Below are 55,292 nucleotides of genomic sequence, written 5' to 3'. Positions count from 1 at the left end.
AGGATGGCAAGTCGTTTGAATACGCGGTGGGCCAGGGCGCGGCATCCAACCCCAAGCTGGTGCCACTGGCTGACCTGGACGCCCCGGCCGTTGACGCCTCCAGGCTCGACAGCAAGAAGGTGGTGGACCTGATGACTCAAGCAGGGCTGCTGTAACCGTGCAATCGGAACATTTGCCCACCCTGGCAAACAAAGCCACCGCAGGCGTGATTTCACCTGCGGCGGCCTTGCGCAGACGCCACGGACGGCGGATGGCGGCGTGGATCACCAGCAGCTCGCTGGTGGTTTCGCTGCTGGCGCTGTTGCCCCTGGGGTTCGTCATTTATATCGCCTTCGTCAGCGGCTGGGACAGCATTGTCCAGTTGGTGTTTCGTCCCCGGGTCGCCGAACTGCTGGTCAACACCCTGTTGCTGGTGCTGATTTCGTTGCCACTGTGCATCGTGCTGTCGGTGGCGCTTGCCTGGCTCACCGAGCGCAGTGATCTGCCTGGGCGTCGCGCCTGGTCGCTGCTGGCCACTGCGCCGATTGCCGTTCCGGCGTTCGTTCACAGCTACGCCTGGGTCAGCCTGGTACCCTCCCTGCACGGTTTGCCCGGAGCGGTGCTGGTGTCGGTGCTGGCGTATTTCCCGTTTCTTTACTTGCCGGTGGCCGCGACCCTGCGCCGGCTGGATCCGGCCATCGAAGACGTTGGCCAATCCCTGGGGCTCAAGCCTGTGGCGGTGTTTTTCCGTGTGGTGCTGCCGCAACTGCGACTGGCCCTGTGCGGCGGCTCGCTGTTGATCGGCCTGCACCTGCTCGCCGAGTACGGACTGTTCGCGATGATTCGCTACGACACCTTCACCACGGCGATCTTCGATCAGTTCCAGTCGTCTTTCAACGGGCCTGCGGCGAACATGCTGGCCGGCGTGCTGGCCCTCCTGTGCCTGGCGCTGTTGACCCTGGAAGCTGGTGCGCGAGGCAAAGCACGTTACGCCCGAGTCGGTTCGGGCAGCGCCCGGCAGCCGCAGATTCAGCGCCTGAGCCGCGTTGCCGCGCTGATCTGCCTGACATTGCCCTTGAGCGTGACCTTGTTGGCCCTCGGCGTGCCGTTGCTGACCCTGACCCGCTGGCTGATCGCAGGCGGCAGCGAGGTCTGGCAGCAGGAAGGGTTGCTCGATGCCGTGCGCCAGACACTGGTGCTGGCCTCGACCGGTGCGATCCTGATCACCGCAGCGGCGTTTCCCGTTGCCTGGTTATCGATTCGCTCGCCGGGACGCTTCAACCGCTTGCTCGAAAGCTGCAACTACATCACCAGTTCCTTGCCCGGTATCGTCGTCGCGCTGGCACTGGTAACCGTCACCATCAAGGTCGCACGGCCCATTTATCAGACTGCGATGACCGTACTGCTGGCCTATTTGCTGATGTTCTTGCCGCGCGCGCTGGTCAGCTTGCGGGCCGGTATTGCCCAGGCGCCGGTGGAGCTGGAAAACATCGCCCGTAGCCTGGGCCGCTCTCCCGCCCAGGCCCTGTGGTACGTGACCCTGCGCCTGGCCGCGCCGGGTGCGGCAGCAGGCGCGGCACTGGTGTTCCTGGCCATCACCAATGAACTGACCGCCACCCTGCTGCTGGCCCCCAGCGGCACGCGAACCCTGGCCACCGGCTTCTGGGCCATGACCAGCGAAATCGACTACGCCGCCGCAGCGCCCTATGCCCTGATCATGGTGCTGTTGTCGCTGCCCCTCACCGCCCTTCTCTATCATCAATCCAGACGCACGGCAGGCCGATGAACGCTCTCGAATTGCACAACCTGCACAAAACCTTCGGCAACGTGGTTGCCCTGGACAACGTCAGCCTGTTGATTGCCCCCGGCAGCCGCACCGCCATTGTCGGGCCTTCGGGCTCCGGCAAGACCACCTTGCTGCGCATGATTGCAGGCTTCGAGTTTCCCGACAGCGGGCGCATCGCCATGCACGGCAAGCCGCTAGTAGATGACACCCGGGAGGTCGCGGCCCATCAACGCAATATCGGTTATGTGCCGCAGGATGGCGCGCTGTTCCCGCATTTGTCGGTGGCGGCCAACATCGGTTTCGGCCTGGCGGGCGATCGCGACAGCAAGCAACGACGTATCGCCGAGCTGATGGAGATGGTGTCGCTGGAGGCCTCGATGAGCCAGCGCTGGCCCCATGAGTTGTCCGGCGGCCAGCAACAGCGGGTCGCCCTGGCACGTGCGCTGGCGCAAAATCCGGCAATCATGTTGCTGGACGAGCCCTTTTCGGCGCTGGACACCGGCTTGCGCGGCAACATGCGTCGCACCGTCAGCAAGCTGTTGTCCGATGCCGGGATCACCACCGTGCTGGTCACCCATGACCAGGCCGAAGCGCTGTCGTTCGCCGATCAACTGGCGGTGATGCGTCAGGGCAGACTGGTACAGGCCGGCCCGCCGATGGAGTTGTATCGTCACCCGGTCGACGAACAGACTGCCGTGTTTCTCGGCGAGGCAATCATCCTGCCGGCGTGGATTGAAGGCGATGTCGCCAACTGCGAGCTGGGGTCGATCCCGGTGCTCAAACCCCGTCGCCAGGGCGCGGCGCAGATTCTGCTGCGCCCTGAGCAACTGACCGTCTCCACCCAGGCGCACGCCCAAGGCACCGCCGGCTGCGTCACCGACGTCGATTTCGCCGGTGGCACCTGCGTGCTCACCCTGGAGCTTGCGCCCCGGCTCGGCGCCAATGGCGAGCAGATTCCCCACCGAACACTGAACGTGCGCAACCCCGGCATCGACATCCCGGCCATGGGCAGTGCTGTCAGCCTGTCCGCCGCCGGGCATGCCCATGTGCTGTGAGCGTCAGGCCTTGATCGTCACCGGGCGCATGACCAGCATCACCACCGCGCAGCCCGCCATCAGCACGCAGGTGACGATGAACACGATCGGCATGCCGAAATGCCCACCCAGGTATCCGCCGGTCAGCGGCCCCAGCACCTGGCCGACGTACTGGCTGGAAGTGGAATAGCCAAGCATGCGCCCTGCCACGATGTCTGGCACCGAATGCCGGATGATCGCGGCAATGCACGGCAACAGCCCACCCAACGCAACGCCCATCAGAAAGCGCAGCACCACCAGTTGCCATTCGTTGGTCGCGAAAGCCTGCGGCACCAGCAGAACGGCCGCGGCCGTGAGGCAGCCCATGACCACCTTCCAGTGGCCGACGCGGTCCGCCAGTTTGCCGATACGCGAGGCCGACAACACGCTGGCCAGCGCCGTGGCCGACATCACCAGCCCCGCCATCAGCGTCACGTTTTTTGTGTGCAGTTGCGTCAGGTACACCGTGATGATCGGCTCGATGGACATGATCGAGAACATCACGAGGCTCGCCACCACGAACATGGTGATCACCGGTCTCTTGTCCGGGATCACGTCCCAGGCGCGTACCGTGACCTTCTTTGCGGCTCCGGCTACAGGTCTTGGACGCGGCGCCTCTTTCATCAGAAACAGCGTCGCGAGGAAGGTCAGGAAGATCACCCCGCCGGCCAGGAAGAACGTGTTGCGGATCCCGATCAGCGGCGGCAGCAGCCCGCCGATCAAGGGGCCGGTGAGGTTGCCGGCCATGATCCCCGACGACAGCATGCCAAGGGCCCAACCCGAGCGCGCCTTGGGTGTCTGGGTGGCCACCAGGATCGTGGCGCCGGAGGCATAGCCGCCCAGCAGACCGGCGAGCAAACGCAAACCCACCAGTTGATAGATGTTTTCCGCAAGGCCGATCAGTGACATGGCGATGGCCATCCCCAGGCTTGCACGGATCAGCATCAGCTTGCGCCCGTAGCGATCACCCAGCCGGCCCCACAGTGGCGCGGTGAGTGCGGCCGACAGAAAGGTCGCACCAAAGGCCACACCCGACCATTGCACGATGGCCGCAGGATCGCTCACGCCGAGATGCTCGACGTACAGCGGCAGAAATGGCAGCAGCAGGGTCATGGCGATGATCGTGGTGAACGAACCCAGCACACAGACCAGCAGGTTGCGCTTCCAGTGCTCTTCGGCGGGGTTGTCGGTACGTGCCTCTTCTAGGGCGGCAGGCTGCTGGACGGTCATGGTGGCTCCACGGGTTCGGATGCACCTACGGTAAGACGCTGCACACCATAAATAAAATTCATGTTTTTCATGCAGTGGATTCCAGTCAGGAATACGGCCAATGCCGCAGTCCTCTCCCGGAACGTTTAAACGCCGCACATCAGCGCCAATGATGACGCCTATCGACAGACAGTATTTCTGTGACAACGACCGCCCTACTTAAACTTCTCCCATCAGCAAGCCCCGCCCTCGACCGCTTGCTCTAACCGGTAAGTTGGGAGTTCGTCATGAAATACGCATTGTTTGCCGCACTGTCGATGTTCAGCCTGTTGGCGTCGGCCAATGATTCTGCCGGTTCGACCGTCGCAGCCTCCGCCCAGAACAGCCAGTACGACTACACCCAGGACCTGGACATTGCCAAGGTCGTGCGTATCAGCAATGGCGCCAATGCAGGCAACGCCTGCGGTCCGCTCAAGGCTCAGATGGAATACGTGGACAGCAAGGGCGTGACTCACAAGCTCGAATACACACGGCTTGGCGACAGTTGCGAGAACGGCTGAACCGGTCTGGCGCTGGTCGAAACTGGACCATTGAGGCGTATTTTTGCAACAGTCAATTACTGTGCAAGAAACAATTAACCTCAAAGTAACGAGCAAACGGCTTTTATCACTAATCGTGATTGCGCTAATCATTAACGACCATTTTTATCAATGGAACGACGCTCCTAAGATGCCCCCTAACAGCAAGACACCTGGCAGTTTTGCTTGAAACTTTTGTGGAGTGAAATGATGAAATACGCACTGTTTGCCGCGCTGTCGATCTTCAGCGCACTCGCCTCGGCCAACGCGAGTGCTGACGCAGCGCCTGAGTCGACTCCCCCTGCCGTCGAGTACAACTATTCCCAGCATCTGGACATCGCCAAGGTCATCAGCATCACCAATGCTGGCAACATCGCGACCGAGTGCGGCCCGGTTGAATCGCACATGATCTACGTCGACAGCCAGGGCGTGACTCACAATCTGGAATACACCCGTTTGGGTGAAGGCTGTCAGAATGGCTGATGCCTTGCACCGCGATCCAATCGCAAGCAACAAGCTGAAATAAAAAACCGCTGCCTGCCCCGCAGCGGTTTTTTTATGGCCCGCAGGCCCCGCAGACCGGGACATTGAGCGTTTGAGGCAAGATGAGGGCTGCGCTGTGCCGGGCATTTGAGGTTAGAGTAAGGAATGCTGGCTTCGCGCAGATACCCCGGTCTAGCGTGGAGCACTCTCCATTCAACTGCCTGAAGGAAGTCCGCGTGAATCTACCGACCCAACCTGCGAACATTGCCGAACTGATCGTCGACGCCATGCGCCAAGGTCAGAAAATCTCCGAGATTCGCCCCGATTACGTGCCAGCCGACAGCGCCAGCGCCTATGCCTTGCAGCGGGAAATCCTGAAGCTGCGCGAGACGACGGTCGGTGGCTGGAAGGTCGGCTCCAAATCCACCAGTGGCGGCCCTATCAACGGCGCCCTGTTGCCCGAAGACGGTCTGTTTGCCAGTGGCAGCCAACTGGAAAGCGTCGATTACCCCTCGCCGATCCTGGAGCTGGAAATTGCCTTTCGCCTGAACCGCACCTTCGAGGCACGCCAGGAGGCGTATTCAGACGAGGAAGTGTTGAGCAGCATTGGCTCGATGGGCGCGACTATCGAGGTGGTCAGCAGTCGTTTCATCGCCTGGCCGAAAATCGAGCCGCTGCTGGCGCTGGGTGACCTGCTCAACCATGGCGCGCTGATTGTCGGGGATTTCATTCCCTACGACGAAAGCTTCCCTTTCCTGGAGCCGGCGCTGACCTTCACCTACGCCGACCAGGACATCGTGCCGGGCGACGGCGCCAACCCCGCCGGCGACCCGCGCCGCCTGCTGCCGTGGGTGGTCAATCACCACACCCAGAACGGCCAGAGCGTGTCGCCGGAACTGGTGATCACCACCGGATCGTACACGGGCATGTACCTGACCAAGGAGCCGGGCCTGGCGGTGGGCGAGATCCGTGGCTTGCCACCGGTGTCGGTGGAGTTGATCTAACACGACCTGTAGGAGCGCGCTTGCCCGCGACGGCGATTTTTCCAACACCCATGTGGGGAATGACACACCGCTGTCGCGGGCAAGCGCGCTCCTACAACGGCCCGGGGCCTACTCCTGCTTCCAGTACCCCGGCCGGTTGTACACCTCCTTCAGAAACGCGATGAAAAACCGCACCTTCGCCGGCAGGTAATGCTGCTGCGGGTACACCCCCTGAATGTCGTAACTGGGCAAGGCAAACTCGTCCAGCACGGTAATCAACGCCCCGCTGTCAATCTCGTTCTGGATCTCCCAGGTTGAGCGCCAACACAGTCCCAGCCCGCGCTTGGCCCAGTCATACAGCAGCTCGCCATCGTTGCAGTAGAGGTTGCCCGCCACCTTGATCGCCACCGGCTTGCCGTCGCGCTGAAACGTCCATCCACGGTGCTGGCCGCCCTGCAGGTTGAACGTCAGGCAGTTGTGTTCGGCCAGGTCTTCCAGGGTCTGCGGATAGCCGCGCTCGGCAAAATACTGCGGTGAACCACACACCACCCGTTTGTTGGCGAACAGCTTGATGGCCACGTAGTTGGGGTCGAGCACCTCGCCGATGCGAATGCTCATGTCGTAACCCTCGCGCACCAGATCGACGACGTTGTCGGTGAGGTTGAACGACAGTTGCAGGTCCGGGAAACGCGCCTGGAATTCCGGCGCATGGGGCGCCACGTGCTGGCGGCCGAAGCCGGCCGGCGCAGACACCACCAGATGCCCGCGCACGCTGCTTTCGTTCTCGCTGATGCTGGCGTCTAGCTCTTCGAAAGACTGCAAGACAGCCTTGGCGTTTTCCAGATACGACTCCCCGGCATCGGTCAGGGTCAGGCCGCGAGTCGAGCGGTGAATCAGCTTGACCCCCAGCCGCTCCTCCAGCGCGCTCAGGCGCCGGCCCATGATGACCGGGGTCACTCCCTCCACCAGTGCCGCTGCGGCAAAACTGCCGCGCGTGGCCACCAGCACGTAGCTGCGAATTTCTGTATAGCGGTCCATTCGATACTCCTGATACCGATAGAACCGATAAAAACAGCCATTCACAAAAACTTCAATTCAAATCAGTCTGGATGTGTACAAAAACTACCGAGTTTCAGGAGAACAACAAAAATGACCATCATGAGAGCCATCGAAGCAGCCGTTCTGGTGATGCGTCGCGAAGGGGTCGATACCGCCTTTGGTATCCCCGGCGCTGCGATCAACCCTCTGTACGCCGCATTCAAGAAAATCGGCGGCATCGACCACGTGCTGGCCCGCCACGTCGAAGGCGCCTCGCACATGGCCGAGGGTTACACCCGCGCCATTGCCGGCAATATCGGCGTCTGCATCGGGACTTCCGGCCCTGCCGGCACCGACATGATTACCGGCCTCTATTCCGCCTCCGCCGACTCGATCCCCATCCTCTGCATCACAGGGCAGGCACCCCGCGCCCGCATGCACAAGGAAGACTTCCAGGCCGTCGATATCGCTTCGATTGCAGCCCCTGTTGCCAAATGGGCCACCACCGTCATGGAACCGGGCCAGGTGCCTTACGTGTTCCAGAAAGCTTTCCAGTTGATGCGCAGCGGTCGTCCGGGCCCTGTGCTGATCGACCTGCCGTTCGACGTGCAGATGGCCGAAATCGAATTCGACATCGACGCCTACGAGCCGCTGCCGGTCATCAAGCCGCAGGCCAGCCGCAACCAGGTCGAGAAGGCTTTGGCCATGCTCAACGCCTCGGAGCGTCCGCTGATCGTTGCCGGTGGCGGCATCATCAACGCCGATGCTTCCGATGCGCTGGTGGAATTCGCCGAACTGACTGGCATTCCGGTCATCCCGACCCTGATGGGCTGGGGCACCATCCCGGACGATCACCCGCAAATGGCCGGCATGGTGGGCTTGCAGACTTCGCACCGCTACGGCAACGCGACCATGCTTGAGTCGGACATGGTGCTGGGCATCGGCAACCGTTGGGCGAACCGTCACACCGGTACGGTTTCGGTCTACAGCGAAGGCCGCAAGTTCATCCACGTAGACATCGAGCCGACCCAGATCGGTCGCGTGCTGACGCCAGACCTGGGCATCGTTTCCGACGCAGGCGCGGCGCTGGCGATGTTCCTCGAAGTGGCCCGCGAGTGGCACACCGCTGGCAAGCTTAAAGATCGCAGCCAGTGGCTGGCCAGTTGCCAGGAGCGCAAGCGCACCATGCAGCGCAAGACCCACTACGACAACGTGCCGGTCAAGCCGCAGCGCGTCTACGAGGAAATGAACCAGTTCTTCGGCAAGGACACCTGCTACGTCAGCACCATCGGCCTGTCGCAGATTGCCGGCGCGCAGTTCCTGCACGTGTACAAGCCGCGTCACTGGATCAACTGCGGTCAGGCAGGCCCGCTGGGCTGGACCATTCCGGCAGCACTGGGCGTGGCCAAGGCCGACCCGAGCCGCAAGGTTGTCGCGCTGTCCGGCGACTATGACTTCCAGTTCATGATCGAAGAGCTGGCCGTGGGCGCGCAGTTCAAGCTGCCGTACATCCACGTGGTGGTGAACAACTCGTACCTGGGCCTGATCCGTCAGGCGCAGCGCAACTTCGACATCGATTACTGCGTGCAACTGGCGTTCGACAACATCAACGCCCCTGAGCTGGAAGGCTACGGCGTGGACCACATCGCCGTCGCCGAAGGGCTGGGCTGCAAGGCGATTCGTGTCAGCGATCCAGCGCACATCCAGGCGGCTTTCGCCGAGGCGGCGAGCCTGATGCAACAGTACAGCGTTCCGGTTGTGGTTGAGGTCATTCTTGAGCGTGTCACCAACATCGCCATGGGCACCGAGATCAACGCGATCAACGAGTTCGAATCGCTGGCCGAAAGCCGCGACGACGCCCCGACCGCCATCAGCCTGCTGGACTGAACAGCCGCTCGCACGAGCCAGAACAAGGAGCCACCCATGCCACGTTTATGCGCCAACCTGTCCATGCTGTTCACCGAGCAGGACTTTCTGCAACGCTTCGAAGCGGCCGCCAACGCCGGTTTCAGCGGGGTCGAGTATCTGTTTCCGTACGATTTCAGCTCGGCGCAGATCAAGGCCGAACTCGATGCCCACGGCCTGACCCAGGTGCTGTTCAACCTGCCCGCTGGCGACTGGGCCAAAGGCGAGCGCGGGATTGCCTGCCATCCGGACCGCGTCGAGGAGTTCTACGCCGGTGTCGATCTGGCCATTGCCTACGCCAAGGTGCTGGGCAACACCCAGGTCAACTGTCTGGCCGGGATCAAGCCACAGGGTTTCGATGATGCGCTGATCGAAAAGACCTTCATCGACAACCTCAAGTATGCCGCTGACAAGCTGCAGGCCCAGGGTATCGATCTGGTCATGGAAATGATCAACACCCTCGACATCCCCGGCTTCTACCTCAACACCACGGCCCAGGCCCTGGACATCCGCGAGAAGGTCGGCAGCCGCAACCTGTCGTTGCAGTACGACATCTACCACATGCAGATCATGGAGGGCGACCTTGCCCGCACCATCGAGAAAAACCTGCCGGTGATCCGTCACGTGCAACTGGCGGACAACCCGGGCCGGCATGAGCCGGGCACCGGGGAGATCAACTACGGCTTCCTGTTCGGGCATCTGGACAAGCTGGGTTACCGCGGCTGGATCGGTTGCGAATACAAGCCGCTGACCACCACCGAAGCGGGCCTTGGCTGGCTCAAGACCCATAACCTGATCTAACACCAAGCCCTGTAGGAGTGAGCTTGCTCGCGATAGCGATTGGTCTGTCACATCAATGCCCGATGACAGACCGCAATCGCGAGCAAGCTCACTCCTACAAGTGCTAACAAGACATAAAAAGAGGAACATCTCATGGCGAACATCGGCTTTATCGGCACCGGCATCATGGGTCTGCCCATGGCAGAGAACCTGCAGAAGGCAGGCCATCAACTCTTCCTGTCCAAACACTTCGTGGCACCGCCCGCCTCGCTGGTCTCCGGCGGCGCAACGGTGCTGGCCAACCCGCGCGAAGTGGCTCAGGAAGCCGAATTCATCATCGTCATGCTGCCCGACACCCCGCAGGTCAACGACGTACTGTTCGGCGAGAACGGCCTGAGCGAAGGCACTGGCGCAGGCAAGGTGGTGATCGACATGAGTTCGATCTCGCCTTCGGCGACCAAGGCATTTGCCGAGAAAATCAACGCCACCGGCGCGCAGTACCTCGACGCCCCGGTATCGGGTGGTGAAGTCGGCGCCAAGGCTGCGACCCTGAGCATCATGGTCGGTGGCAACCAGGGCACCTTCGACCGCGCCCTGCCCCTGTTCCAGACCATGGGCAAGAACATCACCCTGGTCGGCGGCAACGGTGACGGCCAGACCGCCAAGGTTGCCAACCAGATCATCGTCGCCCTGAACATTCAGGCGGTGGCCGAAGCGCTGCTGTTCGCCTCCAAGAACGGTGCCGATCCTGCCAAGGTGCGTGAAGCGCTGATGGGCGGCTTCGCGTCCTCCAAGATCCTGGAAGTGCACGGCGAGCGCATGATCAAAGGCACCTTCAATCCTGGTTTCCGCATCGCCCTGCACCAGAAGGACCTGAACCTGGCGCTGGAAGGCGCCCGCGAACTGGGCCTGAACCTGCCCAACACCGCCAACGCGCAACAAGTGTTCAGCACCTGCGCGGCGCTGGGCGGCAGCGGCTGGGATCACTCGGGGCTGATCAAGGGGCTGGAACACATGTCCAACTTCTCGATCCGTGGCGATCACAAGCCTGAATGAGATCCGGATGCACGAACAAGAACGCCAGGCAGATGCCTGGCGTTTTCGTTTGCCTGCAGACGATCAGAACACGTTGATCGGGTAATCGGCGATCAGACGCAATTCGTTGTTATCGCCTTCAGCCTGATCGGCGTTGGCGCGGTGGAAAGACTGGCGCAAGCGCAGCGACAGGTCTTTGGCAGGGCCTGCCTGAACCACGTATTTGGCCTCGATATCAGTCTCGTGGTGTTTGCCGTCATCGCCGTAGCCGTAGTTCACGTAGGTGCTGTTGGCTGGCATGTGCGAGCCGTCGATATCATCACCGGTGATGTAACGCGCCATGAAACTGAGCCCCGGAACACCATAACTGGCCATGTTCAGATCATATCGGGCCTGCCACGACTTCTCGCCCGGGCCGTTGAAGTCCGAATATTGAACCGAGTTGGCAAGGAAGATCGAGTCGGCAGTATCGCCCGGGCCGTTAATCCCGAAAGCCACATAATCGAAGGGGGTATCGCCATGAACTTTCTGGTACGCAAGTGTCACTGTGTGCGCGGTGAGGAATGAATAAGCCGCTGCCAGCGACCAGGTGGTGTTGCTGATATCCCCGGCCTTGGCGGAACCGGCATCGTTGGTGCGGTAGATATTGAAATCGAAGTTCAGCGACTGATCGCTGGTGATCGGCTGGGTGTAATTGATATTGCCGTAGTACTGATCCCAGACATCCTTGAGGTTCGAGCCATAGAGGCTGGCGGTCAAGTTGTCGTTGAAGGTGTATTTGCCGCCCGCATAATCGATGCTAGATGCCGTAACGCCAGCATAGGATGCATAGATATCGTGATCATGGTTGGTGGTGACCGGGCCGTTGCCGCCGGTGAAGTGACCGCCATCGAGTTCCAGTCCGGCGATATCGCTGCTCAACAGGTTGAAGCCGGTGGCCGTTTGCGGGAACAGGCGCGAACCACCCGCTGCGAAGACTGGCGCGGCAGGCATCAGGTCGCCGTAGCGCAGTTCTGTCTTGGAAATCCGCATCTTGATGGCACCGCCCGCCGTGCCGTATTCATCTTCCGGGTCGCCGTGGCGGTCGACCGGCAGGTTACCGGTGCCCGCCGTTCCCGCACCGCCGTCCAGCTTGATGCCCCAGTAGCCGTAGGCGTCAACGCCGAAACCGACGGTGCCCTGGGTAAAACCGGAGCTGAAATTGCCCAGCACACCCTGGGTCCAGTCCTTGCGGTCGCCACCGCCGTTCTTGCCATCGCGGTTGAAGTAATAGTTCTTCAGATGCACGGTCAGGCTGCTGTCTTCGACAAACCCCTTGGCTTCGGACTGGTCGCTGACAACACCCGCCGATGCCAGTTGACTGACGCCCAGCGACACCGCGAGCGTCACCAGATTCCATTTTACGAAGGTCATTATTATCCCCTGTCTCAATTATGGCCCAACGTTCCGCGAACCCGGAATACGGGGCATCCCCCTGAATTCAGGCGAAGTTCGAAACGTGTGGAATACGCGCTATGGCAGATGGGCTAAATACATCGAACCGTATTGACAAACACGGCAAAACTACAGGCTTTCAGCCCATTTCCTTATTGTTTCATGAGGCGCTGGACGCCCCGTTCTAGCGGGGTTGCTCCCCCGACGCGAAAAACTTTTAGCATTTTTCAGCCGGGCGGTTGATAAATGAGGGGTGATAGTCACTATCGATCTTCATAATAGTGAGATGCGCCGAACCGGTGTTACCGTTGTCGGCGATGAGGCAGTTGGCTCTATCGCCTGATGACTCCGCAGCATCAGGCAATCGAATCATGCTCCACTTCATCATTCCTTTGGTAAGACTTTTTAGCCACCTCACGTCAGTGCGGTGGCTTTTTTTATTTTTAAATTATTGTTCATGTTCGCTGCACTATCCGGTTAATTCACCCTGAACTAACACAGTTGCCAGCTTAGTTCAACAACCTGAAATCCCCCGCTTACCTGTAGGAGTGAGCTTGCTCGCGATAGCTCTCGTCGAGGCGGCAATTCTGCGTCGTCTGGCACAGAGCATCGCGAGCAAGCTCACTCCTACAGGGGCTGCGTCGTACCGGAAGATTCAACCGGTGCAAAATACTTTGCAACCTTGCGAATAACCCTCCCCCCTGAGGTGTTCATTTCGTGACACCCACAGGGATCTTTCATGAACAGTACGATTTCCGGCCTCGGCAGTGCCGTTTCTCAACGTTATGACCGTCTGACCCGCGCCTTTCACTGGCTGACGGCCGCCCTGGTGGTTTTCATGTTCGCCAGTGCCCACATCTGGGAAACCCTGCCCAAAGGCACGCCGCTGCGCAAAGGGTTGCAATCGGTGCATATCTCGCTGGGCATCGCTATGGCGGTGTTGATCGTGGCGCGCATTGCCTGGCGTCTGCTGGGTACTCATCGCCCGCCAACCAACATTCATCCGGCGCTCAATCTGGCGGCCCGCCTCGGCCACGGGGCGCTGTACCTGCTGCTGGTGGCGCAAGTGGTGCTGGGATTTGCGTTTCGCTGGGCGCAAGGCGAGCCGTTCAGTTTTTTCGGGCTGTTCCCAATCCCTGCACCGTTTGCCATCAGGCACGATCTGCGCGGCACCCTGGGCGGCCTGCATGACAACGTTGCCTGGGCAATCATCCTGCTGGCCGGTCTGCACGCCGGCGCGGCGCTGTGGCATCACTACATCGTCGGCGACAGCACCTTGCGCAGCATGCTGCCGGGGCAACGGGGCGACATCCGAGGCTGAAGATTCAAATGCCGGGAATAAACCGGACCGATTGACTGTTTCATGTATGGCTGCTGCAGTTTTCCCGATCTGATTGGTTACGGAGCATGACAACAATGAGAACCTGCTACCCACACGCTTTCAGCTACCGCACATTGCTCGTCGGCGCCTGCATGGCCATGGCGCTGCTGAGCGGCCAGGCCCTTGCCTCTGGCGGGGGCAGCGACGATGAGGCACCGCGCAAGCCCAACTGCCCCAAAGGCCAGGTGTGGGACAGCAAGACCCACAAGTGCACGATGCAGACCAGCAAGGCGACCTCCGATGAGGATCGCACCGACTACGCCTACCGCCTGGCCAAGGACGGACGCTACGAAGAAGCGCTGTCGCTGCTCGATACGCTGAAAAATCCGGACACCGCCAAGGCGCTGAACTATCGTGGATATGCAACGCGCAAACTGGGCCGCACCGACGAGGGCATCGGCTACTACCTCAAATCTGTCGCGCTGGACCCCAAATACGCGCAAGTGCGCGAATACCTGGGCGAAGCGTATGTGATCAAGGGGCGCGTGGATCTGGCCAAGGAGCAACTGGCCACGATCGAAACGCTGTGCAGCAGGACGTGTGAAGAATACGAGGACCTGGCTGCGGCAATTGCCGCCGCGCCCAAGACCTGAGTCCCAGACCACTGGCGAGATTTCGGGAGGCTGCTATAGCCACAGACGCTGATTTTCGAAGCGAACTGGGCCAGTTGTTGCCACGTTTGTGGCGCTACGGGTTAGTGCTGTCCAGACAAAAGCACCTGGCCGACGATCTGGTACAGGCCACCTGCGTCCGGGCGCTGGAGCGTGCCGACCAGTTCATGGCTGGCACCCGCCTGGACCGCTGGTTGCTTTCGATCATGCATTCGATCTGGCTCAATGAAATCCGCTCGCAGCGGGTGCGTCAGGGCCAGGGTTTCGTCGATGCCGAGCAGGAACTGTCGTTTGACGGCGAAACCCTGGCGCAGGATCAGGTGTTGGCGGCGCAGGTGATCAAGCGCGTCAACGCCCTGCCCGAGGCACAACGGGAAACGGTCTTTCTGACGTACGTCGAAGGGCTTTCATACAAAGAGGCTGCCGAGATTCTGCATATCCCGGTCGGCACGGTGATGAGCCGGCTGGCCGCTGCACGCTTGAAACTGGCTGAAACCGCAACACAACGCGCCATGTCGGATAAATCGACAGGAGAACGGCGATGACTCACAGCAACGCGCACTCCCCACCTTCGGACGAACTGCTGGTGGCCTATCTGGACGGCGAACTGGACCGGGAACAGCGCCAGGCCGTCGATCAATGGTTGCGCACAGATGCGCCGGTTGCCGAACGCCTTGACCAGCTCAAGGGCGGGGATCTGCCATTTCGGGACGCCTTCGACTCGCTGCTAAAGGAAGCACCGACCGACCGCCTGCAGGCCATGCTCGATTCACTGCCGCCTGCAGCAGCGCCACAGCACAGGGCAACCATGAGCCGTCGGGGTTTCCTGGCCACCGCGGCCAGCTTCGTGGTGGCCGGCATCGCCGCCGACCGGCTGTTTCTCAACTGGCAGAATGCCGAGCCTGATGACGGCTGGCGTGCGTCGGTGGCGGAGTACATGGCGCTTTATACCCCGCAGACGCTGGACAACCTCAACCTCGACGAGCGCACCCACAGCGCCCAGCTCAGTGCGGTGGGCAATCAACTGGGGCTGCCTTTGACGGCTACGGCGGTAACCCTGCCGGGCGCGGAATTCCGCCGCGCACAGATTCTCGACTACGAAGGCGTACTGATCGGCCAGTTGACCTACCTGGACCCGCGCCATGGCCCGTTGGCCCTATGCATCACCACCACCAAGGGCGGCACCGATTCGCTGACCAGCGAGGAGCGCTCCGGCATGCATGTGGTGTACTGGTCCAACCAGACTCACGCCTTCATGATCGTGGGCCGCAACCCGTACGAAGACCTGCGCATCATGGCCCGCAGCGCGCAGAAAGGTCTGCCGGCCTGACAAATGAGGTGATTCACTGGAGTCGGCAGTCCGTTTCTGGTCTAGTAGCGTTCGAATTTCGAGAATCGATGCCCATCGGTTCCTGCCATGAACGTTGCTGCAACACGCTGCCGCACAACCAGAGGTCCCCTTGATGTCTGCCCATCGCGTAAAGCAAGCCCTTTCCTGCCTCTCTCTGCTGGCCTGCCTCACCACCTCTTCCGCCTTCGCCCATGCCCATCTGGAAAGCCAGTTGCCTGCCGCCGACAGCGAGGTCACGTCGCCCAAGGAACTGCGTCTGAATTTTTCCGAAGGCGTGGAAGAGAAATTCACCAAGGTCGCCATCAGCCTCGACGGCCCCGGTGAAAGCACCGAAATCATCCAGACCCAGAGCGTCGCCACCGACCCTGCCAACAAGAAGGTGCTGATCGTCGTCCCGGCGGTGCCGCTCGCGCCGGGCAAGTACAAGGTCGAATGGCACGCGGTGTCGGTCGACACCCATAAGAGCGAAGGCACCTATCGCTTCAAGGTGACGCCATAACGCCATGCAAGATGGATTGATCCTGTGTCGATTCGTGCATTTCGGCGCAGTCCTCCTACTGTTTGGTATCGGCCTGTTTCGCCACCTGCTGTTCACCAGGGCCCTGCCAGCGTTCGAAGCCAGCCCCGCAAGCCGGCGCCTTGACCGGGCGCTGGGCTGGATGGCGGGGGTGGCGCTGCTCAGTGCGCTGAGCTGGCTGATGCTGACCGCTGCCAACATGACCGATAGCTGGCACGATGCAACGGACCCGCACACCCTCGCCCTGGTCCTGACCCACACTTTTTTCGGGCATGTGTGGGTCCTGCACCTGTTGCTGAACGTACTGTTGGTGTTCTGTGGCTTTGCCTTGCGCAACCGGCCCCGGCTGTCGCTGCTGTTGGCCGGCCTGCTGCTGTTGACGCTGGCCCCGGTCGGCCATGGGGCCATGTATGACGGCATTACCGGGCAACTGCTGATTTTCAACCAGATGTTGCACCTGATCGGTGTCGCCACCTGGCTCGGCGGCCTGATTATGCTGGCCACGCTGCTCCTGGGTTCTGCTACGGTGGACCTGCGGGCCGTGCTGGGGCGATTCAGTGGCATCGGCTATGGCCTGGTGGCGCTGATTGTCGCCACCGGGATGATCAACGTGCGCGCCCTGAGCGGTGCGCTGTGGCCTGCGCCGGCCCTCTCGGGCTTTGGCCTGGTGCTGGGCGTCAAGGTCGCGATGGTGCTGTGCATGCTGGTTCTGGCGGGCATCAATCGCCAACTGGCGCGCAATCAGGTGCTGAACCTGGGCTGGCTTCGCATCAGCGTGCTGCTGGAATGCCTGTTCGGCGCCGCAGCGCTGGGCGCCGTGTCACTGTTGGGCACCCTGCCACCGATGCTGGCCTGAATTTGAGCGCAAGACTCGGAGTTTCACCCCCGGCGACCGGCGCTAAGCTGCGGCACATCAGGACCAATGCGGAGTAACACAGCGATGGGACGCAGCAAACCACAGCCAGCAATGAACGCAAAAACCCACGAAACCCAGCACGATCCGCGCTGGGCCGCAGTGCTCGCCCGTGACCCGGCCGCCGACGAACAATTCGTCTACGCCGTGCGCACCACGGGCATCTACTGCCGGCCCAGCAGCGTTTCGCGCCTGCCTCGGCCCGAGAACGTGGTGTTCTTCGACAGCGCCGAGCAGGCCGAGGCCGCAGGCTTTCGTCCGAGCAAACGCGCGGCCACCGACCAGACCGATCTGGCCCGCCAGCACGCCGCGTTGGTCGAGCGTGTCTGTCGGCAGATCGCCCAGGCCGACCAGCCTCCAAGCCTGCATGAACTGGCCCTTGAATCGGGCATGAGCCCCTGGCACCTGCATCGCATCTTCAAAGCCGTAACCGGACTGACACCCAAGGCCTGGGCCAACGCCAACCGGGCTGATCGGGTGCGCAGCCGACTGGTCCAGCCCCAGGCACAGTCGGCCAGCATCACCGATGTCATGTATGACTCAGGCTTCAACTCCAACAGCCGGTTTTACGAAACCAGCGGCAAGTTGCTGGGCATGAAGCCATCGGACTACCGCAAGGGCGGCGCCAACGCCGATATTCATTTTGCGGTGGGCGAGTGCTTTCTCGGCGCGATTCTTGTCGCCCAGAGCCAGCGCGGCGTGTGCGCAATCCTGCTGGGCGATGACCCCAACCAACTGGTGCAGGACCTGCAGGACCAGTTCCACAGCGCCCGGCTGATCGGCGGCGATGCGCAGTTCGAGAGGCTAATCGCTCAAGTGGTCGGGTTCATCGAAGCGCCGGGCATCGGCCTGGATTTGCCGCTGGATCTGCAAGGCACGGCGTTCCAGCAGCGGGTGTGGCAGGCCCTGGCGCAGATTCCACCGGGCTGCACGGTCAGCTACGCCGAGATTGCCCAGCGCATCGGCGCGCCGAAATCGTTTCGCGCTGTGGCTCAGGCCTGTGGGGCGAACAGCCTGGCCGTGGCCATCCCTTGCCATCGTGTGGTGCGCAGCGACGGCGGTCTGTCGGGTTATCGCTGGGGCGCGGAGCGCAAACGCCAGTTGCTGGACCGCGAAGCACGGGAAAATGCCTGTAACAGCTTGGCGCTTGAGAAACCCTGACAGAGGCGTAACGTCCGGTGTTCTTGATACCTGCATCGAGGACTACGCAAGTGCCCGCCATCTCCCAAGCAGTGAACAACGAGGCAAGCTCGGCATTCTGGCTGATCGCCGACCAGCTCAACAACCGCAACGAAAGCGAACGCCTGGCCTATATGCGCACCGGCTTCCCGCCGGGATGGGTCAAGGCGGTGCGCAACGCCTTCCACCTTAGCAACGGCCAGCTCGAAGCGCTGCTCAGCAGTTCGGTTTCAACCCTCGAGCGGCGCCTGCGCCAACACCGGCCGCTGGACCTGGTGGGCTCCGAACGGCTGGACCGGGTCGCCGCCCTGGCTGTCCGGGCGGCCGAAGTCCTCGATGATCAACACGCCGCGCAACGCTGGATGGTGACGCCCAACCGGGCTCTGGACGACCAGATCCCCATCGTGTTGTGCATGACCGAAATCGGCGGCGCCCAGGCCAGCCGTGTGCTCGCGGCGCTGGAACATGGCGGAGTGCTCTGATGCTGGCCTGGAAAATCGGCAAGGCGGCGCAGATTCACGACCTGTCCGGCGCGGGCCCGGCTGTCATTGGCGGGCGCTGGAATCTTCCCGATCATCCCGCGCTCTACCTCAGCCTGAGCCCCGCCGCAGGTGCTCTGGAACTGTTCATGCTGGCCGGCGAGATGCCGCGCCTGCCTCTCAGACTCATGCACCTGCGACTGCCCGAGGATCCGGCGCTGTACCAGCACATCGCAGCCGAATCTCTGCCAGCGGGCTGGAACGCGTCGCCGGCGGACCAGCCCAGCATGGATTTCGGCACGCAGTGGCTGGAGCGCCGCGAACAGCTGGGTCTGATCCTGCCGTCGGTGGCGATGGAGCAGAACCGTTGTCTGCTCGTCAACCCGCTGCACCCGGCTGCAAGCCTCATCGAGGTGCTGCGCATCGACGATGTCGACCCGGGTCGGCATTGCATCGCCAACAGCGGCTGAGGGTGTCAGCGTTGCAGATTGACCACGACCCGGCCGCGTACTTCGCCCTTCATCAGGCGCTCTGCGGTCTGCACCACGTCCTCCAGGCCGATTTCCTGAGTAATCAATGCCAGCGCGTCGCGATCCAGGTCGGTAGCCAGACGCGCCCAGGCGTCGATGCGGTCCTGACGGGGGCGCATCACACTGTCGATTCCCGCCAGGGTGACGCCGCGCAGGATGAAAGGGGCAACGGTGGCCGGAAACTCCATGCCCTGAGCCAGGCCGCACGCCGCGACCACACCCCGGTAGCGCGTACTGGCGCAGATATTTGCAAGGGTGTGGCTGCCCACCGAATCGATCGCCCCTGCCCAGCGCTCTTTGGCCAAAGGCCGGCCGGGCTCGGACAGGGTCGCCCGGTCGATGATCTCGGCAGCGCCCAGTTGCCTGAGGTAGTCGGCTTGCTCCGGTCTGCCGGTGGAGGCAACCACGCGATATCCCAGCCGCGCCAGAATCGCGATGGAGAAACTGCCCACGCCGCCGTTGGCGCCGGTGACCAGGATCTCGCCCTTGTCAGGCGTTACCCCGTTCTTCTCCAGCGCCATCACCGCCAGCATCGCGGTGTACCCGGCCGTACCAATCGCCATGGCCTGCGACGCAGTGAACGCCTCGGGCAGCGGGATCAGCCATTTGCCCTCCAGGCGCGCCCGTTGCGCCAAGCCGCCCCAATGGCCCTCACCCACGCCCCAGCCGTTGAGCAACACCTGATCGCCAGGCTTGAAATCCGGGTCGCTGCTCTGCTCGACTGTTCCCGCCAGATCAACGCCCGGCACCATGGGAAACTTGCGCACGATCGGGCCCTTGTTGGTAATCGCCAGCGCGTCCTTGTAGTTGAGCGTGCTGTAGGCCACGTTCACGGTCACATCGCCGGAAGGCAACTGCGCGTCGTCGATGGTGCTGAGTTTGACGCTGTAACCGGCGTCGTCCTTGTCGATCAGAATTGCCTTGAACATATGAACCTACCTTTTAGACCGATCGTCTATAACCATCCGTTAAAAAACAGGGCCGTGATATCAGCGCGGCAGACCGCGCAGGAACCCGGCGATGAAGGTATTGAGTGGACTGTCGTTCTGCACCAGGCGCGCGCGCAACACTGCACCTTCCCAGCCAATCCAGAAATAGGCGGCCAATTCCGCGCAGTTGGCACTGCGCGGCAACTCACCCGCCTGCATGGCTGCGTCAAAACACGCGCTCAAGCGCCGTTGCCAGTCCAGAAAGATGGTTTCCAGGGCATCACGAAAGCCTTCGGGCAGCACCGTGACTTCCTGCCCCATATTGCCCACCAGGCAACCCCGGCGGTACCCGTAGCGCGCCATGCTGACCTTCGAGTGCTGGACGAAACCGGCCAGGCGCTCCAGCGGCGACAGCGTCTCATCGAGCAGCCAGCGGTCGAGGCGGCGAGCGAAATACCCGGCGTAACTGTCCAGAACGGCCAGACCGTAGACTTCCTTGCTGGAAAAATAATGGTAGAACGAGCCTTTGGGCACACCGACGCGCTTGAGAATGCCGTCGATGCCGGTGGCCATGAAGCCCTGCTCGGTGAGCACTTCAACACCGCAACGGATCAGCGCTTCGCGGGTATCGAAGTCGTCAGGGCGAGCGGTTTTCGGGGGGCGCCCCGGGCGTCTGGGTTTTGCGATCATGTCATTCATGGGGTTGCATATTAGACCGACCGTCTATTAAATCAACCCGAACGTTTGAAATGACCACAAATCATATTTGCACTCTTTCACTGCCCCGGAGAACCTGCCCATGATCGCCTGGCCTGACACCCGCATCCTCAAGCTGCTCGGCATCGAAGTCCCGATCCTGCTCGCGCCCATGGCGGGTGCCGCCGGGTCGGCCCTGGCGATTGCCGTCGGCAAGGCTGGCGGCCTGCCATCCCTGCCCTGCGCCATGCTCAGCCATGAGCAGATCCGTGAAGAAGTCGCGCTGATCCGGGCCGGGACCCATGCGCCGCTGAACCTCAACTTCTTCAGCCACCAGAATCCGCAAGCCAACCCGGCGGCCGATGAGGCCTGGAAACAACTGCTCAAGCCCTACTACCAAGAGCTGGGCGCTGACTTCGACGCGCCGACACCCAAGTCCAACCGCGCGCCTTTCGACGAGGCCAGTTGCGCGCTGGTCGAAGAGCTCAAGCCTGAAGTCGTCAGTTTCCACTTTGGCCTGCCCAGCGAGGACTTCGTACGCAGGGTCAAGGCGGCTGGTGCCATCGTCATCTCCTCGGCGACCACCGTTGACGAAGCGATCTGGCTGGAGCAACGCGGTTGCGACGCGATCATCGCCATGGGCAACGAAGCAGGCGGACATCGCGGCATGTTCCTGAGTGACCAGCTCTACACCCAGGTCGGCACCATGGCGCTGGTACCGCAGATTGCCGACGCCGTGAGCGTGCCGGTGATCGCTGCCGGCGGCATTGCCGACAGTCGCGGCATCGCTGCAGCCTTCATGCTCGGCGCCTCAGCCGTACAACTGGGCACGACGTATCTGTTCAGCCCTGAGGCCAAGGTCTCCAAGCTGCATCAGGCCGCCCTTGCCAATGCCAAGGACAGCCAGACCGCCGTTACCAACCTGTTCACTGGCCGCCCTGCGCGGGGCATCGTTAACCGCATCATGCGCGAAATCGGCCCGATCAGCGCCGCTGCACCGGCCTTCCCTACCGCAGGCGGCGCACTGATGCCGCTGCGCGCCCAGGCCGAGCCTCAGGGCAACGACGGCTTCATGAACCTGTGGGCTGGCCAGGCGGTGGGCATCAAACACCAATTGCCTGCCGAGGAGCTGACCCGTCAGTTGGCGGTGCAAACCCTGGAGAAACTGGGTGGCCTGCGAAACTGATTGAAAAGCGCAACTGATTGAATGCGCAAAAGAACAGGCTTCCTTGAAGTGATGACTCGCTATATATTCGGGTGTATAGCGTTTGGCCGGTATCTGGCCGACATGAGTCATCACTTCATAAAAAACAACACGGAGCCGTTCCATGCGCGTCACATCCCTTCGCGTCACCCTCAACACCCTCGCCCTCACCTTTGCGGCCCTCTCGGCCAGCAGTGCCTTCGCTGATGAAGTCCAGGTGGCCGTCGCCGCCAACTTCACCGCCCCCATCCAGGCCATCGCCAAGGATTTCGAAAAGGACACCGGACACAAGCTGGTCGCCTCCTTTGGCGCCACCGGCCAGTTCTACACCCAGATCAAGAATGGCGCGCCGTTCGAGGTTTTCCTGGCGGCTGATGACACCACCCCGGCCAAACTGGAAAGCGAGAACGAGATCGTCAAGGGTTCGCGCTTCACCTACGCCGTCGGCACCCTGGCGCTGTGGTCGGCCAAAGACGGCTACGTCGACGACAAGGGCGAAGTCCTGAAGAAGAACGAATACCAGCACCTGTCCATCGCCAACCCGAAAGCTGCGCCTTACGGTCTGGCCGCCACTCAGGTCCTGGAAAAACTCGGCCTGACCGACGCCACCAAAGCGAAAATCGTCGAAGGCCAGAGCATCGCCCAGGCCTACCAGTTCGTGCAGACCGGCAACGCCGAGCTGGGCTTCGTCGCCCTGTCCCAGGTGTACAAGGATGGCAAGCTGACTGGCGGCTCCGCGTGGATCGTCCCGGCCAACCTGCATGAGCCGATCAAGCAGGACGCGGTCATCCTCAACAAAGGCAAGGACAACGCTGCTGCCAAGGCGCTGATGGAATACCTCAAGGGCCCGAAAGCCGCTGCCGTTATCAAGTCGTTCGGATACCAGCTGTAAATGCCGCTGGACAGTGCCGACCTCGCTGCGATCTGGCTGACGCTGAAACTGGCGTCGCTGACTACCGTGATCCTGTTGATCGTCGGCACGCCCATCGCGTTGTGGCTGGCGCACACCCGGTCCTGGCTCAAGGGACCGATTGGCGCGGTGGTGGCATTGCCACTGGTTCTGCCACCGACCGTCATCGGCTTCTACCTATTGCTGTTGCTCGGCCCCAACGGTGCGCTGGGTCAGTTCACCCAGAGCATTGGCCTGGGGACCCTGACCTTCAGCTTCACAGGGCTGGTGATCGGATCGGTGCTGTACTCCATGCCGTTCGTGGTGCAGCCGCTGCAGAATGCCTTCGTCGCCATCGGCCCGCGACCGCTTGAAGTCGCAGCCACCCTGCGCGCCAGCCCCTGGGACACGTTCTTTTCGGTGGTCCTGCCGCTGGCCCGCCCCGGCTTCATTACCGGCGCGATCCTTGGCTTTGCCCACACCGTGGGCGAGTTCGGCGTGGTGCTGATGATCGGTGGCAACATTCCGCAGAAAACCCGGGTCGTCTCGACGCAGATCTACAACCACGTCGAATCCCTGGAGTATGCCCAAGCTCACTGGCTGGCCGGTGCCATGCTGGTGTTCTCCTTCCTTGTTCTGTTGGCGCTCTACTCCAGCGGCAAGACCAAATCGGCCTGGAGCTGACCCATGAACACGGCACTCGAAGTCCGCCTGAAAGTGGACTTTCCTGAATTTTCCGTTGACGTCGATCTGCACCTGCCCGGGCGCGGCGTCACGGCGCTGTACGGCCACTCGGGCTCGGGCAAGACCACCTGCCTGCGCTGCATCGCCGGGTTGGAAAAAGCTTCGCAAGCGTTCATCCGCGTCAACGGCGAGGTCTGGCAAGACAGCGCCAAAGGTATCTTTCTGCCCACCCACAAGCGCCCGTTGGGCTATGTGTTTCAGGAAGCCAGCCTGTTCCCGCACCTCACTGTGCGCAACAACCTGACCTTCGGCCTGAAACGCATCGCCCCCGGCGAACGCAAGGTCAACCTGGAACAGGCGACGACACTGCTGGGGATCGATCATCTGCTGGAGCGCCAGCCTGACAAACTCTCTGGCGGCGAACGCCAGCGCGTCGGCATCGCCCGCGCGCTGCTGACCAGCCCTCGCCTGCTGTTGCTCGATGAGCCACTGGCCGCACTGGATGCGCCGCGCAAGCGGGAAATCCTGCCGTATCTTGAGCGGCTGCACGATGAGCTGGATATCCCCATGCTCTACGTCAGCCATTCCCAGGACGAAGTGGCGCGGCTGGCCGATCATCTGGTGCTGCTCAGCAACGGCCAGGCGCTGGCGAGTGGGCCGATTGGCGAAACCCTGGCACGGCTGGACCTGCCCCTGGCGATGGACGATGACGCCGGGGTCATCATCGAAGGCGCGGTGAGTGCCTACGACAGCGCCTACCACCTGGTGACCGTCAAGCTGCCGGGCAGCGACCTGACGATCCGCGTCGCCCACGCGCCCCTGCAGGCAGACAAGCCCCTGCGCCTGAAAGTCCAGGCCCGCGACGTCAGCCTCAGCCTGCAACCCGACAGCCAGAGCAGCATCCTCAATCGCCTGCCCGTTACCGTGGTCAGCGAGGCCGCCGCCGACAATACCGCCCACGTGCTGGTACGCCTGGATGCCCAAGGCACCCCGCTGCTGGCGCGCATCACCCGCTATTCCCGGGATCAGTTGCAACTGCATCCGGGGCAAATGCTGTGGGCGCAGATCAAGTCGGTGGCGTTGTTGGCGTAAAGACCGCTACCGACCCCCCGTAGCAGCACGGCTTGCCGGCGGGAGCGATTTCAGAAGCACCACCGGATTGAAGAATACTCGGCACTGCGGCGCCCCTGCATGGTCAACGTTAAGACCAGCCCCAAGGATTGCCGCCCATGCCCGACGCCACCTACAGGGAAGACCTGCCCAAGGATCTGCACTACGTCGACGACAGCCAACCGGGGCTGACGCGTAAGATCCTGCGCGGCAAGTTTGTCTACTTCGACCGCGACGGCGAGCGCATCCGCGATGAGGCCGAAATCAAGCGCATCAACGCTCTGGTGATCCCGCCTGCCTACACCGATGTGTGGATCTGCGCCGACCCGCGCGGGCATTTGCAGGCCACCGGTCGCGATGCCCGGGGCCGCAAGCAATACCGTTACCACCCGCGCTGGCGTGAGGTGCGCGACGAGAACAAATACTCGCGCATGATCGCCTTCGGGCTGGTGCTGCCCAAGGTGCGCAAGCAACTGGAAGCGCAACTGGCCGCACCCGGCATGGGCCGCGAGAAAGTCATGGCGGCGGTGGTGTCGCTGCTGGACCAGACCCTGATCCGCATCGGCAACAGCCAATACGCCCGCGACAACCGCTCCTACGGCCTGACCACCCTGCGCAACAAACATGTCGATGTCCACGGCAGCAAGATCCTCTTCGAATTTCGCGGCAAGAGCGGCGTGGAGCACCGGGTCAGCGTCACCGACCGGCGCCTGGCCAACATCATCAAACGCTGCATGGAGCTGCCCGGCCAGAACCTGTTTCAGTACCTGGACGACGAAGGCCAGCGCCACAGCGTCAGCTCCTCGGACATCAATCAGTACCTGCACGACCTGACCGGCGCCGACTTCACCGCCAAGGACTACCGCACGTGGGCCGGCAGCGCCATGGCCCTGGCCACGCTGCGCAAACTCGACTGGGAGCCCGAGGCCGATGCCAAGAAGCACATCGTCGCCATGGTCAAGGAAGTCGCCCGTCTGCTGGGCAACACCCCCGCCGTCTGCCGCAAGTGCTATATCCATCCGGCGGTTCTGGAGGCCTTCGTGGTGGGCGAACTGGCTAAACTGCCCCGCCTGCGACAACGCAAGGGCCTACGCCTTGAGGAGGCGGCACTGGCCGGGTTTCTCAAGGGCTTGCAGGCCGCCGAGGCACTGCAAATAGCCAGCGAAAAGAAAACATGAACCTGCACGCTGCCCACTCAACCGGTAAGCTGCCTGCTGAAATCCTTCGACACTGGGCCCTTCGATGACCACTGCGCCACACCTGCCTGACGACGCCACCCGAGCATCCGCTTCCTTCACCGTGGCCCCTGACCTGCCCGGTTTTGTTCGAGTGCGCGGCGCCCGGGAGCACAATCTCAAGGACGTGGACATCGACATTCCGCGCGATGCGCTGGTGGTGTTCACCGGCGTTTCGGGCTCGGGCAAGTCATCGCTGGCGTTTTCGACGCTGTACGCCGAAGCCCAGCGCCGCTATTTCGAATCGGTCGCGCCCTATGCGCGGCGCCTGATCGATCAGGTCGGCGTACCCGACGTGGACTCCATCGAAGGCCTGCCGCCGGCCGTCGCGCTGCAACAGCAACGGGGAACGCCCAGCACGCGCTCCTCGGTGGGCAGTGTGACGACCTTGTCGAGCCTGATTCGCATGCTCTACTCCCGCGCCGGTCAGTACCCGGACGGCCAGCCGATGCTCTACGCCGAAGACTTCTCGCCCAACCTGCCCCAGGGCGCATGCCCTGAGTGTCACGGCCTGGGCCGGGTCTATGAGGTGCCGGAAGAGCTCATGGTGCCCGATGATTCCCTGACCATTCGCCAGCGGGCCGTGGCTTCCTGGCCGCTGGCGTGGCAGGGCCAGAACCAGCGTGACATCCTGGTCACCCTCGGCTACGACGTCGACATCCCCTGGCGCGATCTGCCGAAAAAACAGCGCGACTGGATTCTGTTCACCGAAGAACAACCCACCGCTCCGGTCTACGCAGGCCTGACACCGGCAGAAACACGTACCGCCCTCAAGCGTAAATTTGAGCCCAGTTATCAAGGCACATTCATCGGCGCCCGACGCTACGTCCTGCACACCTTCACCCACTCGCAAAGCGCGCTGATGAAAAAGCGCGTATCGCAATTCATGCGCGGCAGCCCCTGCCCGCTCTGCGACGGCAAGCGCCTGAAACGCGAAGCCCTGTCAGTGACCTTCGCCGGGCTGGACATCGGCGAGCTGTCGCAGATGCCGCTGCTGCGCCTGGCCGAAGTGCTGCGTCCGGTGGCCATGGAAAGCGCCTGCGACGACCCGGCCAACCCCAGCCTGTCTATCGAGAAACGCCTGGCGGCCCAGCGCATCGCCCAGGACTTGCTGGCGCGGGTCAGCACCCTGACCGACCTTGGCCTGGGCTATCTGGCGCTGGATCGCAGCACGCCGACGCTGTCATCGGGCGAGCTGCAGCGTCTGCGCCTGGCGACACAATTGGGCTCGCAGTTGTTCGGTGTAATCTACGTGCTCGATGAGCCCTCCGCCGGCCTGCACCCGGCCGACAGCGAAGCCCTGTTCGCGGCACTGCAACAACTCAAGGCCAGCGGCAATTCGCTGTTCGTGGTCGAGCACGATCTGGAAACCATGCGCCGCGCCGATTGGCTGGTCGATGTCGGCCCCGCAGCTGGCGAGCATGGCGGTCGGGTGCTGTACAGCGGCCCGCCGGCAGGTCTCGCACAGATCGAGGCTTCACGCACCCGCCTGCACCTGTTCGCCGAGCACAGCCAGTTGCGCACAGAACGGCGCAAAGCCAGGCAATGGCTGCGCCTGGAAGGCATCACCCGCAACAACCTCACTGACCTTTCTGCCGAGTTTCCGCTGGGCTGCTTCACCTCGGTCACCGGCGTTTCCGGTTCAGGCAAGTCCAGTCTGGTCAGCCAGGCCCTGCTGGAACTGGTCGGCGCCGCACTGGGCAGCACCAATGCCAGCAACGACCAGGAAGAGCCGAGCCTGGAAGACGACACGCCGCAACCCACAACAGGTCGCATCGCAGCCGGCCTTGAATCGATCAAGCGCCTGGTACAGGTCGACCAGAAACCCATTGGCAGAACGCCGCGCTCCAACCTCGCCACCTACACCGGACTGTTCGACAACGTGCGCAAACTGTTCGCCGCGACCGACGATGCGAAGGCTGCCGGTTACGACGCCGGGCAGTTCTCCTTCAACGTCGCCAAAGGTCGTTGTGAAGTCTGCGAGGGCGAAGGCTTCGTCAGCGTCGAACTGCTGTTCATGCCCAGCGTCTACGCACCCTGCCAGACCTGCCACGGCGCCCGTTACAACCCGCAGACACTGGCCGTACGCTGGCACGACCTGAACATTGCCCAGATCCTGCAACTGACCGTCGATCAAGCGGTGGAAGTATTCGCCGAGCAACCCGCAGTGCTGCGCTCCCTGACCGTACTGCGCGACATCGGCCTGGGCTACCTGCGCCTCGGCCAGCCCGCGACGGAGCTCTCCGGCGGCGAAGCCCAACGCATCAAACTCGCCACCGAACTGCAACGCAACCCTCGCGGCGCCACCCTCTACGTGCTCGACGAACCCACCACCGGCCTGCACCCCAGCGACGTCGACCGCCTGCTGGTGCAACTCAACGCACTGGTCGACAACGGCCACAGCGTCATCGTCGTCGAGCATGAAATGCGCGTCGTCGCACAGAGTGACTGGGTGATCGACATCGGCCCGGGCGCAGGCGACCAGGGCGGCAACATTGTCGCCAGCGGCACGCCGGAGAAAGTCGCCAAGGCCAAGGCCAGCCGCACAGCGCCATTCTTGCGTGCAGTGTTGGCAGGGATCTAATTCCCGCCCACGCGGTCCGACGATACACGCAAACCACCCAAGGACAGATTCATGAAACGGATTTCCACCGCTGCACTCCTGCTATTGATGCTCTGCGGCTGCACCACCCCCGGCTCAAGCGTGAAAGACAAGATCTGGTACGCCGAAAAAGAACAGCCGGCGCGAGTGCCCTGGCACGTCTACCTGATGTTCAAGGACGATAACCATTTCATCTGGTGGCGCACCGTCGAAGGCCCCGACGCGGTGCTGAAGAAGTTCGATGCCTACACCCACGACAACGGGCCCGGCGTCGATTCACCGGTTAGCTACGTTCGCACAGGCGACCGCATCACAGCGCAGTCCCGCGACTCCGTGCACAGCAAGACAGGCGAAACGATCTTCACCGACATTCGGACATTCGATGGCCGATTCGTGGGTGACAGGCTGGAGATGGACTATCAGATGACCACCGTACGACCCGACCGCCCTTCGACTGAGGAGCGGGTGATTCGGTGGTCGTTGAAGCGGTTGAGTGGCGTGGGTGGGGAGTGACTCTGAGGACAATCAAAGCCCCCCCCTACTGCCCCATGATGATCCGGTACCGCCGCTGATACTCCTCGTACGAGACGTTCTCCTGCGTCAGCTTTTGTACTTGCTCGCGCTGGAAGTCCTCTTTGCTCATCGGGGCGGAAGCCATCGGCGTGCCAGACCCAAGGTAATTCACAGGTTGCGACACCTGCCCAAGATTGCCCAGGCACTGGTACTTGATCGAAACCTGCCACGCCGAACACTCGCCAAACCCTCGTCGAGCCTGACAGGTTTGCGTCTTTCCACCGAAAGGCTCGGCGTCGGCATAGCCCCTCAATCACTTCGCAGCACGAAACTTCCGGATTAGTCATATGGTTCAGTCGTCAAGCCACTTGTACGCGCTTACAGTTGAGGCGTTTCAACGAAGCACGTAAGAAGGAGGCCCCATGCCGTTCAACAACAGATCTCAGCGCCAAGTCCAGAGCCTGCGACGTATGCGCGAGTGGCACCTCAGCCAGGCCGTGAAGGCGAAGATTGACGGAAAAATCGAGGAATCGGATTACCACTACCGGTATTACGACCTGCTCGGCCCGGCGGTCGAGGTGGCGACACCGGCAAGCCGCTGATCAATGCCTTTTAGGGCCGGACTGCTCAGTGAATCGAATGCTCGCTCGCAGGCGAGGCCGGCCATTCTGGATTCCAAAAGCTTTAACCAGCTCTCCCGCACGCTTTTCAGAGCGCTGGAGCAGGTGGGAGAGCATCGTTGGCGCGAGTGGCTGACGCGCCTCACTGGGCAGTTCCGGCCTTCGCGGCTTGGCCTGCTTGACGGCCGTGTCAGGCAGGACATTGGTACATCACCTGGGCAATCGAACTCAACATGTGCTGGTGAATGCACTAAACATTGCGCGTAGGCAGGAGAGGAGTTGGTAAGCATTGATTGCAAAAAGCCCCGCGTGGCATAGGCCAGCGGGGCTTTTTGAGAAGGACTTAGCGCCCTTGGGAATCGCAATTGGTGCCCCGAGCCGGAGTCGAACCGGCACATCCTTTCGGACGACGGATTTTAAGTCCGGTGTGTCTACCAATTTCACCATCAGGGCGGTAGCACGTGTGCGTTGTCAGAGCAGCCCAACTGATAAGCTGTGGGTGCCGACAAGAGGTGGGAATATATACATCCCTACCCGGTGAAGCAAGCTTGAATGGCGTCTAAATGCGTCTGGACCTAAATTTCATGCGGATAAAAAAGCTCCGCAAAATCAAGGCCCTACTGCATCAGCGAAAGCATCATAGTCATGGGTGAAAGCTCAGGACAAGGAACGAAGCCTGCATGCCTGGCATAGTAGGTCACAAGGCTTTCGTTCAAGGGATGCACAATCACGGCGACTGACCCGATGATCTCGGAGGCTACGATGCAGCGTTCGATGGCGTCCGCCAACAGCGCGAGCGACAGACCACATCCACCCGCCCTTAGCGAAACGCCCATTCTCCCAAGAATTGTCACAGGCAATGGATCTGGAGCGTGACGGCGCATCTTTGCGGTTGTGCCATGCCGACGATCCACTGCTCCATTGGAGAGCGTGTAGTAACCGGCGATGTTGTGAGTACCTTTGAAACAGACCACGTAAACCATAGCGTGTTTCGCCTGCTGCGCCTTGAGCGCTTTGGCTCGCAGGTATTCGTTGATCGAAGCTTCACCACAGTCGAAGTCATCGGTGATGTGAAGCGCATTCAGTTTTTCCGGTGGGCTCAGCTCCAGGGCTTTGGCCTTGCGAGCAGTTTCTTCACGCATTCGTTGCCCCCCAACGGGTTATCTGCAAGCGCCCTCTCGAATCGGTCAAACGCCTCATCGCCCAGTAAAAATAGCCTGCGATCCAGCAGGACCTCCTCGGCACGCTTACAAGCGGCGTCGATGATGAAACTGGTCCGGTCAGTACCGAGCAGTTCAACCGCAGCATCGATCAGGCTTCTTTTCCTGGTATCGACCCGCATGTTGATTGGAACGGGTTTCTCACGCTCTAACGGTTGGTTCATGGTCTGGTTTCCTCTCCAGGGTGTTGCACGGCCGTGCACACAGATGGCTGGTGACTTGGCACAACGGGGGTGTCCTTCCATTGACACAGTGACGGGCAAATCGCAGTTGGATGCTAACATCCTGTATAGCTATCGTATAGCTGTATAGCAAATGCACTTACGATCTGCACGCGACTAGCAAAAAATGCACAGTGGACTCGTTCAACGACCTGACTAATCCGACTACTAAAATCAGCAATTTCAATCAGTGACACGATTTTTCATTCCACAGGCAAGAAAATTCCCACCCCTTGGACGTCCCTTTTTTCAAGGAGGCGGGTTGGGTTGCAGAAGCGATTTCAAATGTTGTTTTGTTACTAATTGGTCTTTAACCACCTACACTTCGAGGTCGCAAAAATACGTACCGTATGGCAGAGTATTGCTATGTAATACATTTTCATACAAAGGTGAAATCATGTCGATGATGTCGCTACGCATACCCGATGAACTGGCTGAAACCCTGGCTTCGCTCGCCAAAGCCACAGGACGAAGCAAATCCTTTCTGGCCATTGATGCTCTGCGTGAGTATCTGAGCCGAGAGGCCTGGCAAATCGCAGAAATCCAAAAAGCGGTAGCAGAAGCGGATGCTGGCGATTTCGCCACAGACGAAGAAGTAGACGCGGTCTTGAGGAAGTGGTCCAACGATGCGGGTTGAGTGGCTAAGGACTGCTTTAAAAAATCTGGATGATGAAGCTGCATACATTGCGAAAGATAATCCCCAAGCCGCCTCAGAGTTCGTGAGGGCCATAGCGGCAAGCGTGGATCAACTCTCAACATTCCCAGCCAGCGGAAGGACCGGGCGTGTAGCCGGAACAAGAGAGTGGCCCGTTCCAACCTTCCCCTACCTCATCCCCTACCGTGTTCGATCAGGACGACTTCAAATCCTGCGTATTTTTCATACAAAACGATTACCCCCATCCCAATGGTGATGGTGCCTACCAGACCATTAATAACAGCTCTTTTTTTGGTTGGGCATCAGGCTAAGCTAGCTGGGAGTTCCATGCTCGCTGCCTATTCATAAGAGATCCTGCAGTACCGCAGATGATCATTGGCCGTCACAGGATTTTCTTCGAGATTCATGAAGAACAGCGCGCCGTTGGCGTACTTGGCTTCCTCCAGGTTGAACATGCCGTTGCGGGTGCTCACCCTGACCTTCTTGCACATCGAACCCTGGGCGCGGATTTTTTCGGTCGCACGTTGGGTGTAAGTGCCCACCGCCTCGCGAATGGGCTCGATATCGGTCACGCGCTTGCCGAACATCCGGCTGCAGCAGATCTCCTGCTTCGGAGGATCGGCCTCGCTCAGCTCCAGGCACGGCGTGCCAGCCAGTTCCCTCGCGGTTTTCTCGATGACCACGCTGAACTCCTGTCGTAGCGTCCAGGCGTCGGCTTTCGCCAGATCCATTGCCGTCTTGATACCCAGCACTTCCAGATGCGCCTTCATGCGCTTGCCCACGCCCCAGACCTCTCCGACTTCAGTGTTACGCAGGGTACAATCACGCTTGAAAGGGTCACAGATATCGCCCACGCCGCCGGTCTGGCCCAGCAAGCGCTTCGCGGTGTGGTTCGCCAGCTTCGCCAGCGTCTTGGTACGAGCAATTCCTACTCCAACCGGGATGCCGGTGTCCTTGTGGATGCATGTGAGAATCGCGCGTCCAAACTCAGTAAGGTCGCCGGGAATGCCAGTCAGATCGGCAAAGCACTCGTCAATCGAGTAGATCTCGGTGGCCGGCACCATCAACTCGATGACTGACATCACGCGCTCACTGATATCGCCGTAGAACGCATAGTTGCTGCTGGACGCCACCACACCATTACGCCGAAGTTGATCCTGTATCTGGAAATACGGTTGCCCCATCTTCACGAACGGCTTGGCGTCGTAGCTGCGTGCGATCACACAGCCATCGTCAGTGGAGAGCACCACGATTGGCGTTTTCGCCAGATCCGGTCGGAATACCCGCAAGGCTCATCACAAACACATCGGGTCTGCGTATGAGCATGGCCATGATGAGCAATCGGTGGGTCGAGGCGAGACATAAGGCTGTAGCTCAGGCTACTGTTGACGTTGATAGTGACCTGGCGGCCAAGATCAGAGCGTTCCAGTTTCGGGATATTCGACCGAAGGCGGCATCGGAAATCGAGGATCTCAGCCAAGCAAGCAGGCTGCTAGGACACTCAAATGAAAAAATCACGAGAGACGTCTACAGGCGTGTTGGGGAGCTTGTCAGTCCAACCAAATAGAAGGGGGTTGCGGAAACGATCACCAAAGTTGCGGAAACGATGGCCGAAATGCCGCCCACAAAAAAACCCGTAAGACGTTGATCTTACGGGTTTTAAATGTGGAGGCCGAGGTCGGAATCGAACCGGCGTAAGCGGATTTGCAATCCGCGGCATAACCATTTTGCTACTCGGCCCCAAACGTACAGTACCCTTACAACTGACACTGAACGCGTTACAAACTGGAGCGGGAAACGAGACTCGAACTCGCGACCCCGACCTTGGCAAGGTCGTGCTCTACCAACTGAGCTATTCCCGCTTGGTGTGGGCGCCATTCTATAGATTCAAATGACGCCGTCAACCCTTTGATTTAAAAAAACTTATTTTTCTTCTGCGGTCGTGCGCAGATGCGGCCATGCGGCGCGCAGATATTGCAGCATCGACCAGAGGGTCAGCCCCGCCGCGACCATGAGCAGGATGTAGCCGAGCACCACCCAGAAGGTAAAGGCTGGCGGGTTGGCCAGCAGGACCACCAGCGCCAGCATCTGCGCGGCGGTTTTCCATTTGCCCAGGTTCGACACGGCGACCTGGGCGCGTGCGCCGATTTCGGCCATCCATTCGCGCAATGCCGAGATCACGATCTCGCGACCGATGATGACGGCGGCGGGCATGGTCAGCCAGAAATTGGCGTGAGCCTGCACCAGCAGTACCAGGGCGACGGCCACCATCAGCTTGTCGGCCACAGGATCCAGGAACGCGCCGAACGGTGTGCTCTGCTCCAGGCGGCGGGCCAGGTAGCCGTCGAGCCAGTCGGTGGCTGCGGCCAGCGCGAACACCGAACTGGCTGCCATGTAGCTCCAGTGATAAGGCAGGTAGAACAACAGAATGAAGATCGGAATCAGCAGGACACGTAATACGGTAATCAGATTAGGGATATTCATCGGCACAACTGGCTACGAGGTGAGCGGGCATTCTACTCGCTGTGCAGGTTTGCATAAATCGACTCTGCGAGCTTTTTACTGATTCCGGGTGCCTTGGCGATCTCTTCGACGCTGGCCCTGGACAATTCCTGCAGGCCACCGAAGTGTTTGAGCAGATCACGACGTCGGGTCGGCCCTACTCCCGCCACGCCCTCAAGGGTCGAGGTGCGGCGGGTCTTGCCGCGTCGGGCGCGGTGGCCGGTAATCGCGAAGCGGTGGGCTTCGTCGCGTATCTGTTGAATCAGGTGCAGCGCCGGCGAGTCACCGCGCAGGGTGAACTCGTGGGCGGCATCATTGAGGTACAAGGTCTCGAAGCCCGCCTTGCGGGTCGTGCCCTTGGCCACGCCGAGCAGGATGAGGTCCGGCACGGCCAGTTCGTTCATGACGTCACGCGCCATGTTGAGCTGCCCCTTGCCGCCGTCAACCAGCAGGATGTCCGGCAGCTTGCCCTCGCCGTCCTTGATCTTGCCGAAACGTCGGGTCAGCGCCTGGTGCATCGCCGCATAGTCGTCCCCCGCCGTCACGCCTTCGATGTTGTAACGACGGTAATCGGACTTGATCGGGCCTTCAGGCCCGAACACCACACAGGAGGCCACGGTGGCCTCGCCGCTGGAATGGCTGATGTCATAGCATTCAAGGCGCTGCGGTGGCTCGTCGAGTTTCAGGACGTCGGCCAGCGCTTCGAAGCGCGCGGCCATGTGCTGACGGTTGGCCAGTCTCGCAGCCAGCGCCTGTTCGGCGTTGGTCACCGCCAGTTGCTGCCAGCGCGCCCGGGTGCCGCGCACGCGGTGGCTGATGGTGATTTCCCGCCCGCGGGACGCATCGATGGCCTCGATCAGCGCGGGGAAGTCCTCGTTGACCACGTTGACGATGACTTCGCTCGGCAGCTCGCGCTCGCCGCCGCCCAGGAAATACTGGGCCAGGAACGCCGACATGACTTCGCCGACCTCTTCCTCGATACCCACCTGCGGGAAGAAGTTCTTGCTGCCCAGCACCCGCCCGCCGCGCACGCTGATCAGGTGCACGCAGGCGCCGCCCGGGTTGACGAACGCGGCCACCACATCGACATCGCCGGTGCCGCTTTCCATGCTCTGCTGGTCCTGAACCCGACGCAGCAGGCCGATCTGGTCGCGCAGTTCGGCGGCATGCTCGAAGTTGAGGTCCATTGCCGCCTTTTCCATCAGCGCGTTCAACTCATCGGTCAGCGCATTGCTGCGCCCCTCGAGGAACATCACCGAGTGGCGTACGTCATCGGCGTACACCTGCGGCTCCACGAAGCCGACGCAAGGCGCCTTGCAACGCTTGATCTGGTATTGAAGGCACGGCCGGGTGCGGTTCTTGTAGAAGCTGTCTTCGCACTGGCGCACGTGAAAGGTCTTTTGCAGGATCGCCAGGCTTTCGCGAATCGCTCCCGCGCTCGGGTAGGGCCCGAAATAGCGCCCCTTGGCCTTCTTCGCACCGCGGTGGATGCTCAAGCGCGGAAACGGCCCATCGGACAGGTGCACGTACGGGTAGGATTTGTCGTCGCGCAGCAGAATGTTGTACGGCGGGCGCGACTCCTTGATGAGCGTCTGCTCCAGCAGCAACGCCTCGGTTTCGTTGGCGGTGATGGTGGTTTCGATCTGGCTGATGCGCCCGACCAGTGCGCTGGTCTTGGGTGCATGGCCGGTCTTGCGGAAGTAGCTGGCAAGACGCTTCTTGAGGTTTTTGGCCTTGCCCACGTAAAGCAGCCGCCCCTCGATATCGAACATGCGATAGACGCCGGGGCGGCCACTGCAGGTGGCGAGAAAGGCACTTGGATCGAACGGTTGGGTCATTTCAGGCGCTGGCATCGACCATGCCGTGACGTACAGCCAGCAAAGCCAGCTCGACATCGCTGCCGATGGATAGCTTCTCGAAGATACGGTAACGGTAGGTGTTCACGGTCTTGGGCGACAGGCACAGCTTGTCGGAGATGGTCTGCACCTTCTGGCAGCCGACAATCATCAGGGCAATCTGGATTTCCCGCTCGGACAGCAGGTCGAACGGCGAATTACTGGTTTGCGGCTGGAAGGACTTGAGCGCCAGCTGCTGGGCGATCTGCGGGCTGATGTAGCGCTGGCCGGCGAACACCAGGCGGATGGCCTGGACCATCTCGGTCAGCCCCGCGCCCTTGGTCATGTAGCCTGCGGCGCCGGCTTGCAGCAATCGGGTGGGGAATGGATCTTCTTCGCAAACCGTCACCGCGACCACTTTGATTTCGGGGTGGCTGCGCAGCATCTTGCGAGTGGCTTCGAGGCCGCCGATGCCTGGCATCTTCACGTCCATCAGCACCACGTCGGGTTTGAGTTCCCGGGCCTTCTTCAGCGATTCCTCGCCCGAATCCGCCTGCCCGACAACCTGCAGACCGTCGATGTCAGCCAGCATCCGCGTGATACCTGTGCGCACCAGATCATGGTCGTCGACAACCAGCACCCTAATCAAGCAAACACCTCACCAAACGATTTATGACGAACGCTCGTCACCTTAGCAAAAAGAAAATGCAGGACCTAGCTCGAAACATTGTTCCAGTGACGAGTTTTCAGAGGCCGTGCGAATGATCTACAACGATGCTGACAAGCTATCATCATCGACCATGAAACTTGCAAAAAATCTTCAAACGTACGCTTGCAGCCAGACAGGACTGTCAGTCCTCCTCTGAAGTGATTTTCTTTTCGGGGCTGTACGTCCCTTTGTATTCCGCCAGGGTCGTGGTCAGGCGCAGGATCGCGTCCCGATCCTCCTTGACCAGCGACCGGTAGCTGCCCAGTACCCACTCCTCGACTTCACTGAGGTTTTCGATGGGCGCAGGCGTGCGCGAACCGGTCAGCACGTACAACACGTCGACGCCCTTGGCAGCCACGGCAGCCAGGTAGTCTGCCTTGGGCGTGCGGTCGCCGCTCTCGTACTTGCCCTGCGCATTGGGCTCCACGCCACCAATTTCTCCGAACGCTCGTTGCGACAGCCCCAAGCGCTCGCGTTCTTCCCTAAGCCGGGCACCAATTCCACTCATTTGAATGCATAACCTTGTTGACCCCATCCTTACGAATGGTAGAATCGAGATAAATTTAAACAGACTTGAACGGTTTTGAACTATGCCCGGAATACGCACCGCAGCACAAGCCAAGGCCTGGCTAGAACAACAAGGTAAATCTGTTCAAGAGTTTGCTCGGGAAAACAGCGTCGATCCGGCAACGACTTATCAGATTCTTTCTGGCCGCAAGAAAGGTCGCAGAGGCGAGTCGCATAAAGTGGCCGTGCTGCTGGGCATGAAAGTCGGCGTGATTCCCGCCGAGCCGATTAAGGATGATGATGCGGCAGAGGCCGTTATTTAACCTTTAGTTGTAAGAAGTTTCTTTAAGAGTTGAAGGCTCATCACTGTCCCGGAGCGCTTCTTCTATCTGTAAGGGTGCCGTCTGTTTCGCACGTTCAGCTCCACCGACGCGTCTTCACCCCGCCTCCACGGCTCTCTCCATGCAGTAAAGCTCAGCGTCTTCATGCACATGGGCATAGCCCAGCCTGCGGTAGAGCTGCGTCGCCGGGTTGCTTTTGAACACTTTCAGACGAATGTGGGTGCAGCCCCGCTCCCGGGCGATACTCGCGATGCATCGCATCAGCCAGCCGCCCACACCCTCAGCTCGATAGGCTTCTATCAACTGCACGTCACGCAGGTAGAGGTAGCCGCCTTCGATGGTGAACCCCAGAAAACCGATCAGCCGGCCAACCTTGTGCACCCGGTAGCTTTCGCGCTCCGGCCATTGAGCGTCGAAGGCGTCCGCTTGCCAGACCATCCCGTGCCGTGCGTAGTAATCACGCATGTTGACCCGCGTCAGCTCCCGCGCGAACGGCAGGTCGTCGTCCGTCGCCGGGTGCAGGCGCAGATCCTCTTCTCGCGCGGTCGCCATGTAAGCCCCTCATCTTCCTTGCGGTGATGTCATTCTACTGACCGATCGCAGATTGACCAGCCCGGGCCCGGAATAGAGCGGCGCAAGTGTAACTTTTGATGAGGGCGATTGAATTTTCCAATTGAATTAGCGCACCTGCCTGAAGTAAGCTCGGTTTCAACTTACGGAGACAGACCATGTTGCCTTCCACCCTTTCCCAGCCTTGCCGCTCTGCCGACGCCTCGCGCCTGGTAGCGGACACTGCTGTGTGGAACGCGACCGCAGTCTGCTCGCCTGTTTCTTATTTTTATGGGTATTGGTTTAGCCACTGGCGCGCCTGATACCCAAACGGCGCCCACAACCACGGGACGCCAACCAGAGATAACTCTACCCCCGGTCGGCCTCCCGACCGGGGGTTTCGTTTTTCTGGGCCCCGTAAAACCTGACTAACGCTTCACACAGAGGATCAAGACATGAACTACAGCACCTATTACCGCAACGACATCGACTTCGCATGGCGATTTAGCAGCCTCCGTTCGGGACAGTCAGCCGCCTCCGACCGGTCACTTGCAGGTGGCAAATCCGTAAATCGAGCCAATACGGCACATTGTCGAACACCCCAGTAGGCCCGCGCGGGATATTGCCCGCCGGCCAGGAAGCCCTGAACATGAATTCGTCCGTCGCTGCAAAAAATCTGTCTGACATGCCGGTCAACACCGTGACCCTGATCGACAGTCACCCTGCCCCACAACGCTTGCCCAGCACCCTGGCGCTGAAAAACCAGTTGCCGCTGGACGCCGCCCTCACTGCGCAGATCCAGGCCCATCGCCAGTCGGTGCGCGCCATCCTCAACGGTGAAGACTCCCGCCTGCTGGTCGTCGTAGGCCCCTGCTCCATCCATGATCCGCAATCGGCCCTGGAATACGCTGGCCGCCTGGCCGAGCTTGCCACCGAAGTCAGCGACCAGATGCTGCTGGTGATGCGCGCCTATGTCGAGAAGCCCCGCACCACCGTTGGCTGGAAAGGCCTGGCTTACGATCCGCACCTGGACGGCAGCGATGACATGACCGCAGGCCTGAACCTGTCGCGACACCTGATGCGCGAAATGACCCGCCTCGGCCTGCCGATTGCGACCGAGCTGCTGCAACCCATGGCCGCCGGCTACTTCGACGATCTGCTGAGCTGGGTGGCCATCGGCGCACGCACCACCGAATCGCAGATCCACCGGGAAATGGCCAGCGGCCTGCAGATGCCGGTCGGTTTCAAGAACGGTACCGACGGCGGGATTTCCGTGGCTTGCGATGCGATCCGTTCGGCGACCCATGCCCATCGCCATTTCGGTATCGACCGCCAGGGCCACCCCGCGATCATCGAGACCCAGGGCAACCCGGACACGCACATCGTGCTGCGCGGCGGCCACAACGGCCCGAACTTCGATGCCGCGAGCGTTGCGCAGGTCAATGCAAGCCTGGACAAGAACCGCATCGCCGCGCGCATCATGGTCGATTGCAGCCATGCCAACAGCGGCAAGGACCCTTTGCGTCAACCGCAGGTGTTCAACGACGTGTTGCAACAACGCCTGGCCGGCGACACCACGCTGATCGGCATGATGCTGGAGAGCCACCTGTTCGAAGGCTGCCAGCCGCTGAGTGATTCGATGCGCTACGGGGTTTCGGTCACCGATGGCTGCCTGGGCTGGGATGGCACCGAACGCCTGTTGCGTGAGGCGGTCAACCAGTTGCGCTACCGTTAACGGCCGTCAGACTGACAAGCCGGAACTTTCTCGGGAAAAGCCTTCCTTAATCCGGTAGGCTCTTTCTTTTTTTTGACAGGAGTAACTCACATGGCCAGAGCTACCGCTCGCCACATCCTTGTTTCCAGTGAAGAAAAGTGCAACGAACTCAAAGCCCAGATCGAGAACGGCGCCGACTTCGCCGAAGTCGCCAAGGCCAACTCCAGCTGCCCTTCCAGCCGCCAGGGCGGTGACCTGGGCTCGTTCGGCCCAGGCCAGATGGTCAAGGAATTCGACACTGTCGTGTTCAGCGCTCCGGTGAACGTCGTGCAGGGTCCGGTGAAGACCCAGTTCGGCTATCACCTGCTGGAAGTGACCAGTCGTCAGGACTGATCCACAGGTCACCCCACAAACGGCCCGCCCTCAAAAGCGGGCCGTTTTTATTTGGTGCGGCGTATTTCGTTGCTGTATCGATTCCGGCAAAGAATTTGCTTTAACTTTTGTTCGGCCCGCAAGGCCGGTACATTGGCACGATGGTGCAAGCTGTTTATCCGGGCTGCGCTGCCGCTGCGTCATGATCCAGCCGTATTGTGCGGTTACAAACACACAGCCGTTGCGGTACCTTGCCACCACAGGTAACGAATAAAAATATAGGGACGGGCCGCAATCGCCCGCCCATGACCTCAAACCCTGATGCCCGCAAACGGCGTCAGTCAGGATTCGTGTAATGCGTTTTGTTTTTTCATCGCTGATGGCCGCAACACTGGTCCTGCTTACAGGTCTGCAACCTCTGTCCGCTGCTCCTCAATATGCCCTGACCGTCTACGGCGAGGCGCCTCGTTACCCTGCCGATTTCAAGCATTTCGACTACGTCAATCCCGATGCCCCAAAAGGCGGCAGCATGCGCCGCTCGGCACAGGAAATCGGGCAGTTCGATCACATCATGCCGTACATCGACAAGGGCACCGGGGTGTCTCAGGTCAACGGCTTGCTGTACTCACCGCTGGCGGTCAAGTCACTGGATGAGCCCTACACCGTCTATGGCCTGATCGCCGAAAAGATGGAGCGCGCCGCCGACGGCATGTCCCTGCGTTTCTACCTCAATCCCAGGGCGAAGTTCTCCGACGGCACCCCGATCACCGCCCAGGACGTGCGCTTTACCTACGATTTGCTGATGACCCAGGGCAGCCTGTCCTATCGCACCGAGTTCGGTGACGTCAAAGGCGTCGAGGTCGAATCGCCGACCCAGATCCGCTTTGACTTCAAGAGCAACGAAAGTCGCACCCTGCCGCTGGACCTGGCATCCCTGCCGGTGTTTCCGGAGCACTGGTGGAAGGACCGGGATTTCGCCAATGGCGGCGGCTTCGAAGCGCCTGTAGGCAGCGGTCCGTACCGCGTCGGCAAGGTAGACCCGGGGCGCAGCATCACTTTCGAGCGCAACCCGGACTGGTGGGCCAGGGATCTGCCGGTCACCCGGGGGACGTACAACTTCGATCACTTCAGCGTCGAGTACTTCGGTGACACCGACGTCGCCCGGCAGGTGCTGCTCGGCGGCGGCTATGACTACAACCGCGAGTATTCGGCCACGGGTTACTCGGTGCGCTACGACAGCCCTGCCCTGACCGAAGGGCGCCTGCAGCGTGCGCATCTGGCGCCGGGGATGGTGCAAAGCTCCCAAGGCTTCGTGTTCAACCTGGACCGGCCCAAGTTCCAGGACCGCCGGGTGCGCCAGGCCCTGGCGATGCTGTGGGATTTCGAATGGACCAACCGGCAGATGATGCGCAACGTGTACGTGCGCCAGAACAGCTACTTCTCCAACAGCGATCTGGCGGCGACGCAATTGCCGACCGAATCGGAGCTGAAGATCCTCGACCCCCTGCGCGACCAGATCCCGCCAGAGGTCTTCACCACCGTGTTCCACACACCCAAGACCGACGGCACTGGCTTCATTCGCGACAAGCAACTGCAAGCCCTGGCCTTGCTGGAGGAAGCCGGCTGGATGCCCAAGGGCGACAAGCTGGTGAACGCCGAGGGCGAACCGCTCAGCTTCACGTTCCTCAACGGCCAGAGCGGTTTTGAAAAGATCCTGCTGCCCTACAAACGCAACCTGGCACAGATCGGCATCGATTTCGAAATCCGCCGCATCGATTCGGCGCAGTACCTGAACCGGGTCATGGCCCGGGACTACGACATGATCGTGACCGGCTACAGCGTCTCGACCTCACCGGGCATGGAGCTGTACAACAACTTCGGCTCCAAGGTGGCCAAGGACTCGGGCTCCAGCAACTACATGGTGCTGCGCGACCCGGCCATCGACACGCTGATCTACGGCCTGGCCAAGGCCGACAGCAAGCCTGCGATGATCGACTATGCCCATGCGCTGGATCGCGTGCTGCAATGGGGCTTCTACTGGATTCCCAACTACTACCCGCCGGGCTCGTCCACGGTGTGGTGGAACCGCTTTGGCATTCCCAAGGTTCAGGCCAACAACAGCGAGGCCATCGACACCTGGTGGGAGCTCAGCCCACAGGCCTTGAGCCGTGAGCAATTCGCCCAGCAACGGGGTAACTCGGCGCTACCCTGGGAGGTGAAGTGATGTTTGGCTACCTGATGCGGCGCCTGCTGCTGATTATTCCGACCCTGCTGTGCATCCTGCTGGTGAACTTCTTCATCGTCCAGGCCGCGCCCGGCGGGCCGGTCGAGCAGGCAATCGCCAAGTTGCAAGGTGTGGCGGGCGGTACCATTGGCGCCGGACACACCGAAACCATGAATGTCGGCCAGTCCCGCGCCAGCCGCGGGCTGGACCCCAAGCTCATCAAGGAGATCGAGCACCAGTACGGCTTCGACAAACCGCTGCATGAGCGCCTGTGGCTGATGCTGAAGAACTATGCGCGGCTGGATTTCGGCAACAGCTTCTTTCGCGGCGCCAAGGTCACCGACCTGATCCTGCAAAAGATGCCCGTGTCGATATCACTGGGCCTGTGGGCGACGCTGATCACCTATCTGGTGTCGATCCCGCTGGGCATTCGCAAGGCGGTCAAGCACGGCAGTCATTTCGACATCTGGAGCAGCACCGCGATCATCATTGGCTACGCCATGCCCGCATTCCTGTTTGCCATGCTGCTGGTGGTGCTGTTCGCCGGCGGCACCTCGCTGAGCTGGTTCCCGGTGCGCGGGCTGGTGTCGGAGAACTTCGACTCATTGACCACCCTGGGCAAGATCGCCGACTACTTCTGGCACCTGGTGCTGCCGGTCATGTCGCTGGTGATCGGTGGGTTCGCGACGCTGACCATTCTCACCAAGAACTCCTTCCTCAACGAGGTGACCCGCCAGTACGTGATCACCGCCCGGGCCAAGGGCCTGAGCGAGCATCGCGTGCTGTACGGTCATGTATTCCGCAACGCGATGCTGCTGGTGGTGGCGGGCATTCCCCAGGCGTTCATCAGCGTGTTCTTCGCGGGATCGCTGATGATTGAGGTGATCTTCTCCCTCGATGGCCTGGGGCGCATGAGCTATGAAGCGGCCGTTTCCCGGGATTACCCGGTGGTGTTCGGCACGCTGTTCATCTTCACGCTGTTCGGGCTTCTGATCAAACTGGTCGGGGACATCTGCTACACCCTGGTCGACCCCCGAATCGACTTCAGCGCGAGGAATGCATGATGCGCAGGCTGTCTCCGGTGGCTCGCCGACGTTTCGAGCGCTTTCGCAACAACCGCCGTGGCTGGTGGTCGTTGTGGCTGTTCTGTGGGCTGTTCGTCCTCAGCTTGTGCGGTGAATTGATCGCCAATGACAAGCCATTGGTGCTCAGTTATAAACACGAATTGTACTTTCCTGCCTTCAAACGCTACACCGAGGTGGAGTTTGGCGGCCAGCTGCCTTTCCAGCCCGATTACCGCAGCGATTATGTGCGCGAGCTGATTACCAAGGGCGATGGCTGGATGTTGTTCCCGCCGATCCCCTTCAGCGATGACACACCCAACTATGACCTGAACAAGCCAGCTCCCAGTCCGCCCTCGGAAATCAACTGGCTGGGCACCGACGACCAGGCCCGCGACGTGCTGGCGCGGGTCATCTTCGGCTCCCGGGTGTCGATTCTGTTCGCCCTGGCACTGACCGTCATCAGCGCCTTGATCGGCATTGCGGCGGGTGCGCTACAAGGCTATTACGGCGGCTGGGTGGACCTGATCGGCCAGCGGCTGCTGGAGGTCTGGTCCGGCCTGCCGGTGCTGTACCTGCTGATTATTCTCTCCGGGTTTGTCGAGCCCAACTTCTGGTGGCTCCTGGGGATCATGGCGCTGTTCTCATGGCTGGCACTGGTCGATGTGGTGCGAGCCGAGTTCCTGCGCGGGCGCAATCTGGAATACGTCAAGGCCGCCCGCGCGTTGGGCCTCGATGACCGCAAAGTCATCATGCGGCACATTCTGCCCAACGCCATGAACGCCACCTTGAGCTACCTGCCGTTCATCCTGACCGGTGCGATCTCCACCCTGACGGCCCTCGATTTCCTAGGCTTCGGCATGCCCGCCGGCAGCGCCTCGCTGGGCGAACTGATCGGTCAGGGCAAGCAGAACCTGCAGGCGCCGTGGCTGGGCTTCACGGCATTTTTCACCCTGGCGCTGATTCTGTCGTTGCTGGTGTTCATTGGCGAGGCGTTACGCGACGCCTTCGACCCGAGGTCCTGACATGTCTGAAAATCTGATTGAAATCCGTGACTTGTCAGTATCTTTTAATGGAAATACTGTCGTCAGGAACCTGAGCCTGGACATCCCCGCTGGCCAGTGCCTGGCGCTGGTTGGCGAGTCCGGCTCGGGCAAGTCCGTCACCGCGCACTCGATTCTGCAACTGTTGCCCCAGGCCGGCACCGTCAGCACCGGCAGCATTCGCTATCGTGGCCAGGAGCTGCTCGGCGCCGATGGCAAGCTGATGCGGCGCATCCGTGGCAACCAGATCGCGATGATCTTCCAGGAGCCGATGACCTCGCTGAACCCGCTGCACACGGTGGCCAAGCAGATCGGCGAGACCCTGTTGCTGCACAAGGGCATGAGTGGCAAGGCCGCACAGGTACGCATTCTCGAATTGCTGGAGCTGGTGGGCATCCAGCACCCCAAGAAGCGCCTGAAGGCCTATCCCCATCAATTGTCGGGTGGGCAGCGGCAACGGGTGATGATCGCCATGGCCCTGGCTTGCGAGCCCGAGTTGCTCATCGCCGACGAGCCGACCACGGCGCTGGATGTCACGGTACAGCGAAAAATTCTGTTGCTGCTCAAGAACTTGCAGCAACATCTTAATATGTCACTTCTACTGATCAGTCACGACCTCAACCTGGTTCACAGCATTGCCCAGCAAGTCTGCGTGATGCGCGCCGGTGAAATAGTCGAGCAGTCCAATTGCCACACCCTGTTCAAAACCCCGCAACACCCCTACAGCCGCCTGCTGCTTGACGCAGAACCCGCAGGCGAGCCGCTTCCCCGGGATACACGTGAGAAAGTACTTGAAGTCGAAAACCTGCGCGTCTGGTTCTCCTTGGGCGGCGGGATCTTCAATCGCCATCACGAATACCTCAAGGCCGTGGATGACATCAGTCTGAGCATCGAGCGTGGCAAGACCCTGGGCATCGTTGGCGAGTCCGGCTCCGGCAAATCGACACTTGGTCAGGCAATCCTGCGCTTGCTCGAATCGCGTGGCAGTATCCGCTTCAAGGGCCAGTCACTGGACACCCTGAACCAGAAGCAGATGCGCCCCTGGCGCAAGCAGATGCAGGTGGTGTTTCAAGACCCTTATGGCAGTCTCAGCCCGCGCATGTCGGTGGCGCAGATCATCAGCGAGGGGCTGGAAGTCCACAGCGAACTGGACAAGGTGTGCTGTGAGGCCGAAGTGATTCGTGTACTGGAGGAAGTCGGCATCGATCCGTTGAGCCGGCATCGTTATCCCCATGAATTTTCCGGCGGGCAGCGGCAGCGTATCGCCATTGCCCGGGCGTTGGTGCTCAAACCTGCCCTGATCCTGCTCGATGAACCGACGTCCGCACTGGATCGCACCGTGCAGAAACAGGTCGTCGCGCTGTTGCGTCAGTTGCAGGAAAAACACGGCCTGACCTACCTGTTCATCAGCCATGACCTGGCGGTGGTGCGTGCGCTTGCCCATGACCTGATCGTGGTCAAGGACGGCAGGGTGGTCGAGCGCGGCGCCAGCCATGACGTATTCGATGCGCCTCAGCACCCCTATACCAAGGAACTGCTGGCGGCGGCGCACCCGGGCTTCAACTGAGACAGGCATTGAATAACAGCGAAAACCAGCAGTCTGTGCGGCCAGTTGCCGGAGTAACAGGAACTACGGAACAGTGCATGAAAGACAGTGACAGCCTCAAGGATTACCGACGCGTGCGGCGACTGGCGATCCGTTCGCTGTTCGAAATCATCGAGCAGTCCAGTGAAGGTACTGTGATCGTGGACAAGGAAGCGCGGATCGTCTGGATCAACGAGCGCTATGCCAGGCGTTTCGGGCTGGAAGATGCCAGCCGCGCGGTCGGGCAGCCCTGTGAAAAAGTGATTCCCGGCAGCCTGCTGCGCCAGGTGGCGAGCAACGGCCAGCCGATCCTGCTGGACATGATGGACACCGCCAAGGACCCGCTGGTGGTGATGCGCCTGCCAATCCACGACGACGTCGGCGGTGTGATCGGCGCCATCGGCTTTGCCCTCTTCGATGAGCTGCACGCGCTGTCGCCGCTGCTCAAGCGTTACCTGAGCATGCAGCAGGAGCTGGCCTCGACCCGCTCGCTTTTACGCCAGCGCCAGGCCAAGTACAGCTTTGCGCATTTCATCGGCACCAGTGCCGCGAGCCTTGAAGTCAAGCGCCGGGCGCGGCGCAGCGCCAGCACGGAATCGCCTGTATTGCTGCTGGGCGAAACCGGCACCGGCAAGGAGCTGTTGGCCCACGCCATCCACAACACTTCGCCACGGGCGCACAAGCCGTTCGTGAGCATCAACAGCGCGGCAATCCCCGAGACCCTGCTTGAAGCCGAGTTTTTCGGCACCGCACCGGGTGCGTTTACCGGCGCGGATCGTCGTGGTCGCCAGGGCAAGCTGCATCTGGCCGAGGGCGGCACACTGTTTCTCGACGAGATCGGCGACATGCCCCTGCCTTTGCAGAGCAAGTTGCTGCGGGTGTTGCAGGAGAAAGAATACGAACCCGTGGGCTCCAACCAGATGGTCAAGAGCGACGTGCGGTTGATCGCGGCGACCTCCACCGACCTTGAAGCGGCGATCAAGCGCGGCGAGTTCCGCGCTGACCTGTATTACCGCCTCAACGTGCTGCCGATTGCCGTGCCGCCCTTGCGCGAGCGGCTGGATGATCTGCCGGCCCTGAGCGAGGCGATTCTGGAGGAGCTGCGCAGCCAGCATGATCTGACGCCCTCGGGAATGGCGATGCTTGGGCAGCACGCCTGGCCGGGCAACATCCGCGAACTGCGCAATGTGCTTGAGCGCGCCGCATTGCTCAGTGACGACCCACACCTTGAAGCCGAGGACATCCGGGCGGCCATCGGCACGCTGGTGCCCGTGGTGAGAACTGCTCCTGCGCTGTCGGCCTCAGCCAGCCAGGAGTCCTACAGCGATGCCCGGCAGCGCTTCGACCGCGATCTGATCCAGACTCGCCTGGCGCAATGCAAAGGCAACGTGGTGCTGGCGGCGCAGCAGTTGGGGCTGGGACGGTCGACGCTTTACAAAAAGATGGCGGCGTTGGGGATTGTTGAGTCTCAATAACGAGACACGTCCAGTAATAGAGACTATTTGATACGCACCCCGCCCGTAGCAGTCCGGCTTGCCGGCGTCGGCGATCTTAAATCCGCCCCCGCGGGCAAGCCCGGCTGCTACAAAGAGCCACACCGCCCACCCGTAGCAGCACGGCTTGCCGGCGGGAGCGATCTTGAGAATGTCCCCGCCGGCAAGCCGCGCTGCTACGGGTCGGGTGTCTCAATAATGAGACTTTAACGCACGCCGCTGAGGTTCTCATCTAAAATAATTGATATAAATCAATTACTTAGCCAACTGGCACAAAACTGGCTATACCTCCTGTTACGCGGCTCGACCGCTTCCATAAGAAAAACAACAGGAGACACTCGATGAGTGTGATCATCGCCTTGGCAGCCCTTGCGCTGTTGATGCTTGCTGCTTACCGTGGTTACAGCGTTATTCTTTTTGCCCCCATCGCCGCCCTGGGTGCGGTGCTGCTGACCGACCCTTCCGCCGTGGCCCCGGCCTTCACCGGCGTGTTCATGGACAAGATGGTGGGCTTCGTCAAACTCTACTTCCCCGTGTTCCTGCTCGGCGCCGTGTTCGGCAAGCTGATCGAGCTGTCCGGGTTTTCCCGCTCCATCGTCGCCGCCGCCATCAGGCTCTTGGGCACCCGTCAGGCGATGCTGGTGATCGTGCTGGTCTGCGCCTTGCTCACCTACGGCGGCGTTTCGCTGTTCGTGGTGGTGTTCGCGGTGTACCCCTTTGCCGCCGAGATGTTTCGCCAGAGCGACATCCCCAAGCGCCTGATTCCCGCGACCATCGCCCTGGGTGCGTTCTCCTTCACCATGGACGCCCTGCCCGGCACGCCGCAGATCCAGAACATCATCCCCTCGACCTTCTTCAACACCACCGCGTGGGCCGCGCCCTGGCTGGGCCTGATCGGCACCGCGTTCGTGTTCTGCGCTGGCATGCTGTTCCTCCAGCGCCAGCGCAACAAGGCCCAGCGCGCCGGTGAAGGTTACGGCACCGAACTGCGCAACGAACCGGAGACCGCCGAAGACATCCGGCTGCCCAACCCCTGGATCGCCCTGGCGCCCTTGCTGTTGGTGGGCGTGATGAACCTGCTGTTCACCCAGTGGATTCCCCAGTGGTACGGCAAGACCCACACCCTGGCGCTGCCGGGCATGGCGGCGCCGGTGCAGACTGAAATCTCCAAGATCACCGCAATCTGGGCCGTTGAAGCAGCTTTGCTGGTGGGCATTGTGTTCGTGCTGCTGTTTGCCTTTAGTGCCGTGAAATCGAAGCTGGCCGAGGGCAGCAAGGGCGCGGTCAGTGGCGCGCTGCTGGCGGCGATGAACACGGCGTCCGAGTACGGCTTCGGCGCAGTGATCGCTTCCCTGCCAGGCTTTCTGGTGCTGGCGGACTGGCTCAAATCCATCCCCAATCCGTTGGTCAACGAAGCGATCACCGTGACCTTGCTGGCGGGGATCACCGGCTCGGCCTCGGGCGGCATGAGCATCGCGCTGGCGGCGATGTCCGACAGTTTCATCAGTGCCGCCCACGCCGCCAACATTCCGCTGGAGGTCCTGCACCGGGTCGCGGCCATGGCCAGCGGCGGCATGGACACCCTGCCCCACAACGGCGCCGTCATCACGCTGCTGGCGGTCACGGGGCTCACCCACCGCGAGGCGTACAAGGATATCTTCGGTATCACCATCATCAAGACCCTGGCGGTCTTCGTGGTGATCGCCACGTTCTATGCAACCGGCATCGTATGAGGAATCGAACATGAGTCTGCAAGGCAAAACCGCATTGGTCACCGGCTCCACCAGCGGCATTGGGCTGGGCATCGCCCTGACGCTGGCCAAGGCCGGGGCGAACCTGGTGCTCAACGGCTTCGGCGATGCGTCGGCGGTGATCGAGCAGGTCAAACAGTACGGCGGCAAGGTCGGCCACCACCCGGCGGACGTCAGCGACGTGGCGCAGATCGCCGACATGATCGCCTATGCTGAGCGCGAGTTTGGCGGCGTGGACATTCTGGTCAACAACGCCGGCATCCAGCACGTCGATGCGGTGGAAGACTTCCCGGTGGAGAGCTGGGACAAGATCATCGCGATCAACCTGTCATCGGTGTTCCACAGCACCCGCCTGTGCCTGCCGCGCATGAAGGCCAAGGGCTGGGGGCGCATCGTCAACATCGCTTCGGTGCACGGCCTGGTGGGCTCGACCGGCAAGGCGGCCTACGTGGCAGCCAAGCACGGGGTGATCGGGCTGACCAAGGTGGTCGGCCTGGAAACGGCGACCAGCAATGTCACCTGCAACGCCATCTGCCCCGGCTGGGTGCTGACGCCACTGGTGCAGAAGCAGATCGACGATCGCGGTGCTGAAACCGGCGACCTGGAGCAGGCCAAGCATGACCTGCTGGCCGAGAAACAGCCTTCGCTGGAGTTTGTCACGCCGACGCAGCTGGGTGAGTTGACGCTGTTTCTGTGCAGCGAAGCCGGCGCGCAGGTGCGTGGCGCGGCGTGGAATATCGATGGGGGGTGGTTGGCGCGCTGAGATTGCCTTTGCGGCTGACTCATGCGTAATCCTTGAAATCGCCCCCGCCGGCAAGCCGTGCTGCTACGGTTTCAACGTCGTCCACAACATCGGCGATCACATCGAACCGTCGTAGCAGCACGGCTTGCCGGCGGGGGCGTCCTGGAAGCCGCCATTGCTCTAGGAACCCGGCTCGTCCCGCTCGTCCACCAACCCCCAGTCCTTCACGTCTACCTGGGCCGCAGGCTGTGGCGCCGGGGGTGGCGTGGTGATGGTGCTCGGGCCGTTTTCGTTGTGCAGCTTCAGGCGCAGGCGCACGTTGTTCGCCGAGTCGGCATTCTTCAGCGCTTCGTCTTCGCTGATCGCCCCTTCGATGGCCAGGTCATACAGCGCATTGTCGAACGTCTGCATGCCCAGGTTCGTGGACTTCTCCATGATGCCCTTGAGTTCGGTCAGCTCGTTGCGGTGAATCAGGTCGCGGATCGTCGGCGTGCCGAGCATCACCTCCACCGCCGCCCGGCGCTTGCCGTCCTTGGTCTTGACCAGCCGCTGGGACACGAACGCCTTGAGGTTGTTGCCCAGATCGTGCAGCAGCTGCGGGCGACGCTCTTCGGGGAAGAAGTTGATGATGCGGTCCAGCGCCTGGTTGGCGTTGTTGGCGTGCAGGGTGGAAATCGCCAGGTGGCCGGTGTCGGCGAACGCCAGGGCGTGCTCCATGGTTTCGCGGTCGCGAATTTCGCCGATCAGGATCACATCAGGCGCCTGGCGCAGGGTGTTCTTCAGCGCGGCATGGAAGCTGCGGGTATCGACCCCTACTTCGCGCTGGTTGATGATCGATTTCTTGTGCCGATGGATGAACTCCACCGGATCCTCGATGGTGATGATATGCCCGCTGGCGTGGCGGTTGCGGTGGTCGATCAACGCCGCAAGCGACGTGGACTTGCCCGAGCCGGTCGCGCCGACGAACAACACCAGCCCGTGTTTTTCCATGACCACGTCCAGCAGCACGGGCGGCAGGTGCAGGTCTTCGAACTTGGGGATGTCGAGCTTGATGTTACGCGCGACGATGGACACCTCGTTGCGCTGCTTGAAGATGTTGATCCGGAAACGGCCGACACCCGACAGGGAAAACGCCAGGTTCATCTCAAGCTCGCGCTCGAAATCCTGCTTCTGCTCGGCATCCATGATGCCGTCGGCAATCAGCGCCACGTCGCCAGGCTTGAAGGCCTCGGTGCCCAAGGGCTTGAGCACGCCATTGAACTTGGCGCACGGCGGCGCACCGGTGGAGAGATAGAGATCCGATCCGTCCTGGGTGGCAAGAACCTTCAACAACGCCGGGAAATCCATAAGTCACACCTTGTAAGAAGACTGCAGGTCGACACAACGTGCGACCATCGACTCGTACCAACGTTCGCGATCATAAGACTAGACGCATGACGCAGGCTCGACGAAAGTGAAGGAAATTACCTGAAATCCCGCCGCAAGGGCATAATGCGCGGCTTTTTTATCGAGGCATTTTCATCATGAAAGCTCAAGCCCGGCACATTCTGGTCAAGACCGCCGAAGAAGCCGAGAAGCTCAAGCAACGCATTGCCCAGGGCGAAGCGTTCGATGTACTGGCAAAGAAGTACTCCACCTGCCCGTCCGGCAAGCGCGGCGGCGACCTGGGCGAGGTGCGTCCAGGCCAGATGGTATCGGCCATCGACCAGGTCATTTTCAAGAAACCGCTGCGCACGGTGCACGGGCCGGTGAAGAGCAAGTTCGGCTACCACCTGGTGCAGGTGTTTTTTCGGGATTGAGCTTGCGTGTCGGTGCCGTATTGCAACGGGGATGAGCTCACATCTCACATGCACACCACGCTCCCTGTGGGAGCTGGCTTGCCAGCGAAAGCGTGCGTTCAGTCTCCGACAGCGCTGAATGACACACCGCTTTCGCGGGCAAGCCCGCTCCCACAGGCGCAATGCGGGAGCGACACGGGGTAGGTCAGGCAGGCATCACGCTGCGCGGGATCAAGGCCCCCGGATGCTGGATCACCAGGCTGGCCAGCCGGTGCCCCGCCTCTGCCGCTTCCTGCGGGCCACCACCACGCAGACGCCTGGCAAGATAACCCGCACTGAACGAATCCCCCGCCGCCGTGGTATCAATCACCTTGCTCACCGGTTGCGCCGCAATTTCATATCGGCGATTGTCGGCGCGCACGAGGCAACTCTGGGCGCCGCGCTTGACCACCACTTCCTTCACACCCATGTCGCGGTAAGCGCTCAGGATCTGCTCGCTGTCGGTGTAGCCGAACAGCGCCTGCTCATCGTCTTCGGTGAGCAAGGCCACATCGACCTCGTGCATGACCGAACGGTACGCCTGGCGGGCCTGATCGACGCTGCGCCACAGACGCGGCCGGTAGTTGTTGTCGAACACCACGCAGGCCCCACGATCCCGGGCGTCGCCCAGGGTCGAGAGCAGCCGCGCCCGTCCGACTTCGCCCAGCACCGCCAGGGTGATGCCGCTGAAGTACAGGACGTCGTATTGCACCAGCGCCTCCAGCACAGCGTCGGCGGACGGCGTGGTGAAACACTCGCGCACCGCCGCCTCGTTGCGCCAGTACAGAAAGCGCCGCTCGCCGTTTTCGTCGGTCTGGATGCAATACAGCCCAGGCAAACGCCCCGGCAAGCGCTGGACCTGACTCAGGCCGATGCCCTCCTCGGTCCAGATCGCACACATGGCATCGCTGAAACTGTCGTCGCCCAGCGCGGTGACGTAATCGACCTGCGCCGCCGAACCCAGCAAGCGCGACAGGTAGACCGCCGTGTTCAGGGTATCGCCACCGAAGCTCTGCTTGAGGGTGCCGTTGGCGTGCTGCTGCAACTCGATCATGCATTCGCCGATCAGCGCCACCCGCGGGTGGCTGTGGCTGACAAGTTCACTCATCGCCCATCTCCGTCAGAAGCAGGTGTCGAAGGATTCGATCACGCTCAGGTCATCACCTACCAGGCAGCCGGTGCGCCATTTATCGAAGGTCAGGCACGGGTGCGAAGTGCCGAAGGAAATGATGTCGCCCACTTTCAGGTCGCAGCCCGGCGCCACGGTCATGAACGCGTGCTGATCCATTACGGCAGTCACCTTGCAGGCGCTGACATCGTCGCCCACGGCAGGCACCACGCCGGCCTTGTAACGCTTGATCGGGTTCGGCATGCCGGCGTCGAACGCCACGTCACGCTTGCCCAGGGCAATCACCGCAAAGCCGGGCTCGGGCATCGACTGCACGTGCGCCCAGACTTCCAGGGCCGGTTGCAGGCCTTCGGAGAGATCTTGACGGCGGTCGAGCACACAGCACTGCGCCTCTTTGTAGATGCCGTGGTCGTGTACCACATAGCTGCCGGGGCGCAGCACGCCGAGGAAGCGTTCGCGAACCTGCTGCTTGTCGAACTCCTCGGCGATCAGGTCGTACCAGGCCGAGCCCGACGCCGTGACGATCGGGCGGTCAAGCGCGAAAGCGCCCTTGTCTTGCAGGGTCACCGCCAGGCGCACCAGCGAGGCTGCAAACGCACGAATCCCGGCGATGGCCTTGTCGCCGTGGATCACGCCTTCGTAACCTTCGATACCGGTCAGTTTCAGGGCCGGTTGCGCGGCGATGGCGTCGGCCAGATCCATGACTTCCTGCTCGGTGCGGCAACCGCAACGGCCACCGACCACGCCGTATTCGATCATCACGTTGAGCTGCACGCCCTTGGAGGCGAAGAACTCACCCAGCGCCTTGACGTTGTCCGGATGGTCGACCATGCAGTGGAAATCGAACTGAGTGTCGGCCAGCATCTGGGCAATGATCGCCATGTTCGGCTCGCCCACCAGTTGGTTGGCCATCAGCACACGGCGCACACCGTGGGCATAGGCGGCGCGGGTCTGGGTGGCAGTGGCCAGGGTGATGCCCCATGCGCCTTGCTGCAACTGACGCTGGAACAGCGCCGGGACCATGCTGGTCTTGCCGTGGGGCGCGAGTTCCGCGCCGCTGTCGCTGACGAATTTCTGCATCCAGCGAATGTTGTGTTGCAGTGCCTTGTCGTGAATGACCAGCGCAGGCAGGCTGACATCCCTGACCAGGTGATCGCCAGGCTGGGTGGAGCCTTTTTCCAGTGCGGCAGTGCTCATGTGTTGTCTCCTGAATTCTTGTTCGATGGCGGATCGGGAACCGCGCAGTCTTTGAACCGGTTAATCGTTGACCCGACGGGCCAGGCCGTTGGCGCTGTCGATCAGCACCTTGCGGTAGTGTTCGTAATGGGTCTTGGCGTCCGCCCGGGGCGCGACAATGCACAGGGTCGCGATGCAGATGCCCTGCTTGTCCCTGACCGGTGCGGCGAAACAATGGGTAAAGGTATCGGCGATACTGTTGAAGGAAAAAAAGCCTTCTTCATGCGCCTTGCGGATCTCGCCGAGAAAGGTCTCGATCGGCAGGCGCTGGCCGTCCGGGAGAATGAAATCGTCTTCGTCGATCAGGTCGATGATCGACTGATCGCTCAGATGCCCCAGCAGCAGGCGGCCCGAGGCCGTCCATGGGATCGGGGCGTCTTCGCCGATGTCCGAGGAAATCCGGAAATGCCGGGCGCCCTCCTTCATCAGCGCCACGGTGTACTTGCGCCCGTTGAGCAGGCACATCTGCGCGGTTTCGCGGGTCTGCTCGACGATTTCGTTCAGGCTGACTTCAGCCTCACGGGTAAAATCGAAATGCCGCAGATGCGCCTGGCCCAGAAAATACAGCTGGCGCCCCAGGTACACATGGCCCTCCTTGCCCACGGTCTCGAGGATCCGCCGCTCGAGCAGCGAACTGACCAGCTCATAGACCGTCGATTTCGGGCTGCCGATGCCGCTGGCAATTTCATTGGGCCGCAACGGCGTGCCCTTTTCCTTGAGGAAATCGAGAATATCGAACGCCCGGTCCAGACCACGGGCCCGGCGTTTGATGGTGTCTTCGGTCATGGTTGCGTTGTCCATTGAGCAGGTTATTGCGCTGATTCTACAGACCCCACCGGCACCGTAGCAGCACGGCTTGC

56 protein-coding genes, 3 tRNA genes and 1 pseudogene (1 of these 60 running past the window's edge) are annotated in these 55,292 nt (G+C 61.3%); 39 read left to right on the top strand and 21 right to left on the bottom strand.

What is annotated here, in order from left to right; translation table 11 throughout:
• From NPS29_RS04415 to NPS29_RS04405, 3 genes are all read left to right on the top strand, one after another.
• Window positions 1-155: the 3' end of an iron ABC transporter substrate-binding protein gene (locus tag NPS29_RS04415; RefSeq protein ID WP_274130953.1), read on the top strand. Its footprint begins 853 nt before the window's first position; 155 of the gene's 1,008 nt are visible here — the last part of the coding sequence; its start codon lies beyond the left edge, outside the window; it ends in the stop codon at window positions 153-155.
• Window positions 156-250: 95 nt separating this feature from the next.
• Window positions 251-1,765 (top strand): ABC transporter permease, encoded by a 1,515-nt coding sequence (locus NPS29_RS04410; protein ID WP_274131143.1) that lies wholly within the window; start codon window positions 251-253, stop codon window positions 1,763-1,765.
• Window positions 1,762-2,820 carry an ABC transporter ATP-binding protein gene (locus NPS29_RS04405; protein ID WP_274130952.1) on the top strand — a complete coding sequence of 353 codons (1,059 nt, stop codon included), beginning with the start codon at window positions 1,762-1,764 and terminating at the stop codon, window positions 2,818-2,820. Before NPS29_RS04410 ends, NPS29_RS04405 begins: the two co-directional genes overlap by 4 nt.
• 3 nt (window positions 2,821-2,823) lie before the next feature.
• Here the strand turns inward: NPS29_RS04405 and NPS29_RS04400 are convergent, their stop codons facing one another.
• A complete protein-coding gene (locus NPS29_RS04400) occupies window positions 2,824-4,068 on the bottom strand; it encodes an MFS transporter (RefSeq protein ID WP_274130951.1) in 1,245 nt (414 codons plus the stop codon).
• 266 nt (window positions 4,069-4,334) lie between these two features.
• Here NPS29_RS04400 and NPS29_RS04395 point away from each other — a divergent pair, with 266 nt between their 5' ends.
• From NPS29_RS04395 to NPS29_RS04385, 3 genes are all read left to right on the top strand, one after another.
• Window positions 4,335-4,607, top strand: a complete 273-nt coding sequence (locus NPS29_RS04395) for a DUF2790 domain-containing protein (RefSeq protein WP_274130950.1) — start codon at window positions 4,335-4,337, stop codon at window positions 4,605-4,607.
• Window positions 4,608-4,835: 228 nt separating this feature from the next.
• Complete coding sequence (locus NPS29_RS04390) at window positions 4,836-5,108, top strand: DUF2790 domain-containing protein (RefSeq protein ID WP_274130949.1); 273 nt, start codon at window positions 4,836-4,838, stop codon at window positions 5,106-5,108.
• Window positions 5,109-5,344: 236 nt separating this feature from the next.
• Entirely contained in the window at window positions 5,345-6,112 is a 768-nt protein-coding gene (locus NPS29_RS04385) for a 2-keto-4-pentenoate hydratase (RefSeq protein WP_274130948.1), read from the top strand.
• A 108-nt stretch (window positions 6,113-6,220) separates the two neighbouring features.
• On the opposite strand, the gene NPS29_RS04380 is transcribed toward NPS29_RS04385, so the two are convergent.
• A complete protein-coding gene (locus NPS29_RS04380; protein ID WP_274130947.1) occupies window positions 6,221-7,129 on the bottom strand; it encodes a LysR family transcriptional regulator in 909 nt (302 codons plus the stop codon).
• 111 nt (window positions 7,130-7,240) lie between these two features.
• Here NPS29_RS04380 and gcl point away from each other — a divergent pair, with 111 nt between their 5' ends.
• The 3 genes from gcl (at window position 7,241) to NPS29_RS04365 (ending at window position 10,870) form a co-directional block, all read left to right on the top strand.
• Window positions 7,241-9,016 carry a glyoxylate carboligase gene (gcl, locus tag NPS29_RS04375; RefSeq protein WP_274130946.1) on the top strand — a complete coding sequence of 592 codons (1,776 nt, stop codon included), beginning with the start codon at window positions 7,241-7,243 and terminating at the stop codon, window positions 9,014-9,016.
• 36 nt (window positions 9,017-9,052) lie between these two features.
• Window positions 9,053-9,835: a hydroxypyruvate isomerase gene (hyi, locus tag NPS29_RS04370; protein WP_274130945.1), complete on the top strand. Its 783-nt coding sequence runs from the start codon at window positions 9,053-9,055 to the stop codon at window positions 9,833-9,835.
• A 132-nt stretch (window positions 9,836-9,967) separates the two neighbouring features.
• Entirely contained in the window at window positions 9,968-10,870 is a 903-nt protein-coding gene (locus NPS29_RS04365) for a 2-hydroxy-3-oxopropionate reductase (protein WP_274130944.1), read from the top strand.
• A gap of 63 nt (window positions 10,871-10,933) precedes the next feature.
• Here NPS29_RS04365 and NPS29_RS04360 read toward each other — a convergent pair whose 3' ends face one another.
• On the bottom strand, window positions 10,934-12,262 hold the full coding sequence (locus NPS29_RS04360; RefSeq protein WP_274130943.1) for an OprD family porin: 1,329 nt from the start codon (window positions 12,260-12,262) through the stop codon (window positions 10,934-10,936).
• Between the two features lie 760 nt (window positions 12,263-13,022).
• On the opposite strand from NPS29_RS04360, the gene NPS29_RS04355 reads away from it, so the two are divergent.
• The 9 genes from NPS29_RS04355 to NPS29_RS04315 all read left to right on the top strand — a co-directional run bounded on the left by NPS29_RS04355 (window position 13,023) and on the right by NPS29_RS04315 (window position 19,184).
• A complete protein-coding gene (locus tag NPS29_RS04355) occupies window positions 13,023-13,604 on the top strand; it encodes a cytochrome b (RefSeq protein ID WP_274130942.1) in 582 nt (193 codons plus the stop codon).
• Between the two features lie 152 nt (window positions 13,605-13,756).
• On the top strand, window positions 13,757-14,257 hold the full coding sequence (locus tag NPS29_RS04350) for a tetratricopeptide repeat protein (RefSeq protein ID WP_274131142.1): 501 nt from the start codon (window positions 13,757-13,759) through the stop codon (window positions 14,255-14,257).
• Between the two features lie 65 nt (window positions 14,258-14,322).
• On the top strand, window positions 14,323-14,820 hold the full coding sequence (locus tag NPS29_RS04345; RefSeq protein WP_274131141.1) for an RNA polymerase sigma factor: 498 nt from the start codon (window positions 14,323-14,325) through the stop codon (window positions 14,818-14,820).
• Window positions 14,817-15,605, top strand: a complete 789-nt coding sequence (locus NPS29_RS04340) for an anti-sigma factor family protein (RefSeq protein ID WP_274130941.1) — start codon at window positions 14,817-14,819, stop codon at window positions 15,603-15,605. Before NPS29_RS04345 ends, NPS29_RS04340 begins: the two co-directional genes overlap by 4 nt.
• 133 nt (window positions 15,606-15,738) lie before the next feature.
• Window positions 15,739-16,125 carry a copper homeostasis periplasmic binding protein CopC gene (gene copC, locus NPS29_RS04335; RefSeq protein WP_274130940.1) on the top strand — a complete coding sequence of 129 codons (387 nt, stop codon included), beginning with the start codon at window positions 15,739-15,741 and terminating at the stop codon, window positions 16,123-16,125.
• Window positions 16,126-16,129: 4 nt separating this feature from the next.
• Window positions 16,130-16,999, top strand: a complete 870-nt coding sequence (copD, locus tag NPS29_RS04330; RefSeq protein ID WP_274130939.1) for a copper homeostasis membrane protein CopD — start codon at window positions 16,130-16,132, stop codon at window positions 16,997-16,999.
• Window positions 17,000-17,110: 111 nt separating this feature from the next.
• On the top strand, window positions 17,111-18,217 hold the full coding sequence (ada, locus tag NPS29_RS04325) for a bifunctional DNA-binding transcriptional regulator/O6-methylguanine-DNA methyltransferase Ada (protein ID WP_274130937.1): 1,107 nt from the start codon (window positions 17,111-17,113) through the stop codon (window positions 18,215-18,217).
• Between the two features lie 50 nt (window positions 18,218-18,267).
• On the top strand, window positions 18,268-18,717 hold the full coding sequence (locus NPS29_RS04320; RefSeq protein ID WP_274130935.1) for an antitoxin Xre/MbcA/ParS toxin-binding domain-containing protein: 450 nt from the start codon (window positions 18,268-18,270) through the stop codon (window positions 18,715-18,717).
• The gene (locus tag NPS29_RS04315) at window positions 18,717-19,184 is read left to right on the top strand and encodes an RES family NAD+ phosphorylase (RefSeq protein WP_274130933.1); all 468 of its coding nucleotides are present in this window, start codon (window positions 18,717-18,719) and stop codon (window positions 19,182-19,184) included. The genes NPS29_RS04320 and NPS29_RS04315 overlap by 1 nt, the downstream gene beginning before the upstream one ends.
• 5 nt (window positions 19,185-19,189) lie before the next feature.
• Here the strand turns inward: NPS29_RS04315 and NPS29_RS04310 are convergent, their stop codons facing one another.
• Together NPS29_RS04310 and NPS29_RS04305 are read right to left on the bottom strand one after the other, a co-directional pair.
• Window positions 19,190-20,173, bottom strand: coding sequence for an MDR family oxidoreductase (locus NPS29_RS04310; RefSeq protein ID WP_274130931.1), 984 nt, complete (start codon window positions 20,171-20,173; stop codon window positions 19,190-19,192).
• A gap of 60 nt (window positions 20,174-20,233) precedes the next feature.
• On the bottom strand, window positions 20,234-20,872 hold the full coding sequence (locus tag NPS29_RS04305) for a TetR/AcrR family transcriptional regulator (protein WP_425312438.1): 639 nt from the start codon (window positions 20,870-20,872) through the stop codon (window positions 20,234-20,236).
• Window positions 20,873-20,972: 100 nt separating this feature from the next.
• Here NPS29_RS04305 and NPS29_RS04300 point away from each other — a divergent pair, with 100 nt between their 5' ends.
• The 7 genes from NPS29_RS04300 (at window position 20,973) to NPS29_RS04270 (ending at window position 29,106) form a co-directional block, all read left to right on the top strand.
• Window positions 20,973-22,055: an NAD(P)H-dependent flavin oxidoreductase gene (locus NPS29_RS04300; RefSeq protein ID WP_274130930.1), complete on the top strand. Its 1,083-nt coding sequence runs from the start codon at window positions 20,973-20,975 to the stop codon at window positions 22,053-22,055.
• Between the two features lie 142 nt (window positions 22,056-22,197).
• Window positions 22,198-22,965, top strand: a complete 768-nt coding sequence (gene modA, locus NPS29_RS04295) for a molybdate ABC transporter substrate-binding protein (protein ID WP_274130928.1) — start codon at window positions 22,198-22,200, stop codon at window positions 22,963-22,965.
• On the top strand, window positions 22,966-23,646 hold the full coding sequence (modB, locus tag NPS29_RS04290) for a molybdate ABC transporter permease subunit (RefSeq protein ID WP_274130927.1): 681 nt from the start codon (window positions 22,966-22,968) through the stop codon (window positions 23,644-23,646). It abuts the gene before it with no gap.
• 3 nt (window positions 23,647-23,649) lie between these two features.
• On the top strand, window positions 23,650-24,738 hold the full coding sequence (gene modC, locus NPS29_RS04285; protein WP_274130926.1) for a molybdenum ABC transporter ATP-binding protein: 1,089 nt from the start codon (window positions 23,650-23,652) through the stop codon (window positions 24,736-24,738).
• Between the two features lie 137 nt (window positions 24,739-24,875).
• A complete protein-coding gene (locus NPS29_RS04280; RefSeq protein WP_274130925.1) occupies window positions 24,876-25,934 on the top strand; it encodes a DNA topoisomerase IB in 1,059 nt (352 codons plus the stop codon).
• 64 nt (window positions 25,935-25,998) lie between these two features.
• Complete coding sequence (locus NPS29_RS04275) at window positions 25,999-28,575, top strand: excinuclease ABC subunit UvrA (RefSeq protein ID WP_274130924.1); 2,577 nt, start codon at window positions 25,999-26,001, stop codon at window positions 28,573-28,575.
• Window positions 28,576-28,626: 51 nt separating this feature from the next.
• Window positions 28,627-29,106 (top strand): hypothetical protein, encoded by a 480-nt coding sequence (locus NPS29_RS04270; protein WP_274130923.1) that lies wholly within the window; start codon window positions 28,627-28,629, stop codon window positions 29,104-29,106.
• Between the two features lie 25 nt (window positions 29,107-29,131).
• Here the strand turns inward: NPS29_RS04270 and yecR are convergent, their stop codons facing one another.
• Window positions 29,132-29,419 (bottom strand): YecR family lipoprotein, encoded by a 288-nt coding sequence (gene yecR / locus NPS29_RS28805; RefSeq protein WP_425312437.1) that lies wholly within the window; start codon window positions 29,417-29,419, stop codon window positions 29,132-29,134.
• Window positions 29,420-29,528: 109 nt separating this feature from the next.
• Here yecR and NPS29_RS04265 point away from each other — a divergent pair, with 109 nt between their 5' ends.
• Window positions 29,529-29,708 carry a hypothetical protein gene (locus tag NPS29_RS04265; RefSeq protein WP_274130922.1) on the top strand — a complete coding sequence of 60 codons (180 nt, stop codon included), beginning with the start codon at window positions 29,529-29,531 and terminating at the stop codon, window positions 29,706-29,708.
• A 384-nt stretch (window positions 29,709-30,092) separates the two neighbouring features.
• Here the strand turns inward: NPS29_RS04265 and NPS29_RS04260 are convergent.
• The 3 genes from NPS29_RS04260 to NPS29_RS04250 all read right to left on the bottom strand — a co-directional run bounded on the left by NPS29_RS04260 (window position 30,093) and on the right by NPS29_RS04250 (window position 31,110).
• A tRNA-Leu gene (locus NPS29_RS04260) sits at window positions 30,093-30,179 on the bottom strand.
• 164 nt (window positions 30,180-30,343) lie between these two features.
• A complete protein-coding gene (locus NPS29_RS04255) occupies window positions 30,344-30,868 on the bottom strand; it encodes a hypothetical protein (protein ID WP_274130921.1) in 525 nt (174 codons plus the stop codon).
• Window positions 30,826-31,110 (bottom strand): DUF1778 domain-containing protein, encoded by a 285-nt coding sequence (locus NPS29_RS04250; protein WP_274130920.1) that lies wholly within the window; start codon window positions 31,108-31,110, stop codon window positions 30,826-30,828. The genes NPS29_RS04255 and NPS29_RS04250 overlap by 43 nt, the downstream gene beginning before the upstream one ends.
• A gap of 454 nt (window positions 31,111-31,564) precedes the next feature.
• Here NPS29_RS04250 and NPS29_RS04245 point away from each other — a divergent pair, with 454 nt between their 5' ends.
• On the top strand, window positions 31,565-31,804 hold the full coding sequence (locus NPS29_RS04245) for a CopG family ribbon-helix-helix protein (RefSeq protein WP_274130919.1): 240 nt from the start codon (window positions 31,565-31,567) through the stop codon (window positions 31,802-31,804).
• Complete coding sequence (locus NPS29_RS04240; protein ID WP_274130918.1) at window positions 31,794-32,078, top strand: type II toxin-antitoxin system RelE/ParE family toxin; 285 nt, start codon at window positions 31,794-31,796, stop codon at window positions 32,076-32,078. The genes NPS29_RS04245 and NPS29_RS04240 overlap by 11 nt, the downstream gene beginning before the upstream one ends.
• A gap of 127 nt (window positions 32,079-32,205) precedes the next feature.
• Here NPS29_RS04240 and NPS29_RS04235 read toward each other — a convergent pair.
• The 7 genes and pseudogenes from NPS29_RS04235 to NPS29_RS04200 all read right to left on the bottom strand — a co-directional run.
• Window positions 32,206-33,111 (bottom strand): annotated as a pseudogene (locus tag NPS29_RS04235) (Y-family DNA polymerase); the annotation flags it as partial.
• Between the two features lie 377 nt (window positions 33,112-33,488).
• Window positions 33,489-33,562 (bottom strand) — tRNA-Cys (locus NPS29_RS04225).
• Window positions 33,563-33,608: 46 nt separating this feature from the next.
• Window positions 33,609-33,684: transfer RNA gene (locus NPS29_RS04220), tRNA-Gly, on the bottom strand.
• A gap of 61 nt (window positions 33,685-33,745) precedes the next feature.
• Entirely contained in the window at window positions 33,746-34,306 is a 561-nt protein-coding gene (gene pgsA, locus NPS29_RS04215; protein WP_274130917.1) for a CDP-diacylglycerol--glycerol-3-phosphate 3-phosphatidyltransferase, read from the bottom strand.
• Between the two features lie 32 nt (window positions 34,307-34,338).
• On the bottom strand, window positions 34,339-36,162 hold the full coding sequence (gene uvrC, locus NPS29_RS04210; RefSeq protein WP_274131139.1) for an excinuclease ABC subunit UvrC: 1,824 nt from the start codon (window positions 36,160-36,162) through the stop codon (window positions 34,339-34,341).
• A 1-nt stretch (window position 36,163) separates the two neighbouring features.
• A complete protein-coding gene (gene gacA / locus NPS29_RS04205; protein ID WP_274130916.1) occupies window positions 36,164-36,808 on the bottom strand; it encodes a response regulator transcription factor GacA in 645 nt (214 codons plus the stop codon).
• Between the two features lie 202 nt (window positions 36,809-37,010).
• Entirely contained in the window at window positions 37,011-37,376 is a 366-nt protein-coding gene (locus NPS29_RS04200; protein ID WP_274130915.1) for a helix-turn-helix domain-containing protein, read from the bottom strand.
• 82 nt (window positions 37,377-37,458) lie between these two features.
• On the opposite strand from NPS29_RS04200, the gene NPS29_RS04195 reads away from it, so the two are divergent.
• A complete protein-coding gene (locus tag NPS29_RS04195) occupies window positions 37,459-37,698 on the top strand; it encodes a DNA-binding protein (protein ID WP_274130914.1) in 240 nt (79 codons plus the stop codon).
• 114 nt (window positions 37,699-37,812) lie between these two features.
• Here the strand turns inward: NPS29_RS04195 and NPS29_RS04190 are convergent, their stop codons facing one another.
• Entirely contained in the window at window positions 37,813-38,268 is a 456-nt protein-coding gene (locus NPS29_RS04190; RefSeq protein WP_274130913.1) for a GNAT family N-acetyltransferase, read from the bottom strand.
• A gap of 646 nt (window positions 38,269-38,914) precedes the next feature.
• On the opposite strand from NPS29_RS04190, the gene NPS29_RS04185 reads away from it, so the two are divergent.
• The 9 genes from NPS29_RS04185 to NPS29_RS04145 all read left to right on the top strand — a co-directional run bounded on the left by NPS29_RS04185 (window position 38,915) and on the right by NPS29_RS04145 (window position 50,271).
• The gene (locus tag NPS29_RS04185; RefSeq protein ID WP_274130912.1) at window positions 38,915-40,000 is read left to right on the top strand and encodes a 3-deoxy-7-phosphoheptulonate synthase; all 1,086 of its coding nucleotides are present in this window, start codon (window positions 38,915-38,917) and stop codon (window positions 39,998-40,000) included.
• Between the two features lie 90 nt (window positions 40,001-40,090).
• Entirely contained in the window at window positions 40,091-40,372 is a 282-nt protein-coding gene (locus NPS29_RS04180; protein WP_274130911.1) for a peptidylprolyl isomerase, read from the top strand.
• A gap of 334 nt (window positions 40,373-40,706) precedes the next feature.
• Window positions 40,707-42,575, top strand: coding sequence for an extracellular solute-binding protein (locus NPS29_RS04175; protein ID WP_274130910.1), 1,869 nt, complete (start codon window positions 40,707-40,709; stop codon window positions 42,573-42,575).
• Window positions 42,575-43,639 (top strand): microcin C ABC transporter permease YejB, encoded by a 1,065-nt coding sequence (locus NPS29_RS04170; RefSeq protein ID WP_274130909.1) that lies wholly within the window; start codon window positions 42,575-42,577, stop codon window positions 43,637-43,639. The genes NPS29_RS04175 and NPS29_RS04170 overlap by 1 nt, the downstream gene beginning before the upstream one ends.
• Entirely contained in the window at window positions 43,639-44,661 is a 1,023-nt protein-coding gene (locus NPS29_RS04165; protein ID WP_274130908.1) for an ABC transporter permease, read from the top strand. The genes NPS29_RS04170 and NPS29_RS04165 overlap by 1 nt, the downstream gene beginning before the upstream one ends.
• Before the next feature lies 1 nt (window position 44,662).
• Window positions 44,663-46,246 carry an ABC transporter ATP-binding protein gene (locus NPS29_RS04160; RefSeq protein ID WP_274130907.1) on the top strand — a complete coding sequence of 528 codons (1,584 nt, stop codon included), beginning with the start codon at window positions 44,663-44,665 and terminating at the stop codon, window positions 46,244-46,246.
• A gap of 77 nt (window positions 46,247-46,323) precedes the next feature.
• Window positions 46,324-47,739: a sigma-54 interaction domain-containing protein gene (locus NPS29_RS04155; protein WP_274130906.1), complete on the top strand. Its 1,416-nt coding sequence runs from the start codon at window positions 46,324-46,326 to the stop codon at window positions 47,737-47,739.
• A 359-nt stretch (window positions 47,740-48,098) separates the two neighbouring features.
• A complete protein-coding gene (locus tag NPS29_RS04150; protein ID WP_274130905.1) occupies window positions 48,099-49,490 on the top strand; it encodes a GntP family permease in 1,392 nt (463 codons plus the stop codon).
• Between the two features lie 10 nt (window positions 49,491-49,500).
• A complete protein-coding gene (locus tag NPS29_RS04145) occupies window positions 49,501-50,271 on the top strand; it encodes a 3-hydroxybutyrate dehydrogenase (protein WP_274130904.1) in 771 nt (256 codons plus the stop codon).
• A 159-nt stretch (window positions 50,272-50,430) separates the two neighbouring features.
• Here the strand turns inward: NPS29_RS04145 and NPS29_RS04140 are convergent, their stop codons facing one another.
• The gene (locus NPS29_RS04140; RefSeq protein WP_274130903.1) at window positions 50,431-51,597 is read right to left on the bottom strand and encodes a PilT/PilU family type 4a pilus ATPase; all 1,167 of its coding nucleotides are present in this window, start codon (window positions 51,595-51,597) and stop codon (window positions 50,431-50,433) included.
• A gap of 176 nt (window positions 51,598-51,773) precedes the next feature.
• Here NPS29_RS04140 and NPS29_RS04135 point away from each other — a divergent pair, with 176 nt between their 5' ends.
• Window positions 51,774-52,049 (top strand): peptidylprolyl isomerase, encoded by a 276-nt coding sequence (locus NPS29_RS04135; RefSeq protein ID WP_274130902.1) that lies wholly within the window; start codon window positions 51,774-51,776, stop codon window positions 52,047-52,049.
• A gap of 184 nt (window positions 52,050-52,233) precedes the next feature.
• On the opposite strand, the gene NPS29_RS04130 is transcribed toward NPS29_RS04135, so the two are convergent.
• Genes NPS29_RS04130 through NPS29_RS04120 form a run of 3 tightly spaced genes read right to left on the bottom strand, consistent with a single transcriptional unit; the run spans window position 52,234 to window position 55,218 of the window.
• Window positions 52,234-53,175 (bottom strand): sugar kinase, encoded by a 942-nt coding sequence (locus NPS29_RS04130; protein ID WP_274130901.1) that lies wholly within the window; start codon window positions 53,173-53,175, stop codon window positions 52,234-52,236.
• 12 nt (window positions 53,176-53,187) lie between these two features.
• A complete protein-coding gene (locus NPS29_RS04125; RefSeq protein ID WP_274130900.1) occupies window positions 53,188-54,393 on the bottom strand; it encodes an amino acid deaminase in 1,206 nt (401 codons plus the stop codon).
• A gap of 60 nt (window positions 54,394-54,453) precedes the next feature.
• Window positions 54,454-55,218 carry an IclR family transcriptional regulator gene (locus NPS29_RS04120; protein ID WP_274130899.1) on the bottom strand — a complete coding sequence of 255 codons (765 nt, stop codon included), beginning with the start codon at window positions 55,216-55,218 and terminating at the stop codon, window positions 54,454-54,456.
• Window positions 55,219-55,292: the final 74 nt, after the last annotated feature.

Origin of the sequence: Pseudomonas putida (assembly GCF_028682175.1) — a bacterium.
In the GTDB taxonomy this organism is placed as follows: domain Bacteria; phylum Pseudomonadota; class Gammaproteobacteria; order Pseudomonadales; family Pseudomonadaceae; genus Aquipseudomonas; species Aquipseudomonas putida_AD.
The sequence above is the reverse complement of the archived record's forward strand: the minus strand, read 5'-3'. Positions and strand labels throughout refer to the sequence as shown.

Excerpts from the sequence above, each read along its gene's own strand:
- NPS29_RS04380 (WP_274130947.1), bottom strand. The coding sequence starts at position 7,129 with ATGGACCGCTATACAGAAATTCGCAGCTACGTGCTGGTGGCCACGCGC.
- NPS29_RS04145 (WP_274130904.1), top strand. The coding sequence starts at position 49,501 with ATGAGTCTGCAAGGCAAAACCGCATTGGTCACCGGCTCCACCAGCGGC.
- copC (WP_274130940.1), top strand. The coding sequence starts at position 15,739 with ATGTCTGCCCATCGCGTAAAGCAAGCCCTTTCCTGCCTCTCTCTGCTG.
- NPS29_RS04165 (WP_274130908.1), top strand. The coding sequence starts at position 43,639 with ATGCGCAGGCTGTCTCCGGTGGCTCGCCGACGTTTCGAGCGCTTTCGC.
- NPS29_RS04365 (WP_274130944.1), top strand. The coding sequence starts at position 9,968 with ATGGCGAACATCGGCTTTATCGGCACCGGCATCATGGGTCTGCCCATG.
- NPS29_RS04240 (WP_274130918.1), top strand. The coding sequence starts at position 31,794 with ATGCGGGTTGAGTGGCTAAGGACTGCTTTAAAAAATCTGGATGATGAA.
- gcl (WP_274130946.1), top strand. The coding sequence starts at position 7,241 with ATGACCATCATGAGAGCCATCGAAGCAGCCGTTCTGGTGATGCGTCGC.
- NPS29_RS04305 (WP_425312438.1), bottom strand. The coding sequence starts at position 20,872 with ATGAATGACATGATCGCAAAACCCAGACGCCCGGGGCGCCCCCCGAAA.
- NPS29_RS04170 (WP_274130909.1), top strand. The coding sequence starts at position 42,575 with ATGTTTGGCTACCTGATGCGGCGCCTGCTGCTGATTATTCCGACCCTG.
- NPS29_RS04125 (WP_274130900.1), bottom strand. The coding sequence starts at position 54,393 with ATGAGCACTGCCGCACTGGAAAAAGGCTCCACCCAGCCTGGCGATCAC.
- NPS29_RS04360 (WP_274130943.1), bottom strand. The coding sequence starts at position 12,262 with ATGACCTTCGTAAAATGGAATCTGGTGACGCTCGCGGTGTCGCTGGGC.
- NPS29_RS04120 (WP_274130899.1), bottom strand. The coding sequence starts at position 55,218 with ATGACCGAAGACACCATCAAACGCCGGGCCCGTGGTCTGGACCGGGCG.
- modA (WP_274130928.1), top strand. The coding sequence starts at position 22,198 with ATGCGCGTCACATCCCTTCGCGTCACCCTCAACACCCTCGCCCTCACC.
- hyi (WP_274130945.1), top strand. The coding sequence starts at position 9,053 with ATGCCACGTTTATGCGCCAACCTGTCCATGCTGTTCACCGAGCAGGAC.
- NPS29_RS04265 (WP_274130922.1), top strand. The coding sequence starts at position 29,529 with ATGCCGTTCAACAACAGATCTCAGCGCCAAGTCCAGAGCCTGCGACGT.
- NPS29_RS04280 (WP_274130925.1), top strand. The coding sequence starts at position 24,876 with ATGCCCGACGCCACCTACAGGGAAGACCTGCCCAAGGATCTGCACTAC.
- NPS29_RS04395 (WP_274130950.1), top strand. The coding sequence starts at position 4,335 with ATGAAATACGCATTGTTTGCCGCACTGTCGATGTTCAGCCTGTTGGCG.
- NPS29_RS04130 (WP_274130901.1), bottom strand. The coding sequence starts at position 53,175 with ATGAGTGAACTTGTCAGCCACAGCCACCCGCGGGTGGCGCTGATCGGC.
- NPS29_RS04185 (WP_274130912.1), top strand. The coding sequence starts at position 38,915 with ATGAATTCGTCCGTCGCTGCAAAAAATCTGTCTGACATGCCGGTCAAC.
- copD (WP_274130939.1), top strand. The coding sequence starts at position 16,130 with ATGCAAGATGGATTGATCCTGTGTCGATTCGTGCATTTCGGCGCAGTC.
- NPS29_RS04340 (WP_274130941.1), top strand. The coding sequence starts at position 14,817 with ATGACTCACAGCAACGCGCACTCCCCACCTTCGGACGAACTGCTGGTG.
- modC (WP_274130926.1), top strand. The coding sequence starts at position 23,650 with ATGAACACGGCACTCGAAGTCCGCCTGAAAGTGGACTTTCCTGAATTT.
- NPS29_RS04350 (WP_274131142.1), top strand. The coding sequence starts at position 13,757 with ATGGCCATGGCGCTGCTGAGCGGCCAGGCCCTTGCCTCTGGCGGGGGC.
- NPS29_RS04310 (WP_274130931.1), bottom strand. The coding sequence starts at position 20,173 with ATGTTCAAGGCAATTCTGATCGACAAGGACGACGCCGGTTACAGCGTC.
- NPS29_RS04180 (WP_274130911.1), top strand. The coding sequence starts at position 40,091 with ATGGCCAGAGCTACCGCTCGCCACATCCTTGTTTCCAGTGAAGAAAAG.
- NPS29_RS04300 (WP_274130930.1), top strand. The coding sequence starts at position 20,973 with ATGATCGCCTGGCCTGACACCCGCATCCTCAAGCTGCTCGGCATCGAA.
- NPS29_RS04255 (WP_274130921.1), bottom strand. The coding sequence starts at position 30,868 with ATGCGTGAAGAAACTGCTCGCAAGGCCAAAGCCCTGGAGCTGAGCCCA.
- NPS29_RS04140 (WP_274130903.1), bottom strand. The coding sequence starts at position 51,597 with ATGGATTTCCCGGCGTTGTTGAAGGTTCTTGCCACCCAGGACGGATCG.
- NPS29_RS04150 (WP_274130905.1), top strand. The coding sequence starts at position 48,099 with ATGAGTGTGATCATCGCCTTGGCAGCCCTTGCGCTGTTGATGCTTGCT.
- NPS29_RS04135 (WP_274130902.1), top strand. The coding sequence starts at position 51,774 with ATGAAAGCTCAAGCCCGGCACATTCTGGTCAAGACCGCCGAAGAAGCC.
- NPS29_RS04195 (WP_274130914.1), top strand. The coding sequence starts at position 37,459 with ATGCCCGGAATACGCACCGCAGCACAAGCCAAGGCCTGGCTAGAACAA.
- pgsA (WP_274130917.1), bottom strand. The coding sequence starts at position 34,306 with ATGAATATCCCTAATCTGATTACCGTATTACGTGTCCTGCTGATTCCG.
- NPS29_RS04175 (WP_274130910.1), top strand. The coding sequence starts at position 40,707 with ATGCGTTTTGTTTTTTCATCGCTGATGGCCGCAACACTGGTCCTGCTT.
- NPS29_RS04405 (WP_274130952.1), top strand. The coding sequence starts at position 1,762 with ATGAACGCTCTCGAATTGCACAACCTGCACAAAACCTTCGGCAACGTG.
- NPS29_RS04250 (WP_274130920.1), bottom strand. The coding sequence starts at position 31,110 with ATGAACCAACCGTTAGAGCGTGAGAAACCCGTTCCAATCAACATGCGG.
- NPS29_RS04245 (WP_274130919.1), top strand. The coding sequence starts at position 31,565 with ATGTCGATGATGTCGCTACGCATACCCGATGAACTGGCTGAAACCCTG.
- NPS29_RS04200 (WP_274130915.1), bottom strand. The coding sequence starts at position 37,376 with ATGAGTGGAATTGGTGCCCGGCTTAGGGAAGAACGCGAGCGCTTGGGG.
- NPS29_RS04390 (WP_274130949.1), top strand. The coding sequence starts at position 4,836 with ATGAAATACGCACTGTTTGCCGCGCTGTCGATCTTCAGCGCACTCGCC.
- NPS29_RS04275 (WP_274130924.1), top strand. The coding sequence starts at position 25,999 with ATGACCACTGCGCCACACCTGCCTGACGACGCCACCCGAGCATCCGCT.
- ada (WP_274130937.1), top strand. The coding sequence starts at position 17,111 with ATGAACGCAAAAACCCACGAAACCCAGCACGATCCGCGCTGGGCCGCA.
- modB (WP_274130927.1), top strand. The coding sequence starts at position 22,966 with ATGCCGCTGGACAGTGCCGACCTCGCTGCGATCTGGCTGACGCTGAAA.
- NPS29_RS04355 (WP_274130942.1), top strand. The coding sequence starts at position 13,023 with ATGAACAGTACGATTTCCGGCCTCGGCAGTGCCGTTTCTCAACGTTAT.
- NPS29_RS04400 (WP_274130951.1), bottom strand. The coding sequence starts at position 4,068 with ATGACCGTCCAGCAGCCTGCCGCCCTAGAAGAGGCACGTACCGACAAC.
- NPS29_RS04315 (WP_274130933.1), top strand. The coding sequence starts at position 18,717 with ATGCTGGCCTGGAAAATCGGCAAGGCGGCGCAGATTCACGACCTGTCC.
- NPS29_RS04410 (WP_274131143.1), top strand. The coding sequence starts at position 251 with ATGGCGGCGTGGATCACCAGCAGCTCGCTGGTGGTTTCGCTGCTGGCG.
- NPS29_RS04160 (WP_274130907.1), top strand. The coding sequence starts at position 44,663 with ATGTCTGAAAATCTGATTGAAATCCGTGACTTGTCAGTATCTTTTAAT.
- uvrC (WP_274131139.1), bottom strand. The coding sequence starts at position 36,162 with ATGACCCAACCGTTCGATCCAAGTGCCTTTCTCGCCACCTGCAGTGGC.
- NPS29_RS04190 (WP_274130913.1), bottom strand. The coding sequence starts at position 38,268 with ATGGCGACCGCGCGAGAAGAGGATCTGCGCCTGCACCCGGCGACGGAC.
- NPS29_RS04155 (WP_274130906.1), top strand. The coding sequence starts at position 46,324 with ATGAAAGACAGTGACAGCCTCAAGGATTACCGACGCGTGCGGCGACTG.
- NPS29_RS04270 (WP_274130923.1), top strand. The coding sequence starts at position 28,627 with ATGAAACGGATTTCCACCGCTGCACTCCTGCTATTGATGCTCTGCGGC.